Below are 55,118 nucleotides of genomic sequence, written 5' to 3' on the forward strand. Positions count from 1 at the left end.
ATCTCGTTGGCGAAGGCGAAGGTCACGTCGCGGTAGGTGTTGTCGACCAGCTTGATCATCTCCGCCGTTTCCAGCGTGGAGACCTTGACAGTCGTCGGGGTCAGCATGCCGAAGATCTGCGCGGCGCGGGCCGCCACCTCGACGCTCTCCGCCCCGATGATCTGCGGCAGCTGGTTCAGCTCGATCAGCGCCTGGCCTTCCAGCGTGCGCTCCGGGCAGAAGGCGATGTCGAACCGCTTGCCGGTCGCGCGCAGGATCGGCGCCACCACGTTGCGGGTCGTGCCCAGCTTCACCGTGGAGCGCAGGATGACGAGGTCGCCGTCGTGGATGCGCTCCGCGACCTGGCGGGTCGCCGCCTCGATCATGTCGGTGCGCACCTGCCCGTCGGCGCCCAGCGGCGTGCCCACGGTGATGATGAAGACGCTGCACTGCCCGCATCCCTCCGGCGTACGCCCGAAGGTGAAGCGGTCGCGCGCCACCACGTGGCGCAGCTTCTCGGTCAGGCCCGGCTCATGGAAGTGCGGGATGCCGCGCGCCAGCTTGTCGAGAACCTCGCCACGCACCTCGACGCCATGGACCTGGAAGCCCGCGTCGGCCATGGCGACGGCAAGCGTCAGCCCGACATAGCCTAGGCCCAGGACGCAGACATTCCGGTCTGGGAAGGACTTTGGAAGCATATTCGTTCGATCCTGCAAGTGTTTTGCGCATGCATCCGAAGGCGCCGCTTCACCCACCGTCGGCACCATGCGCGACTCCGAACGCCCTTTGGTGCGGCAATGTTCCGGTCATATTGCCGGCGTGAAGAGGCTATGCTGTTGATTGGCCGAAGCTTTTTTGGGATTACTCCGGACCGGTGAGAAGCGTGCGTCCGGTCGGATGGGCAGCGTCATCGGGAGTACGGATGGGCTCAGGCTACGGCCGTCATCAGGCGCCGGAGGCGCGATGGGCGTACGAGGCCGGTGATCAGAACGGCGGGGACGTACACCGCCGTAAGGAGGAGCCCGCCGACCAGAACGGCCAGCAAAGGGCTTTTTGGTGCCAGAAGGTCCGGCAGGGCGTGGGTCAATCCCAAGGTGGCCGCGACGGCCAGAAGGCCGCACAGCGCCGCCCGCGCGATGATGTCGAGGGGCAGGTCGCCCACGGCCCGGCGGTGCTGCCACGCCAGCCCGGCCATCGCGGTCAGCTCCGCCACGATGGTGGCGACGGCCGAGCCCTCGATTCCCCAGCGCGGGATCAGCACGCAATTCAGTGCCGCGTTCGTCACGCCGCCGACGAGGATCGCGGTCATGTAGCCGGTCTGCCGGTGCCAGACGAGCAGCGGGTTGCCGAGCGCCAGGTTCACGTGCACCACCGCCACGGAAATCATGATCAGGCGCAGCGAGTCGGCGGCGTCGGCGTAGGCCGGCCCATAGACCACGCCCAGGATGGCCGGTGCCAACGTGACCCCGCCGGCCGCGATCAGCCCTCCGATGCCGAGGATCGTCGTGGCGTAGTCGCGCATGCGCTCCCGCATCCGCTCCGGGTCGCCGTAGGCGGCGGCCAACTGCGGCATGAAGGCGCTCAGCACGATGTTGCCGGCGGTCAGCGCCAGCACCAGCAGCTTCGTCACCGCGGTGTAGAGGCCGACGTCGTGCTGCGGCACCAGGAAGCCCAGCATGACGAGGTCGAGGTGCGAGAACAGCGCCCAGGCGAAGACGCTGACCGCCATGGGGGCGGACACCTTCAGGATCGCCGCCCAGACCTTCAGGTCCACGCGCGGGCGCGGCGGGCGGAAGTCGCGGCTGAAGCGGACCAGCATCAGCACGGCGTTGATGACGAAGGACCCGCCGGTGATGGCCGCGGCGATCGCCACGTCGTCCGGCCCGTGCACCAGCGCCAGCATGGCGATGGTGATGCCGAAGCCCGTGCCGATCTCGCGGGTCGCGATGACGCTCATGCGCTCCGTCGCCTGATAGACGAAGTCGAGCAGCAGGGCGTTGCCGAGCAGCTGGATCGCCTGCACCAGCAGCACGGCCTTCACCAGCCCCGGCTTGTCGAGCGTCAGCACGAAGGCGGCGTAGATCGCGCCGACCACAAGGGCCAGCAGCGAGCGCAGCGTCAGCACATGGTCGGCCAGCTCCGCGGCCTTGTCGCCCAAATTGTCTTTGGCTCGCGAGATTTCGCGCACCGCGTAGGTGGACAGGCCCAGGTTCACGAACAGCGCGGCGTAGGCCAGCATCGAGGTGCCGAAGCCCAGCACGCCGAAGGACTCCGGTCCCAGCGCGCGCGCCGTCCAGGCCGTGGTGACCAGCCCGCTCATCAGCGTGGCGACGCGCGCCAGCCCCAGCGCGCGGATGTTCAGGAAAATGCGTCGTCCAGCGTTCGTGGCGGCGTTCGTGGCGGCGGTCATGGCGGATTCCGGAAAAGCGGGAAGCGCCGGCGGCCGGGCCCCCACCCTGACCCTCCCCATCTTCGACGGGGGAGGGGATTTCTCCTCCCCCCGCCGCAGGTGGGCGGAGGTCGGGAGGGGGGCCCAACCGCCGGCGCTCGCCTCAGCAGCCTCAGTTCGCGTAGTACCGGCGGTAGCCGTGGTAGCGGCCGCTGTCGGGGAACTCGTATTGGGCGTGGCGGCGGATGTCGACCTGGGAGAACAGGACGCCCACGACCTCGCCGCCCGCCTCCATGACCTCCTTCAGGCCGGCCATGGCGGTCTCGCGCTTGGTCTTGCCCCAGTGCACGATGAAGACCGTCTGGTCGGCCAGCGCGGCCAGCAGCTTGCCTTCCGACACCGCCAGCACCGGCGGGCTGTCCAGGATCACCCGGTCGTATTCCAGCGCCAGCCGGGAGATCAGCTGGTGCATGCGGCTGGACCCCAGCATGTCCTGCGGCAGGGCGGAGCCGCGGCCCGACGCGATGAAGTGCAGGCCGGTGCGCGGGTCGGTCTGGATCACCTCCGACGGCGCGCATTCGCCGGCGAGCACCTCGTACAGGCCGCGCTTGTTCTCCAGCCCCAGCATGCCGTGCAGGCCTTTGCGGCGCATGTCGCAGTCGATGATGATCGTCTTCTGGCCGGCGTTGGCGCAGATCCGCGCGAAGGCCGCGGCGATGGAGCTTTTGCCCTCGCCGGGGACGGAAGAGCCGAACAACAGCACCCGCTGGTGCCCGTCCGGGTTGGCCAGAAGAAGCGTGGTGCGCAGGTTCTGCATCGCCTCCGCGAAGGCCGACATCGGCCGGTCGATGGCGTAGGCGGCGGGGGTGCTGCCGAAGCGGCGGCGCCGGCTGATGGCCGGCACGATTCCCAGCGAGCGCACGCCGGTCGCGGATTCGAACTGGTGCGGGCTGCGGAAGCCCTTCTCCGCCTGCTCGCGCAGCAGGGCCAGCAGCACGCCCAGCGTCGCGGAGGCGACCAGCGCCAGCAGCACGATCATCTTCTTGTTCGGCTGCGACGGGTTCAGCGGTATCGACGCCTCCGACACGATGCGGGAGTCCGGCTGCTGGATGTCCGTCTGGCCGGCGATCTCCTGGAAGCGGGTCAGCATCGCCTCGTACATGGTCTGCGAGGTCTCGGCGTCGCGCTCGAGCGTGCGCAGGGTCACATTGGACTGCTGCTGCGCGTTCCGCTGCGACTGGAGCTGGTCCAGGTTGGCCTTCAGCGCCGCTTCGCGCCCGCGCTCCAGCTCCACCTCGTTGGCGAGGTTCTGGACGATGCGGCCGACGTCGGCCTTGATCTGCCCCTGCAGGTCGCGCAGTTCGCTCTGCAGCGCGGTCAGGGCCGGGTGCCTGGCGCCGTACTTGTTGGAGGCATCGGCGATCTTGCGCTGAAGCTCCACCTCCTGCTGGCGCAGGGCCTGGATCAGGGGCGATCCCAGCACGTCGCCGATGGCCGACACGCCGCGCGGGCTCTGCACGAGGTTGTTGACCTCGCGGTACTTGTTCTCCGCCTCCTGCCGCTTGGTGCGGGCCAGCACGTAATTGGTGTTCAGCTCGGCCAACTGCTGGGCCAGCACGGTGGTCTCGCCGTTGGCCGAGGTCAGGCCGCTTTCCGCCCGGTACTTCTCCGCCGCCTCGCCGGTGGTCTTCGCCTCGCGGCGCAGGTCGGTGATGCGTTCCTCCAGCCAGGCGGTGGCGCGCTTGGCGGCCTTGAACTTCTCGTCCAGCTGGTCGACGAGGTACAGCTCGCCGATGGTGTTGGTGATCAGCGCGGCCTTGCGCGGGTCCTGGCTGTCGAAATTGATGGCGATCACGTAGGACCGCCCCTGCGGCCGGACCGCCAGGTTCTCGATGAAGGCGTTGACGACCGAGGTCTTCTCGTTCGCCGCCTTCTCCTCCGGGCTCAGCTGGATCTCGGCGCGTTCGCCGCGGGCCGTGTTCCACCAGGATTCCGGCACCCAGTTCTTCGGGTAGAGGTAGGCGAGCCAGTCCGTGCGTTCCGGCCGCAGGGCGGCGTTGAACTCCGGATCGGTCGTCAGGTTGAGCTTGTCGACCACCTTCTCGGCGAAGGCCGGCGACTTCAGGATCGCCACCTCGCTCTGCAGCGAGCCGAGTTCGGTGGACAGGCCGGAGACGACCTCCTGGTACTTCATCACTTGGTTGCGGCGCTGCTCCACCATGATCAGCGTCTCGGCGGTGTAGAGCGGCGTCATCCGCAACGCCACCAGCGCGGCCAGTCCCGTTCCCAGGATAATCGCGGTGCCGATCAGGAGCTTGTGCCGCAGAAGCATGCCGGTGGTGCGGCGCACCGCGCTCGCCGCTGCGGTGGACAGGTCGAAGGAGATCGGGCCCGTCTGCCGCCTCGCGGGTTGGTCGTGAACTTCCTGGGTGGCCAAAGCGGGTCCTCCTCGCATGCCGAACCGCGCCCCGTTCGGGGCGTTCGGTGCCTAGAACGCCGCTATGGTCCGGCCGTTTCATGGTGCGCCCGGTGCATCCGGGGAGGAAGACGCGCGCAATGGGTAAGCTGCCCGGGGACAAACCCGTCGGATAAGGCTTCCGAAGGGCTCCACGGAGGTGATGGACCGGCCGTGACCATTTTCGGATAATGGGTATTCCTGGGGATGGTCCCAGGAAATGGTTACGGATGGGGAAGCGGGATGGCGGCGGTGCGGGACGATTGGCTGGACGCATTTCCGGCGCTGCGTGCTCTGGAGCCGGGAGCGCTGGACCTGCTGCGCGACCAGGGAACCCGCATGGCGATGCCGCGGGGCACGGTGCTGTTCCGGATCGGCAGCCTGTGCCGCAACTTCCTGCTTCTGCTCGACGGCACCGTCCGCGTCCAGATGACCGCGGAGACCGGGCGGGAGATCGTGCTCTACCGCGTCGGCCGGGGGGAGACCTGCATCCTGACCACCGCCTGCCTGATGACGCGGGCCGACTACAACGCGGACGGCGTGGCGGAGACGGACCTGGACGCCGTGGCGCTCGGGGCCGGCGCCTTTCACGAGCTGCTGGCACGGTCGGCGGTGTTCCGCGATTTCGCGTTCGCGTCCTTCGGCAACCGGCTGCTCGGCATGATGACGCTGGTGGAGGAAGTGGCCTTCGGCCGCATCGACCTGCGGCTGGCCCGCTTCCTGGTGGACCACCGCGACGAGCGGGGCGGGCTCGACACCACCCACCAGGCGCTGGCGGTCGAACTCGGCACCGCCCGCGAGGTGGTCAGTCGCCAACTGAAGGAGTTCGAGCGGCGCGGGCTGGTCGAGCTGTCGCGCGGCCGCGTCGCCGTGCGGGACGCCGACGCGCTGTTGGCGCTTTCCGGTGAAGAGCGCGTGTGACGGAGTCACAGACCGGGGCTGTGGAATGGGCTTGGATGGGGCATCGCTGATCCAATCGCTGATCCCTTGCCCAAGAGGTGTCCCCATGCCCGTCAACGTCGGCACCATCGACCGCGCGCTGCGCGTCGTCGTCGGCCTCGTCCTGATCGCCCTCGTCTTCGTCGGCCCGCAGACCCCCTGGGGCTGGATCGGCCTCGTGCCGCTGCTGACCGCCGTGGTGGGCTTCTGCCCGGCCTACACGCTGCTGGGCATCAAGACCTGCCCGCTGAAGCAGTGAAGGGTGGGTGTTGGGTTGCGCCGCGTTCCACCCAACCTACGATTGAACCCGTAGGTTGGGTGGAGGCGAAGCCGCAACCCAACAAACCCAGCAAACAGGTGGGCCAACAAAAAGCCCCCGTCCGCGAAGACGGGGGCTTTCCATTTGTAGACGAATGAAAGACTTCACCCGCGCGGGGCGTGCTTGTTCAAAATGCGCTGCAGGGTACGGCGGTGCATCTTCAGGCGCCGCGCGGTTTCCGAAACGTTGCGGTCGCACTGCTCGAAGACGCGCTGGATGTGCTCCCACCGCACGCGGTCGGCGGACATCGGGTTCTCGGGCGGCGAGGGCAGGGGGCGGCCGTCGGCCAGAAGGGCGGATTCCACGGCGTCCGCGTCGGCGGGCTTGGGCAGGTAGTCCACGGCACCGGCCTTCACCGCCGCGACCGCGGTGGCGATGTTGCCATAGCCGGTCAGCATGACGATCCGGGCGTCGGGGCGGGCGTCCCGCAGGGTTTTCACGACGTCGAGGCCGCTGCCGTCGGCCAGCCGGAGGTCGACGACGGCGAAGGCCGGGGCCGACTCCTGCGCGACGTCGATCCCAAGCTGGACGCTGTCCACGGCAACGACGTTGAAACCGCGCTTTTCCATGGCGCGCGCAAGGCGGATGCGGAAGGGCGCGTCGTCGTCGACGATGAGGAGGCTGCGGGTGACGTCTCCCGTGAACGTCAACTTGGCGGTTTCGCCCGATGGACTCTCGTCCGTGGTCATACCGGTGTCCACCATTAGTCCTCTGGTTTCAACATACCCCGGTCCCAACGTACGACAACTCGCGCGCCGCCGCCACGGTTATTACCATAGGCCACCATGGCGCCGGTTTTCTCTAGCAACGTTTGTGCAATAAAGATTCCCAGTCCCATGTGACCGGCGCGCTCGCCGCGTGTGGAGATGTAGGGCTCGCCGACCCGGGCCAAGACCTGGGCAGGGAAGCCCGGCCCGTCGTCCATCACCGCCACGGTGACGGTGCGCGCGTCCCAAGTCGCCGTCACGGTGACGCGGCGGTCGGCGAACTGATGGGCGTTCTGGATGTAGTTGCCGATGCCGTGGATGATTTCCGGGCTGCGGCGGAACACCGGCTCTTCCCCGTTGGGCGGCGCGGTCTTCTCTATGACGAATTGGATATGCCCAAGCCGGTGCGGCGTCCCCGCCGCGTCCAGCAGGGCGGTCAGCGGCAGCCGCTCGAACGGATCGCCGCCGTCGGCCTCCGGCTTGCGGGCGAGGTCGGCCAGGATCTCCCGGCAGCGCATCACCTGGCTTTGCAACAGCGAGACGTCCTCGCCGTAGGGGCTGTCGGGCGGCAGGTCGCGCGACAGCTCCTTGGCCACCACCGCGATGGTGCCGAGCGGCGAGCCCAGCTCGTGCGCGGCGGCGGCGGCCAACGCGCCCAGCGAAGACAGCCGCTGCTCCCGTGCGAGCGCCACCTGCGTGGCCGAAAGCGCCTGGGCGAAGCGGCGCGCCTCCTCCGCCACGCGGAAGACGTAGCCGCTGATGAAACTGGCCGACACCGACAGCGACAGCCAGATGCCGAAGGCGTAGAGCGGGGCGACGGCGGGCATCGGCTCCGGCCAGGGTAGCGGGAAGTGCCACATGGCCAGGACGGTCAGGCAGATCAGGTTCAGCCCGGTCAGGATCACCACGCAGTAGCGCGACAGGATGGCCGCGGCCACGGTCATCGGCGCCAGCAGCAGGATCGCGAAGGGGTTGGCCAAGCCGCCGGTGAGGTACAGCAGCAGCGTCAGCTGCAGCATGTCGTAGCCGAGGTAGAGCGCGGCGTCCCGGTCGGCCAGCCGCAGCCGGCCGCCGCGCTGGGCCATCGCCACGATGTTCAGCAGGACCGACGCGCCGACCGCCGCCAGCACCGGCCCCAGCGGCAGGGGGAAGCCCAGCGCCAGCTGCACGAAGCCCACGGTGGCGAGCTGCCCGACCACGGCGATCCAGCGGATCAGGATCAGCGTGCGCAGCGTAACGCGCCCGTCCAGGTTGGTCCATTGCGCCGGCCCCGTTCCGGCGGAACGGCGGGAGAGGACGGGACGGGCGGATTGGACGAGGGTCATGGGCGCGGTCTTTCTCGCGTGGCCGCCGGATGAAGGCCAAGACTGTATTGTTGGTAGGGACTTTTTGCCACTCTGGCGATCGCGCGCCAAGCGGCCATATTCTAGGCCCATGACTCAGGACGCCAATCCGCCCGCCATCCACGTCGAAACGCTGACGAAGCGCTTCGGCACCCGCAAGGACGGGGAGGTCACCGCCGTCGACGGCATTTCCTTCACCGTGGCAAGGGGTTCGGTGACCGGGCTGCTGGGCGGCAACGGGGCGGGGAAGACGACCACCATCTCCATGCTGCTGGGGCTCCTGCTGCCCACGGCCGGCCGTATCGAGGTGCTGGGCGTGGACATGGTGCGCCACCGGCACGCCGTGCTGCCGCGCATGAACTTCTCCTCCCCCTACGTGGAACTGCCGCACCGGCTGACCGTGCGCGAGAACCTGACGGTCTACGGGCACCTCTACGGCCTGTCCGGCGTGAAGCGCCGCGTGGAGGAGTTGGCCGAGCATCTGGACCTGACTCGCTTCCTGGAGCGACCGTCCGGCGGGCTGTCGGCCGGGCAGAAGACGCGTGTGGCCTTAGCCAAGGCGCTGCTCAACCGGCCGGAGGTGCTGCTGCTGGACGAGCCCACGGCCTCCCTCGACCCCGACACGGCCGACTGGATCCGCACCTACCTGGAGCGCTACCGGCAGGAGGCCGGCGCCACCGTCCTGCTCGCCTCCCACAACATGCTGGAGGTGGAGCGGCTGTGCGACGAGGTCCTGATGATGCGCCAGGGCCGCATCGTGGACCGTGGCACGCCGTCGGCCCTGCTCGCCCGCTATGGCCGGGGCAGCCTGGAGGAGGTCTTCCTCGACATCGCCCGCGCCCGGACGAACGGCGAGGGCGCCGACCAGGGATCAGACCGGGAGCCCGCCGATGCCGCGGAGTAGAAGCCCTCTCCCGCCCCCGGCGGGAGAGGGAGGGACCCGTGAAGCGGGAGGGTGAGGGCTTGGTTTCTCGGGAAGACCTTGCCCTCACCCTCCCACGCCCGTAGGGCGTGGGCCCCTCCCTCTCCCAGCGGGGCTGGGAGAGGGTGACGTTGCGCTCACGTCGGCGAACGAAAACATGAAGAATTCAGGCCCATGACCCCCACCGCCCTCCACCCCAACCCGACCTTCTCGCCCCGACGGGTCGGGGCCATGGTGCTGCGCTATTGGTACCTGCTGCGCGGGTCCTGGCCGCGGTTCCTGGAACTGGCCTACTGGCCGACCATGCAGATGATCCTGTGGGGCTTCATCAACCAGTTCATGGCGTCGTCGAGCAACTGGGTGGCCAACGGGGCGGGCGTGCTGGTCAGCGCGGTGCTGCTGTGGGACGTGCTGTTCCGCGGCCAGCTCGGCGTGTCGGTCTCCTTCCTGGAGGAGATGTGGTCGCGCAACCTCGGCCACCTGTTCGTCAGCCCCCTGCGGCCCGGCGAGTGGGTGGTGTCGCTGTTCACCATGAGCCTGATCCGCACCATCATCGGCGTGGTGCCGGCCGCCCTGCTGGCGATCCCCTTCTTCGGCTATTCGGTCTTCAGCCTGGGGCTGCCGCTGGCCGCCTTCTTCGTCAACCTGATCCTGCTGGGATGGTCGCTGGGGCTGCTGATCGTGGCGATGATCCTGCGCTACGGCATGGGGGCGGAAGGCCTGGCCTGGATCGTCGTCTTCATGCTGGCCCCGATCAGCGCCGTCTACTACCCCGTCTCCGTCCTGCCGGAATGGCTGCAATGGGTGGCGCTGTCGCTGCCCTCCAGCCACGTCTTCGAGGGCATGCGCGCGGTCCTGTTCGGCGGGGCGATGCGCTGGGACCACCTCGCCTGGGCGGTCGGTCTCAACGCCGTCTACATGGCGCTGTGCACACTGGTCTTCCTCTACTCCTTCAAACAGGCGCGGGTGCGCGGGGCGCTTCTCCAGACCGGGGAATAAGGAGCGGGGAGCGGCATCGGGTGCCTGCGCTCGCCTCCTCCGCCCAACCGTGCTAGCGTCCGCGCCTCGCACCGCCGCAACCCAGAGCGCCGCCATGAAGCCCGTGTCCTCGACCCCCGTTTCCCTCGCCGAGATTGCCGCCGCCCTGGGCGCCGAGTTGCAAGGCGACGGCACGCTCCGGATTGCCCGCGCCGTCCACCCGGCGGAGGCCGAGGGGCCGGAGGATTTGGCGCTCGCCATGGAAAAGGGGCTGGCGGCGGGGCTGGCCGAGGGCAAGGCCGTCGCCGCCGTGGTGGCGGAAGGGGCGGAGCCGCCCGCCAATCTCAAGGGCTGGATCGTCGTGAAGCGCCCGCGCTTCGCCATGGCCGGCCTGACCACCCTGTTCGAAAAGCCGGTCCATGCGGAGCCCGGCGTCCACCCCGCCGCCTTCGTGGCGCCGGACGCCGTGCTGGGGGAGGGCGTGTCGGTCGGCGCCTTCGCCTATGTCGGGCCGAAAGCCGTGCTGGGCGACGGCGTCACCGTGATGCCGCAGGCCACGGTCGGGGCGGAGGCGGTCATCGGCAAGGACAGCCTGATCCACCCCGGCGCCCGCATCGGCGAGCGGGTGGTGATGGGCGAGCGCTGCATCATCCACCCCAACGCCGCGGTCGGCAACGACGGCTTCAGCTTCGTGACGCCGGAGCCGGGCAGCGTGGAATCGGCCAAGGCGACCGGCAAGGTGGTCGGCACCAACGTGCTGATCCACCGCGTGAACTCCATCGGCACCGTGATCATGGGCGACGACGTGGAGGTCGGGGCTAACGCCACCATCGACCGCGGCACCATCACCGCCACCAAGATCGGCTCCGGCACCAAGATCGACAACCTCGTGCAGATCGGCCACAACGTGGAGATCGGCACCAACTGCATGCTGTGCGGCCATGTCGGCATCGCCGGCAGCACGATCATCGGCGACCGCGTGGTTCTGGCCGGCAAGGTCGGCGTGGCCGACCATGTGAAGATCGGCAGCGACGCGGTGGTGGCCGCCAACTCCGGCGTCGGCACCGACATCCCGCCGAAGGCCGTCTACATGGGCTACCCGGCGGTTCCCCGCGACCGCGCCTTCGATCAATACAAGGGACTAGCCCGTCTGAAGCGTCTCTTCGCGGACGTGGCTGACCTGAAGAACAGGGTTCGAGCGCTCGATGCCAGCGCTAACGTCTCTGCGGACGCTTCCGCGGAGAGCACGGATGACCGAACTTGAGAATGACGTTTTAGGAATCATCGCGGAGAAGGGCCGCGTCGAGCGCGACCGTCTTGCGCTCGACGCCCGCTTGGCCGACCTGGAGATCGCCTCCCTCGACGTGATCGAGATCGTCTTCGCGCTGGAGGAGCGGTTCGGGATCGAGATCCCCTTCAACGCCAACGACGCCCGCAAGGAGTTCGACACGGTCGGCGACGTTCTGCGCGCCGTGGAGTCCGTCGTCGCCAAGCCGGCGGCCTGACCGATGGGCCACCGGCGCGTCGTCGTCACCGGCCTCGGGGTCGTCTCGCCGATCGGTTCGGGCGTGGCGGACTATGCCGACTCCATTTTCGCCGGCCGCTGCGGCATCGGCCCGCTCAGCCTCGTGCCCACGCAGGGCCTATCGGTCCGCATCGCGGGGGAGGTGCGCGGCTTCGACCCGGCCGCCCATTTCGACGCGCGGCGGCTCGGCCTGCTCGACCGCGGCAGCCAGTTCGCCTTGGTCGCAGCCCGGCAGGCGGTGGAGGCGTCGGGGCTCGGCTTCGACGGACCGCTGGGCCTGCGCACCGCGACCATCCTCGGCACCGGGGTCGGCGGCATCACCACGCTGGACGAGGGCTTCCATCGGCTCTATCGCGAAGGTGTGCAGCGCCTGCACCCCTTCACCATCCCGCGCCTGATGGTCAGCGCCCCAACCGCCCAGGTCTCCATGGAATTCGGGCTGACCGGCCCTGCCTTCACCGCGTCGAGCGCCTGCGCGTCGGCCGCGCACGCCATCGGGCTGGCCTTCCAGATGGTCCGCGGCGGGCTGGCCGACGCTGCGGTGACCGGCGGGACGGAGGCCAGCCTGACCTTCGGCGCGCTGAAGGGGTGGGAGGCCATGCGCATCGTCAGCCCCGACGGCTGCCGGCCATTTTGCGAGACGCGCAACGGCATGGTGCTGGGGGAAGGCGCGGCCGTGCTGGTGCTGGAGACGCTGGACTCTGCCCGTGTGCGCGGCGCCGACATCCTGGGCGAGGTCGCCGGCTTCGGCATGTCGGCGGACGCCAAGGACATCACCGCCCCGGACGCGGAGGGTGCGGCCCGCGCCATGCGCGCGGCGCTGGCCGACGCCGGGCTGGAGCCGGAGGAGGTGGGCTACGTGAACGCCCACGGCACCGGCACGACGGCCAACGACGCCACCGAGGCGCGTGCGATCCACGCGGTCTTCGGGGACCACGCCCGGCGGCTGCTGGTGTCCTCCACGAAATCGATGGTCGGCCACGCGTTGGGCGCTGCGGGCGCGCTTGAGGCCGCGGCGACCCTGCTGGCGCTGCGCCGTCAGGTGGTGCCGCCCACGGCCGGGGTGGAGCGTCCCGACCCGGCCTGCGCTCTGGATGTGGTCCCCCGCGACGCGCGGGAGGCGCGGGTGGAGGCCGCCCTGTCCAACTCCTTCGCCTTCGGTGGGCTGAACGCGGCGCTGGCGTTTCGACGGGTGTGAGTTTGGGGGTGTGAGTTTGGGGGGTAGTGCGGGAACGGCATACCCCTACCCCGACCCTCCCCCGCTGGGCGGGGGAGGGAGAATGGCTTGCGAGGAAAGCGGCGGAGTTCCCTCCCCCGCCCGGCGGGGGAGGGTTAGGGTGGGGGAAAACGACCCTTACTGAAACGCGATCTTCGCGTGGTCGCCCGGGCTTGGCGGCTCGCCGGTGAGTTTCGCCTTCACATACCCGTACGCATAGACCATCGCGCTGGACGGGCTGTCCCAGTATTCCGCCTGGTCCACGGTGACCTTCAGCAGGGCCACCTCCGGGTCGTCCGGGCCCTTCGGGAACCAGGTGGACAGGATGTCCCGCCACAGGAAGCGGATCTTGTCCTGGTCGCGCACCAACTGCGCGACGCCGGAGACCGAGACGTAGTTCTGGTCGCCCGGGTCGGCGTAGGAAAGGTTGACGCGCCAATGCTCCTGGAGTTCATGGACCTTCGGCGAATCCGCCCTGGTGAAGAACCAGAGCGTGCCGTCGTCGAATCCCGCGTGCGGCATTGTCGCCATCGGGCGGGAATGCAGGATGCCGTTCTCGTCGAGCGTCGTCATCATGGCGATGCGGACGCCCTTGATCATACCCCAGAGTTTCTCGGCGGACTCGCGGTCGGTAGCGCTTCTTGCCATGGCCTGCCCCTCGTTCGGTAGCCCCAACGGAGTTCGATCAACGGGTCCCGGTTGAAAAGGTTCCGAGCGCGTTCAGGGCACTGACCGACCAGGAATCACCCTCCGTACTGCCCCCGTAATGGTCGATCCGCGACAGCGACAGGGGGGCCACGGACAGGCGCAGCGCTGCCTCCGGCGTCAGGTCCAGCGCCAGCGCCAGCGCCGCGCGGATGGAGCCGCCGTGGATCACCGCGACGATGTCCCGCCCGCCTGCCGCGGAGGTCAGGCGCCGGACCGCGCCGGCCACGCGGGCCATGACAGTGGCGAAGCTCTCGCCGTCGGGCGGGGCCTCGGTTGCCGGGGCGGACCAAAAGCGGTGGGCCTCCTCCGGGTGCCGCTCCGCCACCGCGTCGTGGGACAGCCCTTCCCAGGCGCCGAAGTCCTGCTCGGCGAGGTCCCTTTCGACCAGCGCCATGTCGCTGCCGGGCAGGCGCAGCGCCGCCGCGGTCTGGCGCGTCCGGCGCAGGTGCGAGGTCACCCAGACGGCGTCTCTGGGCAGCCGGTCGGCCAGCGCCGAGAGGGACGCCGCGTCGCCGGTGTCGGCCAGTGGGTCGTCCCGGCCGTAGATCAGCTTGTCCGGATTGGGCACCGGTGCGTGGCGGATCAGCCACCAGCGGGTCACGATCATGACCAAAGCGCTGCCAACGCCAGCAGGACGGCCGCCTCGGTCGCCTGCTGGGCCGCCCCGAACACGTCGCCGGTGTGGCCGCCGATCTGCCGCCGCGCCTGCCACGCCACCGCCGCACCGGCCAGCGCCGCGACCAGCACGGCCACCGGCGCCGCCGGCCCCAGCGCGGCGAGAGTGACCGCTCCGGCGAGCGCCAGCGACAGCGCGACCGTCGCCACCACGGGGCGCCCCTGCCGGGCGGCGAGCCCGTCGGCGCGCGCCGGATCCATCGTCCGGGCGATCACCGCCATGCCGCCGCGCGACAGCGCGCCCGACGCCGCCAGCGCCAGCAGCACGGCGCGCGGCTCGGCCAAGGCGGTGAGCGCGGAGGCGCGAAGCGCGATGGAGAAGACAATGGCCAGCACGCCGTAGCTGCCGACCCGGCTGTCGCGCATGATCTCCAGCTTGCGCGCCTTGTCGCGCCCGCCGCCGAAGCCGTCGGCGACGTCGGCCGCCCCGTCCTCGTGCAGGCCGCCGGTCAGCCAGACCAGCGTTCCCAGCACCAGCAGCGCCGCGGGCAGCGGCGGCAGGTGCAGGGCCGCCGTCAGCGCGTAGACCGCCCCGCCCGCCAGCCCGACCCCGGCGCCGACCAGCGGGAACCAGCCCATGGCGCGGGCGTGCGCATCCTCGGCCAGCGGCCCGGACAGGCGTAGCGGGATGCGCGTCAGGAAGACGACGGCGAGCGCCAGGTCGGCCGTCCAGCGGAAGCGCGGTGGTGTGGAGGGTTCCTCGGTCATCGCGCTTCGGAGTACGGCAAGGCGGACCCCGCCGCAACGGGGAACAGGCGCGGCATAGGGACTTTGACAGCCGGACTTTGACAGCCGCGTGCGAATGGTCCAAGGTCGCGCCGCTTTTCATTCCCACTCTTCGCGCGCCAGCGCCAGGACGTTACGCCATGAGCAACCTGCAGCCCGCCATCACCTTCGAGGAAATCCGCGCGCTCGTGCGCAACCTGCCGGGGCCGGACCTGGACTCCGGCACCGCGGCCTTGCAGCGCGAGCGCCAGCTGACCAAGCCGGCGGGCTCGCTCGGCCGGCTGGAGGAGATCGCGCAGTGGATGGCGACCTGGCAGGGCCAGCACCCGGCCGAGGTGCGCCGCCCGCGCGTCGCCGTCTTCGCAGGCAACCACGGCGTGGCCGCGCGCGGCGTCTCGGCCTACCCGGCGGACGTCACCGCGCAGATGGTTGCCAACTTCCAGAACGGCGGCGCCGCCGTGAACCAGCTCTGCGAGGTGGCCGACGCCGACCTGCGCGTCTACGAGCTGGACCTGGACAACCCCACCGCGGACTTCACGCAAGGCCCGGCCATGGGCGAGGAGGAGTGCTGCCGCGCCATGGCCTACGGCATGATGGCGGTGGAGCAGGGCGTCCAGTTGCTGGCGCTGGGCGAGATGGGCATCGGCAACTCCACAGCGGCGGCGGCCATCTGCTGCGCCCTGTTCGGCGGGGAGGCCAAGGATTGGGTCGGCCGCGGCACCGGTGTGGACGACGAAGGGCTGGCCCGCAAGGCCGCCGCCATCGAGGCCGGGCTCAAGGCCAATCCACAGGCCAAGGACGACGCCTTCGAGGCGCTGCGCTGCTTCGGCGGCTACGAGCTGGCGGCGATTGCCGGCGCGATCCTGGCAGCGCGCATGGCCCGTGTGCCGGTGCTGCTCGACGGCTACGCCTGCACGGCGGCCGCGGCTGTGCTGTTCAGGGCCGACCGCCGCGCGCTCGACCACTGCATGGTCGCCCATCGCTCGGTCGAACCCGGCCACAGTCGCCTGCTGGAGGCCATCGGCAAGGAGCCGCTGCTCGACCTCGGCATGCGGCTGGGCGAGGGCTCCGGCGCGACGCTGGCGATCAACATCGTTCGCTCCGCCTGCGCCTGCCACGCGGGCATGGCCACCTTCGCCGAGGCGGGCGTCAGCACCCGCGAGGGCTGAGTCGAGGCGGCGCGTTGGTGGGGATGAACCACAGAGGCACAGAGGCACAGAGAATTTTATAATAACCGCGTTCGCTTACCCGGCAACCAACCGAAGGAGCGAGAGCGTTTTCAATATTCTCTGTGTCTCTGTGCCTCCGTGGTGAATCCCCCTCCTCGCGCGACACTCACCGCCGCGGCACGCCCGACAGGCGGTGGATCATGTCCTGGAGCATGTCCGGCATCACTGGCTTCTGCAGCAGGTGCGAGCCGATGCGGCCGACCTCTAGGGCGCGTTCCGGGCCGGTGTCGCCGGTCAGCACGATGGACGGGACCGGCGCGTTGCAATAGGCGCGGATTCGGCGGATCGCGTCGGTGCCGGTCCGGTCGTCCGGCAGGTGGTAGTCGGCGATGATCACGTCCGGCCGGCGGCGGCGCTGGGCGATCTGGGCCAGCGCGTCGTCCACGGCGGCGGCGCCGACCGTCTCGAAGCCCCACTCCTCCAGCAGCATGGTCAGCGCCGTAAGTATGGTGGCGTCGTCGTCCAGGATCACGGCCAGCGGCGGCCCGTCCTTCTCGGCGGCGACCAGCAGGGGCGGCGGGTGGGCGTTGTCGCCGATCTCCGCCGCCAGCGGCACCGTGACCGCGAAGACCGACCCCCGCCCGGGGACGGAGCGCATGGACAACTCGTGCCCCAGCAGCGTGGCGAGCCGCCGCACGATGGACAGGCCGAGACCCAGCCCCTGGCTGCGGTCGCGCCGGTTCGGGCCGACCTGGACGAACTCGTCGAAGATGGCGGCCTGGTCCTCCGGCGCGATGCCGGCCCCGGTGTCCCACACCTCGATGCGCGCCGTGTCGCCGCGGCGGCGGCAGGTCAGCAGGATGCCGCCCTGCCCGGTGTATTTCAGCGCGTTGTCCAGCAGGTTGCCGAGGATGCGGCCGAGCAGCACGGAGTCGCTGCGGATCCACACCGGGCTGCCGACCATGCGGAACTCCAGTCCCTTGGCGGCCATGCGGGGGGCGTAGTCGGCGGACAGGCGCTGCATCAGCGTGACCGCGGGGAAGTCCGCGGGGTCCGCCGCCAGCGTGCCGGAATCGAGCCGCGAGATGTCCAGCAGCGTGTCGATCAGCGCCTTCAGCCCCTCCAGCGCCTGCTGCATGGTGGCGACCAGCGCCTGGGCCGGGTGGTCGCGCAGCCGCTCGCCCAGCGCGTGGACGAACAGGAACAGGGTCTGCACGGGCTGGCGCAGGTCGTGGCTGGCCGCGGCGAAGAAGCGGGCCTTGGCGGCGTTGGCGGCCTGCGCGTCCTCCAGCGCGGCGCGCAGCGTCTCCTCCATGGCGCGGCGGTCCGTCACGTCCTGGACGACCGCGTTGACGGCGTGGACGGTGCCGTCGGGAAGGCGCAGCGGGTACAGGTTGAACAGGTAATGGTGCTCGTCGCAGGGTGCGCAGGGCGACGGCCCGCCGGCGACGCCGTCGTACAGGGGCTCCCCGGTCGTCAGCACCCGGCGGTACAGCGGCTCGATGGCCTCGACCAGCGCGGGCGGCAGGATGTCGTGGAAGGTCCGCCCGATGTGCGCGGCGGCCGGAATGCCGTTGAAGGAGGCCAGCCGGTCGTTGATGTGCAGGTAGCGCAACTGCGCGTCGACCACGCACATGCCCGCGGGGGCGGTGTTGTAGAGCGACTGGAGCATGGCCTCGGTGCGGCGGTGGTCATCGACCTCCCGCGCCAGGGCGAGGTTGGCGGCGTGCAGCGCCTCGTCGGTCGCCTTGCGCTCCGTCACGTCGCGGACGATGCCGAGCAGACGCGACGGCCGCCCGTCGGCGCCGGCGGTGCTGGTGCCCGTGCATTCCAGCCAGCGCACGGCGCCGTCCTTGCGCAGGATCCGGTATTCCATCCGCAGGGTCTCGCGCCGCACGGCCGCCCGCTGCGCGGAGGCCAGCACCAGTTGCCGGTCCTCGGCGTGCACGAAACGCTCGGCGAAGGTGGCGATGTCCAGCGCGTCCGCCCCCGGCTCCAGCCCCAGGATGCGGTGCAGGCCGTCCGACCATTGCACCCGGCCGGTGGACAGATCCCAGTCCCAGCTGCCCATGCCCGCCGCTTCCTGCGCCAGGCGCAGCAGGGTCTCGCTCTCGCGCAGGCTTGCCTCCGACCGGCAAAGGTCGGTGACGTCCACGGTGACGCCGTCCCACAGCACCGCCCCGCCCGGCACCCGGCGCGGCACGGCGGTGATGCGGCGCCAGCGCGTTCCGCCGGCGGCGTCGTATTCCTCGTCGAGGCAGAGGGGCGCCATGGTCGCCGCGGATTCCCGCAGCGCTTCCGCCGTCCGCGGGCTGACGGCCAGGGAGGGGCCGCTCCACAGGTCGCTCGCCGGGGCCAAGGTGCCGGCGGCGGCCGTCGCCCGTATGGCGCCGTTCGGCAGCAGCGCGTGCCGATGGATCAGCCCGGGAACGTGACGGGCGACGTCCGCGACGTAGCGGTTCGCCACGCGCTGGCGGTTGAGCGCCGTGACGGAACGGAACAGCCGCGCCTGGATGACCGCCGTCGCTCCGGCCAGCGCCATGGCGAAGAGGATCAGGCCGACCAGCAGCGGCGAGGCGCTGAACGGCCCCCATCCAGCCAGGGGCCCGATCAGGGGGGAGCCGAACGCGGCGGCCGGCTGGACCAGGGCGATGCGCCAGCCGCTTTCCGGGGCCACGGCCGCGGCCGTCAGCGCGTCCCGGCCGTCAGGCAGCGCCACCGTGGCGATGCTTCCCGGCGTCGCCTCGGCGAAGGGCTGGGGTGGCGGCGCGGCGATCCGCGGGTCCGCCGGATCCGCCAGGTTGGAGAGCGCGACCACCCGGCCGCCCCGGTCGATCACCGCGGCCTGGCCATGGCCGGCCAGCTTGCCCTGCAGCCGCGCGCGGAAGGCCATGGCCGGAATCTTGGCCAGCAGCACGTAGCGCACCGTGTCCGCCCGGACGACGGGAACGGCCAGGCTGACGAAGGGGTGGGTGGAACGCTCGGGCACGCGCTCCACGTTCTTCAGCAGGAAATGCCCCGTGTCGAAGATGCGCCCCACGGCGTCCGGGTCGAGCAGCGGCGGCAAGGGGGCGTCGGCGAGCAGGCGGGTGTTGAGCAGTTGCCGGTCGCGGTCGGCGACCACGACGTTGCCCCAGGTTCCGCGCTGCTCCACCACCTGCGTCGCCAGTCTGCGGAAGGTGGTCATGTCGCCGCTGTCCAGGGATGGTGCGGCGGCCAGCACGTTGAGCGCCGCCACCTCCTCGGCCACCATCTGGTCGAGGGACAGGGCGAGCGTGTCGGCGGCGCGCTGCAACTCGTCCTCGACCTGCCGGCGCGCATCGCCGACCGACAGGATGACCAGCAGGACGGCGCACAGGGCGGCGGGCAGAAGCGCCGCCGTGATCAGAAGATAGAGCTGCCGACGTCCGGGGGTGGACTCACCCGCGCTTGGCATGTCTTGCACCAATGCATACGCGCATATGCTGATCGTAAGCGCAAAACCGGCAAAGCATCAATACTCAACTGGGCCTATGTTCACCATTTCATTTTTGACACATAGATGAAGAAAATGACACATAAACAGGACAGGATTCGATCCAGAAAAGCAGTATACTAATGAACGCCGACCGGAATGCTTGCCGGGACTCCGAGGGCCCGCTCCGCGCCGGGCGTTTCCTTGCCCGGCTCTCGGCAAAGACTCACAGGAGACCATCGGCGAAGTCGGTGATCAGCGCGGACAGGAACAGATCGACCAGGACCAGCGCGGCGGCCGTCACGCCGGTGACGTCCAGCGCGGTGCGCATGACGAACCATTGGTAGGTCAGCATCGCCAGCATCACGGCGAAGACCAGCGATTCCGACAGGGCCGGCGGCAGCAGGCCGGTGGCCGCCAGCACCACGACCGGCAGGTAGACCGCCATCTGCACGACCGACGACCAGTTGTAGGCGCAGACGAAGTCCACATAGCGCGACGACCGGTCGAGCATGCGGGCGACGCTGTGCATCAGCACCGGAAAAGCGGTCCAGCTGATCACGTAGGCGATGGCCTCCACCGTGACGACCTGGAACAGGGACGTGTCCTGCACCTGGTCCCACAGGCGGATGGCCAGCAGCAGCGCCCAGGCCGGCAGCACGATGACGGCGGCGTAGAAGGACTGCCAAGCCCCCTGCGGCGTCCGGTCCAGGTACTGAAGCCCGGTCGGGTCGAAACGCGCCAGACGGTAGGCTCCGAAGACGGAGTGGGCGACGTCCCGGGCGTTCAGCGGCATGGGGGCAGGGGCATGGTGGGTTCACCGAAGGGTGGCGGGCAGGGTCGCTGTGGCCAGCCGTGAACAATCGTTTGGGCCAATCGTTTTGGCCAATCGTCTCAACCGATCCGGTCGAACACGCCGCCGAGGACCGCACCATAGATGTCGGTCAGGCGCGTCAGGTCGTCCAGCGTCGTGTTCTCGTCCACCTTGTGCATGGTCTGTCCGACCAGGCCGAACTCAACCACCGGGCAGAAATCCTTGATGAAGCGGGCATCCGACGTGCCGCCGGTCGTCGAGTATTCCGGCCGGCGGCCGGTGACGGCCTGCGCCGCCTCGGCCACCAGCTCGGTCAGCGGGCCCGGCGGCGTCAGGAAGCTGTCGCCGGACACGAAATGCTCCAGCTCATAGGCGCCGCCGACGGCGTCGAAGCGTTCGCGCAGCCAAGCCAGCAGCGTGCCCGGCGTGTGGCTGTCGTTGAAGCGGATGTTCAGCGTGGCCTTGCCCTGCGCCGGGATGACGTTGTGCGCCGGGTTGCCCACGTCGATGGTGGTCAGCTCCAGGTTGGACGGCTGGAAATGCGCCGTGCCCCCGTCCAGCGGCTCCGCCGTGATGGCGGCCAGCATGCGGGCCAGCCGCGGCAGGGGGTTGTCGGCCAGATGCGGGTAGGCAACGTGCCCCTGCGCCCCGAAGACGGTCAGGAAGGCGGTCATGCTGCCGCGCCGGCCGATCTTGATCATGTCGCCGAGCGCCTTGGGGTTGGTCGGCTCACCCACCACGCAAGCGTCGAGCTTCTCCCCCTTCTCCTTCAGCCAGCCCAGCACCTTCTTCGTGCCGTTGATGGCAACCCCTTCCTCGTCTCCGGTGATGAGGAGGCTGATGGAGCCCTTCGGCGCGCCGTGGTCCCGCAGCCGGCGGGCCGACGCGGCGACGAAGGCGGCGATTGCCCCCTTCATGTCCACCGCACCGCGCCCATAGAGCCGGCCGTTGTGGATCTCTCCGGAGAAGGGATCGATAGACCACCCCTTCCGCTCGCCGGGCGGCACCACGTCGGTGTGCCCGGCGAAGCAGAAGTTCGGCCCCTCCGTGCCCAGCCGGGCGTAGAGGTTTTCCACCGGCGCCGTGCCCTCCTGTTCGAACCGCAGGCGGTGGCAGGCGAAGCCCAGCGGCTTCAACGCCGCTTCCAGCACGCCCAGCGCGCCGGAATCCTCCGGCGTCACGCTGGGGCAGCGGATCAGGGCCTGCGCGACCGCGACGGGATCGCAGGGGTCGAAGGCGGGGGCCGCGGCGTCGGTGGTCATGGAAGGCCCTCGGTGTCAGTCGCGCAGCAGGTCGTTGATCGAGGTCTTGGCGCGGGTCTGCTCGTCCACGCGCTTGACGATCACGGCGCAGTACAGGCCCGGGCCGGGGGTGCCGTCCGGCAGCGGCTTGCCGGGCAGCGTGCCGGGCACGACCACCGAATAGGCCGGGACGCGGCCGACGAAGACCTCGCCCGTGTTGCGGTCGATGATCTTGGTGGAGGCGCTGATGAAGACGCCCATGGACAGCACGGCGCCGCGCTCCACGATCACGCCCTCGACCACCTCCGACCGGGCGCCGACGAAGCAGTCGTCCTCGATGATGACCGGGTTGGCCTGCAGCGGCTCCAGCACGCCGCCGATGCCGACGCCGCCCGACAGGTGGACGTTCCGGCCGATCTGGGCGCAGGACCCGACGGTGACCCAGGTGTCCACCATGGTGCCGCTGTCGACGTAGGCGCCGACGTTGACGAAGCTGGGCATCAGGATGACGTTCGGCGCGACGTAGGCGGAGCGGCGGACGATGGCGCCCGGCACGGCGCGGAAGCCGGCGGCCTGGAACTGGCCTTCCGACCAGCCCTCGAACTTCGGCGCGACCTTGTCGTACCAGGTGGAGCCGCCGGGGCCGCCGGGGATCGCCTCGTTCGGGTTCAGGCGGAAGGACAGCAGGACCGCCTTCTTCAGCCACTGGTTCACGGTCCAGTCCGAACCCGTCTTCTGCGCCACGCGCAGGTCGCCGGAGTCGAGCCCGGCAAGGGCCTCGTCGACGGCGCTGCGGGCGGGACCCTTGGTGTCGGCGTTCAGGGAGGCGCGGATTTCCCACGCGTCGTTGATGGCGGATTCGAGGCTGGCGTGGCTCATGGCGGCATTCGTCTGGGCATGGTGTCCGAGGGTTCGGAACATGGGCCGCCGCCCGCCGCCTTGTCAACAGAAGGGGGGCTTTTCACCACAGAGACACGGAGGCTGGCACGTCCCGGATCGGCCTCTGTGCCTCCGTGTCTCTGTGGTTTCCCTGTCGCCCTTGTGCCCCGCCGCCTACCCTGCGACCTCGTCCAGCCACGCCACGAGGTCGTCCACGGTGTGGTCGATGTGGCTGCCGGTGCCGACTCCCCCCTTATCCGGGCGGGCCCAGTCAGCCTCGCTGCGCACCCAGACCGTCGTCATGCCCATGGCGTGGGCGGGGACGAGGTTGCGGGCGATGTCCTCGACCATGCAGGCGGTTTTCGGGTCGACTGTGTAATGGGCGACCAGGGTCTCGTAGGGGCGCGGGTCGGGTTTGGGCACGTAGTCGGCCTCGACGATGCCGAAGATGGCCTCGAAACGGCCGTCGATGCCCAGGCGCTTCGTCACGTTCTCGGCGTGCCGGACGGAGCCGTTGGTGTAGATGATCTTGCGCCCCGGCAGCCGGTCCAGCGCGCCGGCCAGCGTGGGGGAGGGGGCCACCGGCGTCACGTCGATGTCGTGGACATAGTCCAGGAACGGCACCGGGTCGACGTCGTGCTCGACCATCAGCCCACGCAAGGTCGTGCCGTGCTCGCGGAAGAACCGCTTCTGCATCACGCGCGCCTCGTCGTAGGAAATGCCGAAATGGTCGGCGATGAAGTCCCCGATGCGCCGGTCGACCTGGGCGAACAGGTTGCACGAGGCGGGATACAGGGTGTTGTCGAGGTCGAAGATCCAGACCCCGGTGTCGCGGAGGGAAGCGGTCATGGGGTGAGAATGGGGCGTGGCGCCCCGGCCCGCAAGCCGGATCGCCCCGGGGGGACCGTCGCCGGCCCGTGCGCATGGTCAGTGCGATTGAAGATTGGAGCGGGAAAAGGTAGCATTTTTCGGATATGCTGTATGGGACGCAGCCATAGGTTTCATCCGTGCCCGTCGAGTATACCGTGATCCTGCCATCGACCGCCGAATCCGCCGCCCTGCCGGCGCTTGTGGCCGCCTATCCGGGGCCGGCGATGCTGTTGGGCGCCGATCGCGCCGTGGCGGAGGCCAACGCCGCGGCGGAGGAGCTTCTTGCCGGCGATCCCCTGTGGATGGCCGACGTACTGTCCTGGCTGGCGGGGACCAGCGTGGCCCCGGGCCTACGGTCCGTCCCGGTCGAGGTGCCGCGCGGCCTGATGATCGTCGAATGGGCCGCGGTGCCGCTGGCCGACGGGTCCGTCCTGCTGATGGGACGGGATGCGACGCTGGAGCGGCAGCTGCGCCATACCCTCACCGAGTCGCGGGAGCGGTACAAGGATCTGGTGGAGGCTTCGAGCGATTTCGCCTGGGAAACCGGCGCGGACGGCCGATTCGTGTTCGTCACGCCCAAGGGGGCGCTGGGCTACGGCGCCGATGCGCTGATCGGTCGCAACCCCCGCGATCTGGCGATCGAGGAGTGGGGCGACCTGCCGCTGCCGTTCGACAGCCGCCGCCCGGTCGACCAGACGGAGCTGTGGCTGAAGCGCGCCGACGGCATGCCGGCCTGCGTCGTGGCCTCCGCCCTGCCGCTTTATGGCGCGGGGGGCGTGTGGACGGGCGCGCGGGGCGTCTGCCGCGACGTCACCGACCAGGTGCTGCGCGGGGCGGAGCTGGCGCGCGTGCGCAACCGCGAGAAGCTGCTGGCCCACATCGTCCACACGCTGCGCGACCAGATCGACGCCGCCAAGGCGTTGCACGTCGCGGCGGCGGAGACGGCGCGTGCCCTCGGCGCCGACGGCTGCCGCATCTACCGCGCGTCCGAGTCGGGCGCGCTCTTCCCGGCGGCCGACTTCGCCGCGGAAATCCCGGCGGCGTTCGAGCCGGAGAGCTTCCAGCCGATCCTGGACCAGGTCGCCGCGGTGGACGAGGTCGTGGTGACGGCGCTCGGCGGTGACCGTCTGCTGGTGGCGCGGACCGAGCACCGGCAGGCGGTGAACGGGGCCGTGGTGGTCTGGCGCGGTGACGACTCCGACCCCTGGGACGAGGACGACCGGCAGCTGATGTCCGGCGTCGCCGACCACATCGGCATCGCGCACGCCCATTTCGCCTACCAGGAGCGGCTGCGCCGCCTGTCGGAGCGCGACGGGCTGACCGGCCTGTTCAACCGCCGCACCTTCTTCGAGCGGCTGGAGGAGGCGCTGAGCCGGCCGGAAACCGGGGCGTCGGCGCTGCTCTACGTCGACCTCGACAATTTCAAGGCGGTCAACGACCTGCACGGGCACCAGCAGGGCGACGCCGTGCTGAAGGCGATCGGCACCCTGCTGACCACCGGCGTGCGGCCCGGCGACCTGCCCGGCCGGCTGGGCGGGGACGAGTTCGTGCTGTGGGTCGGCCGCACCGACGAGGCGGACGCCAAGGCCGTGGCCCAGCGCCTGCTGAACGGCATGGCCGCGCTTCGCCACCTGTCGGCCAGCCCCGAGAAGCCGCTGGGCCTGTCCATCGGCATCGCCGTGCACCGGCCGGGCCGGGAGACGGTGCAGGAATTGACCGATCGCGCGGACTCGGCGATGTACGACGCCAAGAAGCGCGGTAAGGGCCATTACGCCTTCGCACCAGATCCGGTTTCCGCACATTCCCTCAACCCGGCCTCTCCTCCGGAGGCGAGCCAGTGAACCGACGTGCCGACATGCTCAATCCAAAGCCACTCGACCCGTCCCTGCTCGACCCCAGCGATTACGAAGCCGCCAAGGCGATGGCGCGCAGCGCGGACCCGGCGGTGCGCCGGCACGTGGCCGCGTCGCCGCTGACCCGGCCGGAGCTTCTCTACTTCCTGGCCGCCGACGCGGCGGCGGAGGTGCGCCAGGCGATCGCCACCAACGCCGGCACGCCCCGGCAGGCCGACCTTATGCTCGCGAAGGACCGCGAGGTGGTGGTGCGCGGCGCCGTGGCGCAGAAGGTCGCCGGGCTGCTGCCCGACCTGAACGCCGACCAGGCCCTGCAGGTGGAGCGGCTGACGCTCGACTGCCTGGAGGCGCTGGCCCGCGACCAGGCGACGGAGGTGCGCGGCATCCTGGCGGAGGCGCTGAAGGAGCTGCCTGGCGCGCCGCACAGCGTCATCAACCGGCTGGCCCGCGACGTGGAGCTGTCGGTCTGCGCGCCGGTGCTCCAGCATTCGCCGATCCTCACCGACGAGGATCTGGCCGACATCATCATGGCGGGACCAGTGGCCGGCGCCCTGTCGGCCATCGCCGGCCGCAAGAGCGTCTCGGCCTCCGTCGCCGACGCCATCGCGCGGTCCGACGACGAGGCGGCGGTCACGGCGCTGCTCGCCAACCCCTCGGCCCAAATCCGCGAGGAGACGCTCGACCGCATCCTGGACCAGGCGCCGCAGCACGAGCCCTGGCACGCCCCGCTGGTCCGCCGGCCGAAGCTGCCCGCCCGCGCGGTGGCCCGGCTGGCCAGCTTCGTCGCCGACAACCTGCTGAAGGTGCTGCAGGAGCGCACCGACCTCGACCCGGCGGCGGCGCGCGCGCTGGCGGAGGCGGTGCGGGCGCGGCTGAACCGCGGCGGGGCTCCGGCCGCCGGCGCGGGCGCGGCGCAGCCGCGCGGCCTCGTCGATTTCGGCGAGGAGGAGTTGGGCCACAAGGGCGACAAGAACGGCGAGAAGCCGGCCGAACGCCCGGCCGACAAGGCGGCGCGGCTCGCCAAGGAAGGCAAGCTGACCGAAAAGCTGCTGGAAGGGGCGCTGGCGGAGGGCGACCGCGCCTTTGTCATGGCCGGCCTGGGGGAGTTGGGGCAGATCCCGCTGCCCATCGTCGACCGCATCATCGGCACCCACGCCTCGCGCGCGGTGACCGCGCTGGTGTGGCGCGCCGGCCTCTCCATGCGCTTCGCCCGGCAGGTCCAGCTGCGGCTTGCCCAGATTCCGCCAAAAACGGCGCTTATGGCTCGGGACGGCGTCCACTATCCGATGTCCGACGACGAGATGCGCTGGCAGCTCGCCTTCTTCGGGCTCGAAGACAAACAGTGACGCCGCGTCACCACACGGATCCGTCCATGCGCATCCCGGCCTTCGTCCTGTTCCTCGCGGCCGCCGTTCCCACCATCGCGGCCGTTTCTCCCGCCCCCGTCCTTGCCGCCCCGCCGCCCGCCTCGCCCGAGGAACGGGAGGTCGCGGCCGTCTTCGAAAGCGCCCGCACCGCGCTCGCCCAGAAGCGCGGGGCCGCGGTGGTGCCCATGCTGTCCCGCGCCTCGGTCGCCAAGCTGGAGGCGGTGCGCACCGCCGCCCGCAGCGGTGGCGACTCCGGCCTGACCAACCTGGAGCCGGCGGAGAAGTTCGCCGCGATGGGGCTGCGCCGCTACGTCAGCCCGTCCGACCTGCGCCGGATGTCGCTGAGCGAACTGGCCGACCACGGCATCCAGCACGGTTGGCTGGGCCCCAACGTGATCGGCAGCAGCGGCCTCGGCCCGGTCCGCGTGAAGGGCGACCGGGCGTCGGCGCTCCTGCTGGTGGACAACCGCCCGGCGCTGGTCCCCGCCGACTTCGTCCGCGAGGGCGGCGCCTGGAAGATCGACGTCACCAACGTCTTCACCTTCGGCAGCCAGATGCTGAAGGGCTTCGCCGCCATGTCCGGCAAAAGCGACGAGGCCTACATCGCCGACCTCCTGGAAAAGCTGCCGGCCAAGCCCGCGGTGATGCCGCGGTGACGCAGGTTCGGTGACGGCTGAGGACTGTCTTCACCACCAAGACACCAAGACACCAAGACACCAAGGCACCAAGAATCCACGATGTGACGCGTGCGAGGATTCTTGGTGCCTTGGTGGTGAAGACTCTCCATTGCCTCCATCCAAAGCCGGCCTACACGTTCCTCAGTACCCCGCCCGCGCATCCGTCCGGCGTTGCGCGGGTCCCAGCGATTGCGTTACAGTCCCGGCGCACGCACTATTCGTTGGTGCCAGACCATGACCGCTCCGGATGGACTTCCTTATGAGGCGTTGGATTCGCGATCCGATGCGCTTGTCCATTCTGAAGCGAACCTGTTTCCCGGCTCGGCAACCCGATCCGCCTCGCCGCCCGCCGTTTCGCCCGTCATCGCCTACGCCGTGTCCTGCCCGGCCGGCTTTGCCGTGGCGGTGCTGACCCTTGCCCGGGCGCGCGGGGTGGATGTGTCGGCGCTGGCCTCCGCCGCGCTCCTGCTGGCTCCGGAACGGATGCCCGATCCGGGCGTGCCGGAGGAGCCTGACGAACGCGCCGTGCTGGTCCTGCGGCTGGCTCCTGGCCTGGATGACGCAGCGGTCCGCCGGGGGCTGGCGGCGGCGCTGGCGCTGGCCGATCCCGGGCTGCGGCTGGTTCCTGCCGCCGACGTCGGGACTCTGGAAGCGGCGGTGGAAACGCTGACCTACCGCAACAAGGCGCTCGCCCACGCGCTGGAGCGCGTGTCCTTTCGGCCGCTCGACGGGCCGATGACGCAGGTGCGCGACGCCGCACAGCTGTTCGGCTTCGTCAACGAATGGTGCTTTGACGAGGACCGCGTGGTGAAGCGCTTCCGCGAACTGGCACCCGTCTACCACCCCGACACCGGCGTGGTTGCCTGCCGCGAACGCATGTCCCAGCTGATCGACGCCCGCAACCTGCTGATCCGCCACGTCCGCACCGCCTACCGTTCCGGCGCCTGGGCGGACCGGCGCTGACGGGGGCCGCGGTTAGGAGAGGCCCATTTCCTCGATGCCGATGGCGTCGGCCAAGTTGGCGCCGTCCAGCACCGTCCCGTCCAGCGTGGCGCCCGTCAGGTCGGTGCCGGTCAGGTCGGCCTCGCTGAGGTTGGCGCCGCGCAGGTCGGCGCCGGCCAGCGTCGCGCCGGCGAGGTTCGCCTTGCGCAGGTCGGCGTTCTTCAGGATCGCCATGCCCATGCGGGCGCGCTGGAGGTTGGCGCGCCAGACGTGGCCGCTCGTGGTCTGGATGTGCACGGGGCCGAGCTGCGCGTCGGTCAGGTTGGCGCCGGTCAGGGTCGCGCGCTCGAAATTCACGCCGCGCAGATCGGCCTTGGTGAAGTCGGCCTTGCGCAGGTCCGACAGCGAAAGGTCGGCGATCGCCAGCGACGCCCCCGCCAGCGAGGCGCCGCGCAGCGCGATGCATTGGAGGATGGCCGCCGATAGGTTGACCGGGCCGAGCTTGCGCCCCGACAGGTCGAGCGACGACAGGTCGGCGCGCTTGCCGTCCTTGCCGCCGCTGTCGATCCAGGCCGTGTGCAGCACCAGGATCTCCCGCAGGTCGTCGTCCGGGTTCTCCAGCGTCTTGGCCCGCACGGCTGCCGACAGGTTGGGGGAGCGCAGCTGGGCCGCGTCCAGGATCGCCCCGATCAGGTTGGTGTTGGTGAAGTTGGCGCGCCCGATGGCGCAGCCGGTCAACACCGCGCCCGACAGCTTGGCGCCGGACAGGTTCGCCTCCGTCAGGTCGGCGTCGGTCAGGTCGCAGCCGGTCAGGTTGGAGCCGGTCAGGTTCGCGCGCATGAACTTGGTGCCGCGCAGCACCGCGTCGGTCAGGTCGGTCTGCATCACGAAGGCGTTGGCGACCTTCGCGCGCGACAGGTCGGCGCCGCGGATCACCGCGGCCGTCAGCTCCGACGTCAGCACCGAGTCCTCGAAGGCGTGCTCCGTCAGCTCCCCGGACGGGGTGTAGTGCAGCAGCGTGCCGTCGCGCAGGTCCACCTCCACCAGCGTCGCTTCCGACAGGACCGCGCCGCGCAGGCAGGCGCCGCGCAGGTCGGCGCGGCGCAGGTCGGCCCTTTCCAAATTCGCCAGCCGCAGGTCGGCGGCGTAGAGGTTGGCGTTGACCAGGTTCGCCCCTGTCAGCCGCGCGCTGAACAACTTCGCCCCTGACAGGTCGGCGTCCGACAGGTCGATGTTCGACAGGTCCAGGTGTGACAGGTCGCGCATCTTCAGGTTGGCGCGCACGCCGCCCGCTTGGCTTTTGCGGAAAGCCAGGTGCCGGTGCAGGATCGCGTTCAGCTGGTTCTGCGTCAGCTTCGTGCGTGGCGTGTTCGATCCGTTGCCTGGCGCGGACGACATCCCGGGGACCCTGGTTCAGTGGAACGCCCCATTTTGATCACAACCAGCGAAAAAAGGGTTAACAACTGGTAAGAATTTCGTCAAATTCTGCCGTAATATGCCACAATTCCGGTTCATAGGCCTCGGCTCGGTCCTCCGGCTAGGCGCCGCCGCTTTTGCAGGCCGGCGCTGTTGACTCGCGGGTGTCCGATGCGTATGGTCCGCCGACCTGCCTCCGTCGAGCCGATCGACCGGGTACCGCCGGCCATGCGCCGGGGACCTCCGCCAGTCCGCGAGTATCGCGCACTGGCTCGTTTGCGCTTGGCGGAAGCGGACCGAAACTGAGGACCGCTGACCCATGTTCGAAGGCCTGACCGGACGCCTGGGCGACATCTTCGACAAGCTGCGCCGCCGCGGCGCGCTGAACGAGGAGGACGTCAACGCCGCGCTGCGCGAGGTTCGCATCGCGCTGCTTGAGGCCGACGTGGCTCTGCCCGTGGTCAAGCAGTTCGTCAGCCAGGTCAAGGAACGCGCCGTCGGGCAGGAGGTTCTGCGCTCCATCACCCCCGGCCAGCAGGTCATCAAGATCGTCCACGACAATCTTGTGGAGATGCTGGGCCAGGGCGAGGACATCAACCTCAACGCCGCCGCCCCCGTGCCGATCCTGATGGTCGGCCTGCAGGGCTCGGGCAAGACGACCAGCACCGCCAAGATCGCGCTGCGCCTGAAGAACCGGGACCGCAAGAAGGTCCTGATGGCCTCGCTCGACGTGCGCCGCCCCGCGGCGCAGGAGCAGCTGAAGGTTCTGGGCGAGCAGACCGGCGTCGCCACCCTGCCGATCATCCCCGGCCAGGACCCCGTGACCATCGCCAGGCGCGCCATCGAGACGGGCCGCCTGGAAGGCTACGATGTGGTCATGCTGGACACCGCCGGCCGCCTCGCCATCGACGAGGAGCTGATGGCGGAGGTCGCGGCGGTGCGCGACGCGACCAAGCCGGCGGAGACGCTGCTGGTTGCCGACGCCATGACCGGCCAGGACGCGGTGACGGTTGCCACCAACTTCAACGACAAGGTCGGCATCACCGGCATCATGCTGACCCGCGTGGACGGCGACGCCCGCGGCGGTGCGGCCCTGTCGATGCGCCAGATCACCGGCAAGCCGATCAAGCTGCTCGGCATGGGCGAGAAGATCGACGCGCTGGAGTCCTTCCACCCCGACCGCATCGCCGGCCGCATCCTCGGCATGGGCGACGTGGTGTCGCTGGTCGAGAAGGCCGTCGAGACGATCGACAAGGAAGAGGCCGAAAAGCTCGCCCGCAAGATGGAGAAGGGCCAGGGCTTCGACCTCGACGATATGGCCTCCCAGCTGAAGCAGCTGCGCAAGATGGGCGGCATGTCCGGCCTGATGGGCATGCTGCCGGGCATCGGCAAGATCAAGAACCAGTTGAAGGACGCCAACATCGACGACGGGATGATCAAGCGCCAGGAGGCGATCATCTCCTCGATGACGAAGAAAGAGCGCAAGAACCCCGACATCATCAAGGCGTCGCGCCGCAAGCGCATCGCCGCCGGCTCCGGCACCAGCGTGCAGGAGGTCAACAAGCTGCTGAAGCAGTTCGACACCATGCGCGGGATGATGAAGCAGGTTCAGAAGCTCGGGCAGAAGGGCCTGATGCGCCACGGGCTGCAAAGCCTTCTGCCAAAGAATTTCCGGGGGCCCCAGTAAGGCGGCCTTCGGTTCTTTCCCCGCGCGACGCGCGATCATCTCTAACGACCAACCAGGAAAGCGTTCAGTACCATGTCCCTGAAGATCCGTCTCGCCCGCGGTGGCGCCAAGAAGCGTCCGTTCTACTCGATCGTCGTCGCCGATTCGCGCAGCCCGCGCGACGGCCGCTTCATCGAGAAGATCGGCACCTACAACCCGATGCTGCCGCGTGAGCATGAGCAGCGCATTGTGCTGGACGCCGAGCGCGCCAAGCATTGGCTGTCGGTCGGCGGCCAGCCGACGGACCGCGTCGCCCTGTTCCTGGCGAACGCCGGCCTGATCGCCAAGCCGGAGGTCCGCGAGACCCCGAAGCAGTCCGCCCCGAAGGCGAAGGCGCAGGAGCGCCTGAAGGCCGAAGCCGCCGCCAAGGCCGCCGCCGAAGCCGAGGGCTGATAGGGGTCGGCTTTTCCCCCTCCCTCCCGCGCTCGCGCGTGGGTCCCTCCTTCCCCCGCTTCGCGGGAAAGGGGGCGGAGTTCCCTCCACCGCGCAAGCGGGGGAGGGTTAGGGAGGGGGCAACAAGCCCGCAAAACGCATCTTGCCCATGTCCACCAAAGTCTGTGTCGGCCAGTTCGCAGGGGCCCACGGCGTCCGCGGCCTCATGAAGGTGAAAAGCTTCACCGGGGATCCGGAAGCCGTGGCGTCCTACGGCCCGCTGTCCGACGAGCGGGGCGGGCGGTCGTTCCGCCTGACGCTCCAGGGCACCATGAAGGACCTGTTCCTGGCGCGCGTCGACGGCATCGCGACGCGCGAGCAGGCGCAGGACCTGACCGGTGTGCGGCTCTACGTGGACCGGTCCGCCCTGCCCGAAACGGAGGACGAGGACGAGTTCTACCACGCGGACCTGATCGGCCTGCGTGCGGAACTCGCCGACGGCACCGTCTACGGCCGGGTGAAGGCGCTGTTCGACTTCGGGGCCGGCGACGTGCTGGAGATCCGCACGGAACCGGGGCCGCTGGAACTGCTGCCCTTCACCAAGGCCTGCGTGCCGGTGATCGACGTGAAGGGAGGCCGCATCGTGGTCGACCTTCCCGCCGTCATCGAAGCGCGGGAGGAGGGCGCACGGGAGGGGGAAAAGGACGAAGCGGTCGCGCAAGACGGCGCGGATGACGCTGAAGACGGGGAGACCGGGCCGTGAATCACGGCGCCGCCGGTCCCCTTGCCTGGACTGTCAAGGTCCTGACGCTGTTCCCGGAGATGTTTCCGGGCTCGCTTGGCCATAGCCTCGCGGGAAAGGCGCTGGAAAATGGAGTCTGGGCGCTGGAATCAGTGGACATTCGCTCGTTCGCGCGCGATAAACACCGCTCCGTCGATGACACCCCCTTCGGCGGTGGGGCAGGCATGGTCATGCGGCCCGACGTGCTGGACGCGGCTTTGACCGCGACGGCGGGTCCTCCCGGGGCCCCTGGACGCGGGCGGGCGATCTACCTGTCGCCCCGCGGACGGGTGCTGTCCCAGGAACTGGTGAAGGAGCTGGCGGCCACCCCGGTGGTCACGCTGCTCTGCGGCCGGTACGAGGGGGTGGACGAGCGGGTGCTGGACGCGCACGGCCTTGAGGAGGTCAGCCTCGGGGACTTCGTGCTGTCCGGCGGCGAGCCTGCCGCCCTATGCCTGATCGACGCTGTGGTGCGCTTGCTCCCCGGCGTCATGGGCAACGTGGAGACGGCGGGCGAGGAAAGTTTCGAACGGGGGTTGCTCGAATACCCCCACTACACCCGGCCGGCGGTCTGGACCGACGGGCAGGGTGTGGAACGGTCGGTCCCGGACATCCTGTTGTCCGGCCACCACGAGAAGGTTCGCGCCTGGCGGCTCGCCGAGGCAGAACGGATCACGCAGGCCCGGCGCCCGGACCTGTGGGACCGTTACGCGGCGGGCAAGACGGCCGAGGGGCAAGTTGTTGGAAAACGGGGTCGCCGGCGCGGCCCGAAACCGGAGTGACGGTCCGCCGCGAGGCGCACCGATGGAAAGGGGTAGTGTCATGAACCTGTTGCAGCAGCTCGAGCAGGAGCAGATCGAGAAGGCCCTCGGCGGCAAGACCATTCCGGAGTTCTCGCCGGGCGATACCGTCCGCGTGAACGTGAAGGTGGTCGAAGGCACGCGCGAGCGCGTGCAGGCCTACGAGGGCGTCGTGATCGCCCGCAAGAACGCCGGCCTGAACTCGTCCTTCACCGTCCGCAAGATCAGCTACGGCGAAGGTGTGGAGCGCGTGTTCCCGCTCTACTCCCCGCGCCTCGACTCGATCGAGCTGGTCCGCAAGGGCGCCGTCCGCCGCGCCAAGCTGTACTATCTGCGCGACCGTCGCGGCAAGTCGGCCCGTATCGCCGAGCGCACGACCGGCCGTGGCATGAGCACGAAGGCCGCCGCGGAGTAATCCGCCCCCTTCCGTCGCCGAGCCTATCAGCGCCCGCCCGGAGTGATCCGGGCGGGCGTTCGGCGTTGGACATCCTTGTCATGCACGTGATCAGCGCTTCTTCGGTGCCGCCAGCAGTGCCACGCCGACGTAGCCCAGCACCCGTCCGCGCCGGCTCACCTCGACCCAGGCGCCGTGCACGCCCGTCACGGTGACCGTCTCGCCGTCCTCCAGCACGTCCTTGACCTTGGCGTCGCAGAAGGGGGCAACGCGCAGGTTGGCGTCGGCCCGGACGCGGGCGACGGCGCCGACGGCGAGGGCAGGGGCGCGCCGAGTCTCCGGCATGCTGTCGGGCAGGGCGCAGCCGCGATCCTCCTGCGAGGCCTTGGCGTAGCCTTTGAACGCTGCGGCTGGTGGCTTGGCCGGCGCTGTCTCGGCGACGCGCTCCGGCTTGCGCCCTGGCAGCGGAGCGCCTGGGGTCGGATCCGACCTTCCGGCCTCCGGTGTGGACGCAGCCGGAGCGACCGGAGCGATCGGGGAGCGGGCAGGCGCCGACAACGACTCCAACAGCGGCGCCAGCGGCGGCGCGATCATCGGCGTTGGAAGCAGGGCCTCGCGCGGCTGAGGTGCATCCTTTCCCAGCGCTGACCGGGGCGTTAGGGCCGGCAGCACTGCGGTCGGGGGTGGGCGCGGCGTGAACTGGTCGGCGGCGCCGGGATTCTGGGCTTGTACCGCTGTCGCAGCCAGGATCAGCCCGGCGAGCAGGGCCGGAACGGGCAGGATTATGGGGCGGAACCGCATCCGCGCCCTCAATCCACGGTGACGCGCGCGATCAGCGTCGGCAGCGTCTGGCAGCGGAACAGCCCGTCCATGGTCCGGTGCTCTGTGAGCCGCAGGGTCAGCGCGCAGCCGTAGCCGTTCACCGCCAGTTCCGCCTGGGCGAGCGCGCCGACGGCGGCGGATGGCTTGGCGATGCTGTAGCCGGGAGCGCCAAGGCGCCCGGCCAGTGCGCCGGTGACCGGGTTGAAGGACTCGACCTCCAGCGTCAGGGGGCCGAGGTTGTTGAGCACGGTTTCCGAGTTTCCGTCCTCCTTGGTCGCGTAGAGTTGGACGGGCAGCGCCTTGCGCCGGGCGAGCCAGTCCTTGAGCGCCAAGTTGGCCAGCACCGGGTCGCGGCTTTGCAGCGCCGCCTCCGCCGCCATCTGACGCAGCGCCGGGTCGTTGCCGCCAAGCGCGGCCTCATAGGCGGCGATCCGCGCCGGGCGGTCGGCCCCCAGAAGCTTGACCCGCAGGTCCGCCACCTGGGCGGTGCGCGCCTCCACCTGCTTCCGTGCCGCGTCCAGCCGCTCGGACTCGGCCTTGGCCGTGGCCGCCTGTTCGGCCAGCAACTCCTCTTCCCGCCGCCGCCGGGCCTGCTCTTCCGCGACGCGCTGGCGGGCATCGCGATCCAACTGCTCGCGCGCCGCCCTGGCGTTGTCCGACCCGCTGAGCACCGTCAGGCCTGGCAGTTCGTCGGCCGGCTTGCCCACGCCTTCCATCACCTCCGGGTTCTGCAGTTCGATCCGAGCGGTCCAGCCGGTGGCGCCGCGGGTCGCCACGGCGGTGGCGGTCAACGTCTTTTCCAGGTCAGGGGCGGTCGCCGGCCGGATGAAGGTGAAGGGCCCCTCGCGGGCGTCGATCAGATAGGTCGGCTTCGCCAGCTTGAGCTTGGCCCCGATTCGCGCCGCGACGCGCGAATCACCCTCCTTTCCGGCGGGTTTTCCCTCCGGCGCCGGCGCCGGCATGGGGGCCACCGTGACCTCCTCGACAATCCAGGGCGGCGGGACGAGGCGGGCGATTTCGGCACGGACCTGGTCGGCCGGGAACTCCGCGGCGGCCGCCGCGCTGGATGGAAGCCCGGCTGCCAGAGCCATCGCGAATCGCCAACCCGCTGGCTGCCGCACCATCTCTCGTTCTCCACCGAAAGCAACCACAAGGGGTTGTGTCCGTCACCCGCGGCACTGGTACCGCGAATGGACCGGGGAGGGAAGCGGGAACTGGTCCCCATTGGCCGCTCCTTCCGGCCGCGCCCGTCGGGCGTGCTCCATGCGGGGGAACCCGATGGGGAGCGTCACACGGCTTCGTTGCGGGACTGCGCGACCCCCGGTCGAATTAGGCTTTGTGCGCACACGCCCCTTGCAATATGTTCATACAAATGGATGTATGTTCGCCGCACAGGCGAGCGTTTTTCTGCAACGGCAGAGGGTCAATGGGTGCCATGACAGGCGGACACAGGAGCAAGGAAGGGCCGATCCTGGTCTGCCGCAACGTCAAGGTCAGCGGCCGTCGCACGAGCCTGCGCATGGAGCCCTACATCTGGGACTCCCTGAAGGAAATCTGCGAGCGCGAGGGGCTGACCCTCAACCAGATCTGCACGGAGGTGGACCGTCGCCGCGGCGATGCCAACCTGACCGCGTCGATCCGCGTGTTCATCGTCAGCTATTACCGCAACGCCATCGGTGGCCGCGGCTTCGCGGAGGACGACGGTCCGTCCCGCATCCTCCGCAAGGCGATGGACGACGCCATCCCTCCCTTCGACGAGGAATGACGCCCCCCGGCGAAGGCTGACGCGTTACCAGCGCAGGCTGGGAATGGCATAGGTCGGCGTGTGGCCGGCGATCTCTACCGCCGCGGCGAGCTTGGCCGGATTGACCGATTCGCCCCAGGCGCCGCCCAGCTCCTCCTGGTGGATGCCGAAGGTGACCAACGCCACGTCGATGCCCGCGGCGTTGGCGCCAGCGACGTCGGTGCGCAGGCTGTCGCCCACGGCCAGAATGCGCCGCTTGTCCGTAATCCCCATCAGCGACAGGCAGCGGTCGTAGACCGGGGCGTGCGGCTTGCCGTGCCAGCAGACGTCGCCGCCCATCTCCTCGTAACGCTGGGCCAGCGTGCCGGCGCACAGCACCATCTGCGGCCCGACCATCACGATCAGGTCCGGGTTCGCGCAGACCATGGGCAGACCGCGACGCCGGCAGGCCTCCATGTCCGGCTCGTACAAGGACAGCGGATCGCCGAATTCCACGATGCCGGTGTTCAGCACGAAGTCGGCATCTTCCGGCGTGGGCACGATGGTGTAGTCGAGGCCGAGATAGACGTCCATGTCCCGCTCCGGCCCGATGTGGAACAGGCGCCGGCCGAGCCGCGCGTGCCACGGGTCGTCGCGGTCGCGCAGCGCATCATAAGTCGCCTCGCCGGAGGTCATGACGTGGTGGTAGCGCTCGCGCCCGATCCCCATGCCCTCAAGCTTGCGGATCACGCCGTTGGTGCGGCGCGGCGCGTTGGACAGCAGGCAGATGGTCTTGCCCGCGGCGCGCAGCCGGTCCAGGCACTCCGGCGCGCCGGGGTAGGGCTGCTCCCCGTCGTGGATCACGCCCCACAGGTCGAGGATGACCCCGTCGTAGCGGTCGATGACGGAGGCGAGGCCGGGGATCTGCGCGATGTCGGTCATGATGTCCGGGTGGTGACGATGGAAAGGGAGGGCAGGGCTCAGCGCGCGGGGGACTGTGGCGTGGATCGCGGCGCGGATTCGGCCAGCAGCTCGGCATATACGGCCAACGTGTCGGCGCACATCCGCTGCTTGGTGTAGCGGTCGGCGACGAAGGTGCGGGCGCGCGCGCCGATGGCGGCGCTCTGCTCCGGCGTCAGGGACAGCGCCTCGTCCAGCGCCTTGGCCAGCGCGTCGGCGTCGGCCGGCGGCACGACCCAGGCGGTTTCGCCGGGGATCACGGTTTCCTGGTAGGCGCCGATGGACGTCACGATCACCGGCTTGCCCATGGCCTGCGCCTCGACGATCACGCGGCCGAAGGCCTCCGGCTCCTGCGAGGCGGAGACGACGACCGCGGACAGGTGGTAGGCGGCGGCCATGTCGTTGCAGTGGTCGGTCATCTTCACCAGCCCATCCAGCCCCGCGCGCTTCACGCGCTCTTCCAGCTCCTGCCGGTAGCCGGTGCGCCCCTGATCGGAGCCGACGAGCAGCGCGCAGACGTCCTTGCGGCCCAGCTTGGCCAGCGCGTCGATCAGCACGGTCTGGCCCTTCCAGCGGGTCAGGCGGCCTGGCAGCAGGATCACCGTCTTGTCATCCGGCAGCCGCCACTGCTTGGCCAGCTGGATTATGCGGGCGGAGCTGACCCGCTCCGGTGCGAAGGTCAGGCTGTCGATGCCGCGGTGGATGGTGCGGATGCGGCCGGGGTCGACGTCGTAGTTGTTCAGGATGTGCTGCCGGATGAAGCCGGAGATGGCGATGATCCGCTCCCCCCGCGCCATCACGGAATTGTACCAGCGCTTCAGCCGGCCCTTGAAATTGTAGGGCGCGTGGAAGGTGGTCATGTAGCGCGCCCCGGTGCGCTGGCAGGCCAGCCAAGCGCTCCAGGCCGGCGCGCGGGACCGCGCGTGGACGATGTCGACGCCCTGCTCCCGGATGATGGCTTCCAGCTTGCGGGCGTTGCGGCGGATGACCAGGGGGTTCTTTGAGGCGAGCGGCAGGGTGATGTGGCGGATGCCCGCCCGGTCCAGCTCAGCGACCATCGGGCCGCCCTGGGACGCGACCAGCGGCACAGCACCGGCCTGGGCCAGCGCCAGCGCGACGTCGATGCAGCCGCGCTCCGCCCCGCCGGTGACCAGCGTCGGCACCACTTGCAGCACGACGGGAGGGCGGCCGGCGCCAATCCGGTCGTCGAATGGCCCCCGGCTCTGGGTCCGGTTGCGCGCGTCGTCGCCGGTGTTAAGGTGGGAATCCAATTCCATATCCGTGCACTTCGTCTTCGTCCCGGCCGAAAGGTGGCAGATCATGACCGGAACCGCAGCCAGCAGCCCTGCCCTACCCGGCGTCCCGCCAGCCAGCCAGGCCGGCGGCGCGCACCATACCCTACAGCGCGGCGCGGCGACCATAGCCTATCATCACACGCCCGGCACCGATCCGGAGGGGCTGGCCCCCGGCGTCCTGTTCCTGGGCGGCTTCATGTCCGACATGACCGGAACCAAGGCGACCACGCTGGAGGCTTGGTGCGCGGCGGAGGGGCTGTCCTTCACCCGCTTCGACTACCAGGGCCACGGCGCCTCCAGCGGCCGTTTCGACGAGGGCACCATCGGCACCTGGGCCGACGATGCGCTGGCCGTGCTGGACCGCGTCACGGCGGGGCCGCAGATCCTAGTGGGGTCGTCCATGGGCGGCTGGATGATGCTGCTGACCGCACTCCGCCGGCCGGAGCGGGTCGCCGGCCTCGTCGGCATCGCGCCGGCCCCGGACTTCACCGAGGACCTGATGTGGGACCTCTTCGACGAGCCGACCCGCCGTGAAATCCTTGAGACCGGCCGTTGGCTGCGCCCGTCCGATTACGGGCCGGAACCGCAGCCGATCACCCGCGCCCTGATCGAAGACGGGCGAAACCACCTGCTGCTGCGCGCGCCCATAGCCTTCGACAAGCCGGTGCGCCTGCTGCACGGCGTCCGCGACCCGGACGTCCCCTGGCAGGTCAGCCTGACGCTGGCCGACGCGCTGACCACCGACGACGTCCGCGTCACGCTGATCAAGGACGGCGACCACCGCCTCTCGCGCCCGCAGGACATCGATCTGCTGTGCCGCACGGTCGGCGAACTGATGCGGGAGATTGGGGCTTGAGACGGCTTCTCGCGGCGGCGGAAAAAAAATCGCAAAAGCCGTGTTCTGGGGCTTGCGCACCGCCGTCGGGCTGGATATAAACGCGGCCTCTGCGGAGGGGTGGCCGAGTGGTCGAAGGCGCACGCCTGGAAAGTGTGTATACCCCAAAAGGGTATCGAGGGTTCGAATCCCTCTCCCTCCGCCAGTAATTCTTCACAGCCGCATTGGCGGCTGTTTGCCGCTTCTCCCTTTAAGCGGCAATTGGTGCTTATGCGTGGGTGTGCATCACGCATAAGCGAGGCGGTTTCGAACCGCCGATTTCCTGAAAACATGAACGACGCCATGGACCGGTGGGCGCCACCTTCCACGCAGAAGGTGACGATGCCCGTCGCATTTCTGTCGGAGCCGCGTTGTCTTGCGAGTGTGGTGCTGCGGGCGCGAGGAGCGGGGCGCTCTCAGGCACCGCTGCCGCCCCGGCGATGCCGGAGCGGGGAGGAGATGGTGTCCGCGGCGGGATTCGAACCCACGGCCCCAGGATTCATACCACTTCGGCTTTCGCCGCCGCCTTCCGGCGTTCGTGGTCTGGACTGTCCCTTCACCATAGGCCGAAGCCCGTAGGTGCCGCCCATCCAGTCTCTACACCTTCCCCCTTTCGGGGGCTTGGCTCGGGATCGGCAAGGCGCAAGCGCGCCGTAGCGTTCCCCGACTTTGAGCAGATCCGCTGCGCCGTTTCCGAGCGCAACGCCCAATTTAAAACCAGGAATCCTGTGCTCTATCCTGCTGAGCTACGCGGACGTAACCCTCTCTCCTTATAGACCGGACCGTGGTGGCCCGGCAACTCCGCCCTGCGAGGATCGCCCCGCAGCGCGGTTTTGCGGCGGTTCGGCCCGGTGAAAGCCTGGCCAAACCGTCTCGGCGCGGCTTATAGCACGCTTTTCGCGGAGGTTCAGCGGCAAATCGAGCCGCACGCGGGCGCAAACGGTCGGTTTTGCGGCCTGAAATGAGCGGTCTACAGCAGGTCGCGCAGCATCGCCACCAGCGGGACGTCGGCCGGCGGCATGGGGTAGGTGCCCATGCGGTTCGGGTAGACCCAGGCCAGCGTCTGGCCTTCCTGCGCGATCACGTCACCTTCCCAGACCCGGCAGACGTAGAGCGGCATCAGCAGGTGGAACGTCTCGTAGCTGTGCGAGGCGAAGGTAAAGGGGGCGAGGCAGCTGGCGGCGGTGTCGATGCCCAACTCCTCCTTCAACTCGCGCACCAGCGCGGCTTCCGGGGTCTCGCCCTCGTGCACCTTGCCGCCGGGGAACTCCCACAGGCCGGCCAGCGACTTGCCCGGCGGGCGTTGGGCAAGCAGCACCCGCCCGTCGGCGTCGACCAGCGCTACAGCAACCACCAGCAGCGTGGGCAGGGTGCCCGGGGCGGGCGTCGAGGTGGGGTCGTAGCAGGCCGGCATCGGTAGGCGCTCCTCAGCTGCGGTAGCTGCCGTTGATGTCGATGTAGCCGTGGGTCAGGTCGCAGGTCCACACCCGCGCCTTGCCGGCGCCCAGGCCGAGGTCGATGTGGACGTCGATCTCCTTGCCCTTCATGTGCGCAGCGACCGGCGCCTCGTCATAGCCCGGCACTTCCATGCCCTCGGCGCAGATCAGCGTGCCGCCGATGGTGATCTTGATCAGGTCGCGGTCGGCACGCTCGCCGGCGCGGCCGATGGCGGCGACGATGCGGCCCCAGTTGGCGTCCTCGCCGGCGACGGCGGTCTTCACCAGTGGCGAGTTCGCCACCGTCAGGGCGATGCGCTTGGCCGCCGCGTCATTGTCGGCGCCAACCAGGGTGATGGAGACGAACTTGGTCGCCCCCTCGCCGTCGCGCACGATCTGGAGGGCGAGGTCGAGCATCACCTCCTCCAGCGCCTTGCGGAAGTCGGCCAACTCCGGCGCGTTCGCGTCGGCGACCGGGGCGTTGCCGGCCTTGCCCGTGGCGAACAGCAGCAGCGTGTCGCTGGTGGAGGTGTCGCCGTCCACGGTGATGGCGTTGAAGCTGCGCTCCGTGAACTCCGACAGCATGGACTGCAGCGCCGGGGCGGCGATGGCTGCGTCGGTGAAGATGAAGCCCAGCATGGTCGCCATGTCCGGCGCGATCATGCCCGAGCCCTTGGCGAAGCCGCTGATGGTCACCGTCTTGCCGCCGACCGTCACCGTCCGGGTCGAGCCCTTGGCGAAGGTGTCCGTGGTCATGATGGCGCGGGCGCCGGCCTCCAGCGCCGCCGAGTCGGCCTTCAGCCCGGCGACCATGCCGGACAGGACCTTGGCGATGGCGTCGGCGGCCAGCGGGATGCCGATCACACCGGTGGAGGCAATGTAGACCTCGTCGGTGCCGCAGCCCGCGATCGCCGCCGCGGCCTGGACGGTCGCCTGGACGGTCGCGTCACCGGCCTTGCCGGTGAAGGCATTGGCGTTGCCGGCGTTGACCACGACGGCGCGCGCCGAGCCGCGGGGCAGGCTGTCGCGGCACCAGATCACCGGGGCGGAGCAGGTCAGGGACTTGGTCAGCACGCCGGCGACCGTCGTGCCCTCGTCCAGCACGGCCAGCATCAGGTCGTCGCGGCCCTTGTAGCGGATGCCGCTGTTCGCGGTGGCGATGCGCACGCCCGCCACGGGGGGGAGCGTCGGGAAACCGGCGGGTGCCAGGGGGGAGACGGTCGTGGCCATAGGGGCGGGCTCGTGGTGTTGGCGGGTGGTGGGGTGCTGTGGTCGAGGAGGCATTGCCCCCACCCTAACCCTCCCCTGCGAAGCGAGGGAGGGAAGGGGCCCACGAAGTGGGAAGGGTGGGGGCTGCCTTGCCTTTACTTCTTCTTCGGCTCTTCGGCCTTGGGGGCGTCGGCCTTCGGCTCTTCCTTCGGCATCGGCGAGCCGTCGAGCTGGTAGGTCTCGACCTTCGCGTCCTTGCGCAGATCGTCGACGACCGTGGTGACGATCTCCTTGCTCAGCTGCTGCTCCAGCTGCGGCTTCACCTCGTCGAGCGTCGGCTGCGGCTGGGTGCGCTTGTCCTCGACCTTGATGACGTGCCAGCCGAACTGGGTCTTCACCGGCTCCTTGCTGATCTCGCCCTTCTTCATGGCGAAGGCGGCGTCGGCGAAGGGCTCGACCATCGTTTCCTTCGTGAAGTAGCCGAGGTCGCCGCCCTGCTGGGCCGCCACCGGGTCCTTCGACTTCTCCTTGGCGATCTTGGCGAAGTCGCCGCCCTTGTTCAGCTCGGCGATGATGGCCTTGGCCTCATCCTCCTTCTCGACCAGGATGTGGCTGGCCTTCACCTCTTCCTGGGCCGGGTTCTGCTTCAGGTAGTCCTTGTAGGCCTCCTCAAGCTTCGCCGGGGTGATGCGGGCCTGCACTTCCTTCTGGATGTAGGCGCGCTGCACCGCGCGCTCCTCGGCGCGCTTGATCTCGTCCTTGACCTCCGGAGATCCTGCGAGGTTGGCCTTGTAGCCGGCCGACGCGACCAGCTTGGAGTTCACGAGCTGCTCGACCACGGCCGGGAAGATCATCTCCAGCGGCATCTGCTGCACCTGCGGCGGCAGCTGGCTGACCATGCGCTGCACGTCGGAGCGGTGGATCTCCTCGCCGTTGACGCGCGCGACGACCGGATCGGCCGGCGTCGACTGGGCGGGAGCCGGGGTGCTCGCGGCCGGGGCGGGGTTCTGGGCGTTGGCCGCAACCGGGGCGGCCAGGGCCAGGCCGCAGGCGGCCATGGACAGAAGGGCGGCGCGGAACACTCGATTCACCATGGGGTCTTCTTCCTTCCGGCGGCGAAGCCTTGTTGGGGTGCCCGATTTCAGGCGATTTTCGTCTCAGGCGTCCGTCTCGCGCCCGAATCCGCGGGGGATTAAGCATGGGTTCGGCGCGCGGGGCAAGCGGTCCTGATGCCCTATGTCGTCCCCGGGATGGGCAAGAACGGGGCGGAACGGTGGAAGAACCGTGGCAGGACACCCGCCATCCTGCCGCCGTTGCGCCGGGAGCGGTTCCGGCGGCCGTTCAAAGGGGCGGGTCTCGTTGACAGAAACCCGCCACAGGCCTATGTGAGACCGGTTGAAAAGCCGGCTTCACGACGTTCCACCCTTCGAGGTTTTCATGTTCGGTGCTCTCGCCCGCAAGATTTTCGGCACCGCCAACACGCGCACGGTCAAGGCGTTGCAAAAGACCGTCCAGCAGATCAACGCGCTGGAGCCCGAGGTCCAGAAGCTCTCCGACGACGAACTGCGCGCCCGCACCGACTGGCTGCGCGGCCGCTTGGCGAAGGGCGAGACGCTCGACGACATCCTGCCCGACGCCTTCGCCACCGTGCGCGAGGCCGGCAAGCGCGTTTTGGGCCAGCGGCACTTCGACGTGCAGCTGATGGGCGGCATGGTGCTGCACCAGGGCAAGATCGCCGAGATGCGCACGGGCGAAGGCAAGACGCTGGTGGCGACGTTGGCCGTCTACCTGAACGCGCTGGAAGGCAAGGGCGTCCACGTCGTGACCGTGAACGACTACCTGGCCTCGCGCGACAGCGGCTGGATGGGCCGCATCTACCGCTTCCTGGGCCTGTCCACCGGCTGCATCGTCCATGGGCTGGACGACGAGGAGCGCCGCGCCGCCTACGCCGCCGACATCACCTACGGCACGAACAACGAGTTCGGCTTCGACTACCTGCGCGACAACATGAAGTTCCGGCGCGAAGACATGGTCCAGCGCGCCTTCAACTTCGCCATCGTGGACGAGGTCGACTCGATCCTCGTCGACGAGGCGCGCACGCCGCTCATCATCTCCGGCCCGTCGACCGACGCGGCGGACATGTACGTCCAGGTCGACCGCCTGATCCCGATGCTGACGCGGGAGGACTATGAGCTGGACGAGAAGAACCGCACGGTCAGCCTGTCCGAGGCCGGGCAGGAGCACATCGAGCAACTGTTGGCCCAGGCCGGGCTGCTGAAGTCGGGCGGGCTGTACGACATCCAGAACGTGGCGCTGGTCCACCATGCCCAGCAGGCCCTGCGCGCTCACACGCTGTTCCAGCGCGACAAGGACTACATCGTCAAGGACGACAAGGTCGTCATCATCGACGAGTTCACCGGCCGCATGATGGAAGGCCGCCGCTATTCGGAAGGTCTGCACCAGGCGCTGGAGGCGAAGGAGAAGGTGTCGATCCAGCGCGAGAACCAGACGCTGGCCTCCATCACCTTCCAGAACTACTTCCGCCTCTACCCGAAGCTGGCCGGCATGACCGGCACGGCGATGACCGAGGCGGCGGAGTTCGCGGAGATCTACGGCCTTGAGGTCGTGGACATGCCGACGAACCTGCCAGTCCAGCGCAAGGACCAGGACGACGAGGTCTATCGAAAGGCGTCGGAGAAGTACAACGCCATCATCGACCTGATCGAGGACGCGCGGAAGCGCCAGCAGCCGGTCCTGGTCGGCACGACCTCCATCGAAAAGTCGGAACTGATCTCCGACCTGCTGAAGAAGCGCGGCATCCCCCACAACGTGCTGAACGCCCGCCACCACGAGCAGGAAGCCTACATCGTCGCCCAGGCCGGCCGGCCGGGCGCGGTGACGGTCGCCACCAACATGGCCGGCCGCGGCACCGACATCCAGCTCGGCGGCAACGTCGAGATGCGCGTGAAGATGGAGCTGGCCGACGTTCCGGAAGGTCCGGAGCGCGAGGCCAAGACCAAGCAGATCGAGGCCGAGGTGGCCGAGGCGCGCGATCTGGTGAAGCAGGCCGGCGGTCTCTACGTCGTCGGCACGGAGCGGCACGAGAGCCGCCGCATCGACAACCAGCTGCGCGGCCGCTCCGGCCGCCAGGGCGATCCGGGTGCCTCGAAATTCTTCCTGTCGCTGGAAGACGACCTGATGCGCATCTTCGGGTCGGAGCGCATGGACGGCATGCTCCAGCGCCTCGGCCTGAAGGACGGCGAGGCGATCATCCACCCCTGGATCAACAAGGCGCTGGAAAAGGCCCAGACCAAGGTCGAGGCCCACCACTTCGACGTCCGCAAGAACCTGCTCAAGTTCGACAACGTCATGAACGACCAGCGCAAGGTCGTCTATGAGCAGCGCCGCGAGATCATGGACACGGAGGACATCTCCGAGACCATCACGGAGATGCGCCACCAGATCATTTCCAACATGGTCAACCGGGCGATCCCGCCGAACTCCTACTCCGAGGCCTGGGACATCGCCGGCCTGCACGAGGAGGTGAACCGCCTGCTCGGCATGGACCTGCCCGTCCAGGATTGGGCCAAGGAAGAGGGCATCGCCGAGCCGGAGATCGAGGAGCGCGTGCGCGAGGCCGCCGACCGCAAGTACGCGGAGAAGGCCGACAGCTACGGCGCCGAGACCATGCGGCATGTGGAAAAGAGCCTGCTGCTTCAGATCCTGGACCAGGAGTGGAAGGATCACCTGCTTCAGCTCGACCACCTGCGCCAGGGCATTTCGCTTCGCGCCTACGCGCAGAAGGATCCGCTGAACGAATATAAGCGCGAAGCCTTCGAACTGTTCGAGACCATGCTGGGCGCGCTGCGCGAGCAGATCACCGCCGTGCTGATGCACGTCGAGGTGCGCATGGCCCCGCCGACGGAGGAACTGTTCGCCCGCTCCCTGCCGGAAATGCACGAGGGCCGCGACGACCCGGCGCTCGCCCTGGCGGAGGCTGGGTCCGGCTTCCCGCCGGACGACGCGCCGCTGCCCGCCGGCATGGTCCGCCGCGCCGCGGCTGGCGGTGCCGTCGCGGGCGCGGTGGAGGAGTGGGCCAACACCCCGCGCAACGCCCCGTGCCCCTGCGGCTCCGGCCAGAAGTACAAGCACTGCCACGGCAAGGTGGGGTAAGGCGGTCCCGGAAGACCTTGCGCTCGGCCCCCCTCCCGACCTCCCCCCGTCTTCGACGGGGGAAGGAGTCAATTCCCTCCCCCGCTCTCGGCGGACCCGGAGGGTCCGCCTGCCGCGTCAGCGCAAGCTTCGCTTGCGCGAGAGCGAAGTGGGGGAGGGTTAGGGTGGGGGCTCAGCGCCTGCACCTCCCGACGACACCCAACCCTCACGCACATCAGCCCTGCCTTCGCGTGTGCTGTCGCCCGCGCAGAATTCTCTTGGATTGTGCGGCGCAACGCCCTATGTAGGGCATCCTGATCGCTGGAGGCTCGCGCGTCTCTTGAGCGAGACGCGCTTTGATATAGCGGGACGGCCCCTTCGGGACCCGGCCGCCCGCAGCTTCGGACAGACGCCTCTCCCTCTTCCGACCTCCTCCCGGCGAAAACGCCGGCGTTCCACCGCTCACCATTTCGGTGCAGCGGCCGTGCGCCGTCTTGGTCCTGAGGAAAGGTTCCGCTTCTTGTCGTCGAACGAAATGACCGCCGTCGTCGAAACCCTGGTTGCCGACGAAACCCTGGCCGCTGCTCCGGCCACGGAAAACACCGATACCGAAACCACCGCTTCTGAAACCGTTGCTTCCGACAGCGCCTTTGCCGCGTTGGGCCTGCACCCGCTGGTCCTGAAGGCGCTGGAAGCGTACGAATACACAACCCCGACCCCGGTCCAGTCCGCGGCGATCCCGCACGCCCTGGAAGGCCGCGACATCCTCGCCACCGCCGAAACCGGCACCGGCAAGACCGCCGCCTTCATGCTGCCGGCGCTGACCCGCACGGCCGATCTGCCGCGCATGGGCGTCGCCGCCCCGCGCGTCCTGGTTCTGGCTCCGACGCGCGAGCTGGCCAAGCAGGTCACCGACGCCGCCCGCAAGTACGCGAAGTTCATGAAGCGCAACATCGTGGACGTGGTCGGCGGCATGCCGTACCGCGACCAGCTGCGCCTCCTGTCGCGCGCCGTGGACGTGATGGTCGCCACGCCGGGCCGCCTGCTCGACCACGTGTCGCGCAACCGCATCGACCTCAGCACCGTCGAGGTCCTGATCCTCGACGAGGCGGACCGCATGCTGGATATGGGCTTCCTCGACGACGTCGAGACCATCGCCAAGTGCTGCCCGGACAGCCGCCAGACGCTGCTGTTCACCGCCACGCTGGACCGCCGCATGGCCCAGCTGGCCGGCAAGCTGCTGCGCAACCCGGAGCGCGTCGCGGTGGAGAGCACCACCACCGCGGCGAACGTCGAGCAGCGCCTGCACCACGCCGACGACATGGACCACAAGCGCCGGCTGCTGATGCACTTCGCCGGCCAGGAAGAGGTCGGCAAGGCGATCATCTTCGCCGCGACCAAGCGCGACGCCGACACGCTGGCCGAGGAGCTGGCCGCTGCCGGCCATGCCGCCGCCGCCCTGCACGGCGACATGGACCAGTTCAAGCGCAACCGCACGCTCCAGCGCCTGCGCTCCGGCCAGGTCCGTTTGCTGGTCGCGACCGACGTGGCGGCGCGCGGCATCGACGTGCGCGACATCACGCACGTCATCAACTTCGACCTGCCGCGTTCGGCGGAGGACTACGTCCACCGCATCGGCCGTACGGGCCGTGCGGGCGCCTCGGGCGTGGCGATCTCCTTCGCCGCCCGTCCCGACCGCGACGCGCTGTTCCGCATCGAGCGCTACACCGGCACCCGCCTCGAAATCCACACCGTGCCGGGCCTGGAGCCGCAGCGTCCGATCAACGCCGGTGGCGGCGGTCGTCCGGCCGGCCGCTCGGGCCGTCCGGGCGGCGGCAACGGCGGCGGCTACAACAAGAAGCCGTGGACCCGCAACGCCAACGGTGGCGAGGGCAAGGCGGGCGGCGGTCATCCGGGTGGCTACCAGGGCCGTCCGGCCCAGGGCCGACCCGCCAACCGGAACGACCATGTCCGCAACGAGCATGGTCATTCCGAGCGCGGCCGTCCGGACCACGGCCACGCCCGCCGCGACTCGCACGGCGGCAAGCCGGTGGCGCGCGCGACGAAGTGGTAAGTTCAGGTTGTTGTGAATGAGAAAGGCGCGGTCCCTCGGGGCCGCGCCTTTTTTCATTTCAGCGGATGTCCCGGTCGGTTGGGATGTCGATTGGGAACCACAGAGACACAGAGAATTATTGAGAACGCCTAGTCTCCTTGCTGGCTTCCTGGATTATCGGAGCCTTCCCGCGAAATCCTCTGTGCCCTCTGTGTCTCTGTGGTGAATCCCCTTCCGCAGCAGTCCGGCGCTCACACCCCCGCGACACCCCACAACAACAGCGCCACCAGCAGCACGAGGATCAGCGCCGCGACGGCGGTCAGGGCCAACGCGCGACCGATGTCGGCGGGTGTGGCGCGGGCGCGGCCGTCGCCGATCCAGGGTTCGGTGATCACCACACCGCCGTCCCGGTGCGGCCCGCCCAGCGCGAGGCCCAGGGCTCCAGCCATCGCCGCGGTCGGCCAGCCCATGTTGAAGGACGCGCTCTTGCGCCCGTCGCGGACCATGCCCCGGACGGCGCCGCCCAGCCTGGCCCCCACGAAGGGCGCGGCGAGCGCCAGCAACAGCGCTGCCAGCCGCGCCGGGATGGCGTTCAGCGCGTCGTCGAGTCGGGCGGCGGTCAGGCCGAAGCGTTCGTGCCGCACGCCGGGATTGCCGAGCGCCGAGTCGGCGCCGTCCACCGCCGCCCAGACCAGCAGCCCCGGCGCGCCCAGCAGGGCATAGCCGAAGACGGGCGCCACCAGCTTGCGGGCGAAGGCCTTGGCCGCGCCCTCCACGGCGGCGCGGGCGACGCCGTGCTCGTCCAGGCTGAAGGCGTGCCGGCGGGTGAGGGGAAGGATCGCCTCCTGCGCGGCGGCGGCACCGCCCGTCTCCAGCGCCCGGCGCACCGCGCGCACCCGCATCCAGGAGGCCCGGCCGCGCAGCGTGGCGACGATCACCAGCAATTCCAGCACCCAGCCGCGCCCCACGGCGCCGATCCGGTCAACCAGCAGGCCGACGGCGAGCGCCATGCCCAACAGTGCCAGGACGACCAGCGCGCCGCGCAGCAGCCGCGCGGTCTTGCCGCGCTCCACGCGGTTCAGCCGCCGGTCGGCCCAGGCGCAGAAGCGCCGCGACAGGGCGGACGGGTCGGGCAGGACGTGGGCGATCCAGTCGCCAGCGGCGGCGTCGATCACCAGCGCCAGCAGCAACAAAAACAGCGGCCCCGGTCCGTTCAGGGGATGGGCGCCGAAGGCGGTGGTGACCATGGCGACGCCCGTTTCCCCTCGGTCAGCGCGCGCCGGCTTGGCGCAGCATGTTCAGGACACGGGCGTTGCGGCCGTCCTGCGCCCAGCTCAGCGTCGTGCGGCCGGTGAAGTCGGTGCGGTCGGCCTTGGCCCCGGCCTTCAGCAGGCGGTCCACCAGATCGGGACGCCCGCTGCGCGCCGCCATCATCAGCGGGGTCAGGCCATCGCGGTTGTCCTGGTCGACCTTGGCGCCCTTCTTCAGAAGCTGGTCGACCGTGGCGACATCGTCGGCGTCCACCGCGTAGTGCAGCGGGGCGTTGCCCTGCTTGTCGGCGCGGTTCGGGTTGGCGCCGCCGTCCAGCAGCATCTTGACCATCTCGGCGTTGCTGTTGCCGATGGCGATCTGCAGTGCCGTCTTGCCGGAGATGTCCGTCTGGTTCGGGTTGTCGCCCTTCAGCAGCAGCATGCGCAGCGCGCTGACGTCGTTGGTGGACACGGCCTTCACCAGGCCCGGGCCTTCCAGGATGTTGACCTGCGCCTGCGCGGGGGCCAGCGCGGGCGCGCTCAGGCCCAGGGCCAGCACAGACAGCAACAACAGCCGTTTCATGGCGCTTCCTCTCGCGGAGATGTCGGTCCTTCGGTCGGATACTATCCAGTTCGCCCCACCCTTGACCAGCGACGCGGTGCGCCCAAAGGTCGCCGCCCCTTGCATCGCTGGCCTGTCCGCGTGACAACGCCGAGGCAACAAAGCGGTGAAAGAGGGAGGCCCGCCTTATGCTTCGCAACCCGCTCGCCCGCCACATCGCGCTGTTCCTGGCGGTGAAGGTAGCGCTGATCGCGCTCGGCCTCTGGTGGTTCTTCGGCAGCGGCCTGCCGGAGCCGCGCGGCGCCGTTCCGGCCGCGTCGCCGGCTGGGTCAAGCCCCTGACGGTTGCGGAACTTCCGTCCTCCGCACCGGGTTACACCCGGCAACAGCGGAGGCGAGTCCATGTCCTATGAAAGCGATGTGACACCCAACCGATCGACTACGACCGGGACGGTCCGCGAGGCCGTCGGCATCTTCTCCAGCCGCGACGCCTTGCAGAAGGCGATCGACGAGCTGTCGCTGGCCGGCTTCCAGAGGCACGAACTGAGCGTGTTGGCCAACGACCAGACCATCCGCGACCATCTCGGCCACGTGCCGGACCGGGTGGAGGACGTGGCGCACGACCCGAACGCGCCGCGCCAGTCCTACATCTCGCCGGAGGACACCGGCAGCGCCAAGGGCGTGGCGGTCGGCTTCCCGGCCTATGTGGGTGCCATCCTGGCGACGGGGGCTGTGCTGGCCACGGGCGGCACGGCGCTGGCCGCTGCCGCGGCTGCCGCGGCGGCGGGCGTGGGCGGCGGCGCGCTCGGTTCCGTCATGTCGCAATGGCTGACCGACAAGCGCAACGAACCGATGCTCCAGCACCTGGACAAGGGCGGCATCCTGCTCTGGGTGAACCTCGCTGATGCGGAGCGCGAGCGGCTCGCCAAGGAGATCATGGCCCGCCACGCCGCCCAGCCGGTGGAGGTGCACGAGGTGCGGCAGACGGGCTCGGCGGGGTAGGGCTCCGCCTGGAGGGGATTTCACCACCAAGACACCAAGGCACCAAGAGTCCACGCCGTGCCGAGCGGTAGGATTCTTGGTGCCTTGGTGTCTTGGTGGTGAAGACTTCCTTGACGCAGGTCATGGTCTTTCCAAGGGCGCGCCCCTATTCTCCGGCGGAGTTTTCCTTCGGAGGCCCGTCGTGGACGCCCATTCCGCCTTGTCGCTGCTCGAAACCGGCTTGAACCAATGCGCCGTGGTCGTCGACCGGGACGGCGGGCTGCTGGTGGCGCTGCTGACGGCGGGGCTGGTCGGCGGGGCCACCCATTGCACGGGCATGTGCGGCCCCTTCGTGCTGGCCCAGGTCACCGCGCGGCTGGAGCAGGTGCCGGTTTCCCGCATGAGCGAGTTCCACCGCCTCGCCGGGGCGGCGGTGCTGCCGTACCACCTCGGCCGCGGGACAACCTACGCGCTGATCGGCGCGGTGGCGGCGACGGTGGCCGGCCATGTCGGCGCGCTGCCCGGGCTGCGCTGGCTGTCGGTGGCTTTGCTGGCCTTCGCGGCGCTGTTCTTCCTGGGCTACGCGGTCAAGGGCCTGTCGGCCTGGATTCCAATGCTTGTGCCGAAGCTGGACGGGGCGGTCCAGCGCTGGTGGGGCGACCGGGTGTCGCGGCTGGCGCGGCCGTTGTTCGGCAACCCCACGGGCTGGCGCGGCTACGCGCTGGGGCTGGCGCTGGGCTTCATCCCCTGCGGACTGCTCTACGGCGCGGTGGCGGTCGCGGCGGCGAGCGGGAATGCGCTGACCGGGGCGCTGGGGATGGTCGCTTTCACGCTGGGCACAGTGCCGAGCCTGCTGGCGGTCGGCCTCGCCGGCCACCTCGCCGGCCGCGCGTGGCGGACGGCGGTGGCGCGGGCCGCCCCGGTGATCATGGTGGTGAACGCCGGGGTGCTCGGCTGGATGGCGTGGCGGTTGATCGCGGCCTGACGCTTGGATTTACCACGGAGACACGGAGACACGGAGACACGGAGACACGGAGGCACAGAGGGCGTGGTCTTTCTGTGCCTCCGTGTCTCCGTGGTTCATTCACCGCTTCAATGATGCCGCCGCTTCAGTGATGCGTCTGCCCTTTCAGCGCGTCGGCCAGCGGGATTTGGCCGCAGCCGGGCTTCAGGGGCTGCTGCTGGCTTTCGTGCGGGGACCAGCCGGCGAGGTACAGAATCTGGAAGGTGGCCTGGATGCGCCCGTCGGGTTCGGCGTACAGCTCGGCGTAGCGACGGGCGGCGTCGAACAGCAGGGCGCGGGTGGCGGGCACCTTGCGGCGGGCGAGCACGGCGTTGCTCTCCCCCATGCCGCGCAGGTCGCGCATCAGGCGGAAGGCATCCGCGTAGGTCACGGTGATGATGTCGCTGTCCACCACGGGCAGGGCGAAGCCGGCGCGCTGCATCAAGCCGCCGACGTCGCGGATCTCCGCAAAGGGCGACACGCGCGGGGACACGCCGCCGGACACCTCCATCTCCGCCTCGTAGAGGCAGCGGCGCAATTCCAGCAGCGTCTCGCCGCCAAGCATCGCGGCGCAGAAGAAGCCGTCGGGCTTCAGCGCCTGCCGGATCTGCACCAGCGCCCCCGGCAGGTCGTTGACCCAGTGGAGGCTGAGGTTGCTGACGGCCAGGTCGAAGGTTTCCGGCGCGAAGGGCAGAAATTCCTCGTCGGCGGCGACGGCCAGCGGCCCGGCCTGTCGCGCGAAGCCCGGCGACAGGTCGCAGGAGACCAGCCGCTCGATCCCCTTGCGCCCGCGCAGCATGCGGGCCATGACGCCGTCGTGGGCGCCCACGTCCAGCACGGTGGGAAAGGGGCGGACCACGTCCTCCAATCGGTCGGCGAGGCGGTCGGCCACCTCCTCGAACAGGAAGGCGTGCTCGGCGAAGGCGGGGACGGCGCGGTCGCGGCGGCGGCGGACGAGCGCGCGGTCGAAGACGGTCATGCTGTCGGGCGTGGTCATGCCCGCAATATAGCCCAGCCCGGGAGGGCTACAACCATCGGCGAAGGTGGAGGCCTTGTGATAAGCTCCCCGCGGATGTGATCGGAGCGCGTGGGAATGGGAATCGAGGAAGCCATCAGCGTCAGCTACGAGGCGCTGATCGTCATCATCAAGATCACCACGCCGGCGCTGGTCATCACCACCGTGTTGGGCCTGTTGCTGACCATCTTCCAGCAGGTGACGAGCATCAACGAATCGACGCTGCAGCAGGACCTGAAGATCTTCGCGACTTTGGTCATCCTGTTCGTGACCGGGCCGGCGATCTACATCGCGCTGCGCGACTACACGCTGGTGATCTTCGACCGCATCGCCGCCATCCATTAGGAGCCGTCCCGTGGTGGCCGCGTCCTTCCCCCGGTTCCTGGCCCGCGCCGCCACCACCGCCCTTACGATGGTCGTCGACGCGCTGCTGCCGCCGCGCTGCCTCGCCTGCGGCGGGCCGGTGGACCGGCAGGGTGGGCTCTGCGTCACCTGCTGGAGCGCGCTGACCTTCATCGCGCCACCCTTCTGCGCCCGCTGCGGCACGCCCTTCGACTTTGCCGTGCCGGGGGAGACGCTGTGCGGATCCTGCATGGCTGAACCGCCGCCCTTCGCCCGTGCCCGCGCCGTGCTGGCCTACGACGACGGCAGCCGGCCGCTGGTGCTGGGCTTCAAGCACGGCGACCGCATCCATGCCGCCGACGCCTATGGCACCTGGATGGCGCGGGTGGGGAAGGAGCTTCTGGCCGGGGCGGACCTGCTGATCCCGGTGCCGCTGCACCGCTGGCGGCTGTTCCGCCGACGCTACAACCAAGCGGCCTTGCTGGCCCGCGCCGCCGGGCGCAGCGCCGGGGTGCCGGTGGTGCCGGACCTGCTGGTGCGCCGCCGTGCCACGCCGACCCAGGGCGGGCTGGACCGCAAGGGGCGGAAGAAGAACGTCAAGGGCGCCTTCCGGCTGCGGCCCGGCCGGCGGGACCGGGTGAAGGGCAAGCGGATCGTGCTGGTGGACGACGTGCTGACCACCGGTGCGACGCTGGCGGAATGCACCCGCGTCCTGTTGCATGCCGGGGCTGCGCAGGTCGACGTCTTGACCTTGGCGCGTGTGGTGAAGACCTGAGTGTCGAGAGGTTGCCCCAGAGATTGCAACGGCTGGCATGGCCCAGCCGTTGATCCTATAACCGTTCCACCCAGCCGAGGAGCCCCGCATGGCCGACGTTGTCATCTACACTACCCCCTTCTGCCCCTATTGCGCGCGCGCCAAGCGGCTCCTGGACGGGAAGGGCGTGTCGTACGAGGAGATCGATCTCTACATGCAGCCGGGGCGCCGCGACGAGATGATCCAGCGGGCCGAGGGGCGCATGACCGTGCCGCAGATCTTCATCGACGGGAAACCGTACGGCGGGTCCGACGACATCCACGCGCTCGACCGCGCCGGGAAGCTCGACCCGCTGCTGGGCATCAATTGATGGAGCCCGCGATGAAGTCCTCGCTGAAGGCGGCCTGCGTGCAGGTGAACGCGGGCCCGGAGATCGGTCCCAACCTGCTGGCGGCGGGCGATCTTGTGCGCCGGGCGCGCGACGCGGGCGCGGACTTCATCGCCATGCCCGAGAACGTCAGCCTGATCGTCCAAGGCCGCGCCAAGGTGCTGGAGCGCGTGAAGCCGGAGGCTGAGCATCCCGCCGTTCCCTTCTTCGCCGATCTGGCGCGGGAGACAGGGGCGTGGCTGCTCGCCGGCTCGCTCGGCATCCTTTTGGAGGAAGGGCGGGTCGCCAACCGCAGCTACCTGTTCGACAGCGACGGCCGCATCGCCGCGACCTACGACAAGGTCCACATGTTCGACGTGGACCTGAAGGGCGGCGAGAGCTATCGCGAATCGGCCACCTTCCGGCCGGGCGACCGCGCGGTGGTCGTCAACTCGCCCTGGGGCGGAGTCGGGCTGACCATCTGCTACGACGTGCGTTTCGCCTACCTGTACCGGGCGTTGGCCCAGGCGGGTGCGCGCATTCTCACCGTCCCGGCCGCCTTCACCGTGCCGACGGGCCGCGCCCACTGGCACGTGCTGCTGCGCGCCCGCGCCATCGAGACGGGCTGCTTCGTCATCGCCCCGGCGCAGACGGGCACCCACGACCAGGGCCGCCAGACCTACGG

The 55,118-nt window shown here is 69.6% G+C and carries 52 protein-coding genes and 1 tRNA gene (2 of these 53 running past the window's edge); 29 read left to right on the forward strand and 24 right to left on the reverse strand.

The window, feature by feature from the left end; translation table 11 throughout:
- The 3 genes from M2351_RS02145 to M2351_RS02155 all read right to left on the reverse strand — a co-directional run.
- On the reverse strand, nt 1-677 hold the beginning of the coding sequence (locus tag M2351_RS02145) for a nucleotide sugar dehydrogenase (protein ID WP_264654515.1). 679 nt of this gene lie to the left of the window's left edge; 677 of the gene's 1,356 nt are visible here — the first part of the coding sequence; it begins with the start codon at nt 675-677; its stop codon lies beyond the left edge, outside the window.
- 230 nt (nt 678-907) lie between these two features.
- Nucleotides 908-2,389, reverse strand: a complete 1,482-nt coding sequence (locus tag M2351_RS02150) for a flippase (RefSeq protein WP_264654516.1) — start codon at nt 2,387-2,389, stop codon at nt 908-910.
- 151 nt (nt 2,390-2,540) lie between these two features.
- Entirely contained in the window at nt 2,541-4,805 is a 2,265-nt protein-coding gene (locus M2351_RS02155) for a GNVR domain-containing protein (RefSeq protein ID WP_264654517.1), read from the reverse strand.
- 261 nt (nt 4,806-5,066) lie between these two features.
- Here M2351_RS02155 and M2351_RS02160 point away from each other — a divergent pair, with 261 nt between their 5' ends.
- Together M2351_RS02160 and M2351_RS02165 are read left to right on the forward strand one after the other, a co-directional pair.
- Entirely contained in the window at nt 5,067-5,744 is a 678-nt protein-coding gene (locus tag M2351_RS02160; RefSeq protein ID WP_264654518.1) for a Crp/Fnr family transcriptional regulator, read from the forward strand.
- Between the two features lie 85 nt (nt 5,745-5,829).
- Entirely contained in the window at nt 5,830-6,021 is a 192-nt protein-coding gene (locus M2351_RS02165) for a YgaP family membrane protein (protein WP_209766176.1), read from the forward strand.
- A gap of 164 nt (nt 6,022-6,185) precedes the next feature.
- On the opposite strand, the gene M2351_RS02170 is transcribed toward M2351_RS02165, so the two are convergent.
- Together M2351_RS02170 and M2351_RS02175 are read right to left on the reverse strand one after the other, a co-directional pair.
- Nucleotides 6,186-6,770, reverse strand: a complete 585-nt coding sequence (locus M2351_RS02170) for an ActR/PrrA/RegA family redox response regulator transcription factor (RefSeq protein ID WP_246500557.1) — start codon at nt 6,768-6,770, stop codon at nt 6,186-6,188.
- Nucleotides 6,771-6,784: 14 nt separating this feature from the next.
- Complete coding sequence (locus M2351_RS02175) at nt 6,785-8,113, reverse strand: ActS/PrrB/RegB family redox-sensitive histidine kinase (RefSeq protein ID WP_264654519.1); 1,329 nt, start codon at nt 8,111-8,113, stop codon at nt 6,785-6,787.
- A 109-nt stretch (nt 8,114-8,222) separates the two neighbouring features.
- Between M2351_RS02175 and M2351_RS02180 the strand changes: the two genes are divergently transcribed.
- The 5 genes from M2351_RS02180 (at nt 8,223) to M2351_RS02200 (ending at nt 12,754) form a co-directional block, all read left to right on the forward strand.
- Nucleotides 8,223-9,035, forward strand: coding sequence for an ABC transporter ATP-binding protein (locus M2351_RS02180; RefSeq protein ID WP_264654520.1), 813 nt, complete (start codon nt 8,223-8,225; stop codon nt 9,033-9,035).
- Between the two features lie 192 nt (nt 9,036-9,227).
- Complete coding sequence (locus M2351_RS02185; protein WP_264654521.1) at nt 9,228-10,052, forward strand: ABC transporter permease; 825 nt, start codon at nt 9,228-9,230, stop codon at nt 10,050-10,052.
- 94 nt (nt 10,053-10,146) lie between these two features.
- Nucleotides 10,147-11,295, forward strand: coding sequence for a UDP-3-O-(3-hydroxymyristoyl)glucosamine N-acyltransferase (lpxD, locus tag M2351_RS02190; RefSeq protein WP_264654522.1), 1,149 nt, complete (start codon nt 10,147-10,149; stop codon nt 11,293-11,295).
- On the forward strand, nt 11,282-11,536 hold the full coding sequence (locus M2351_RS02195) for a phosphopantetheine-binding protein (protein ID WP_264654523.1): 255 nt from the start codon (nt 11,282-11,284) through the stop codon (nt 11,534-11,536). The genes lpxD and M2351_RS02195 overlap by 14 nt, the downstream gene beginning before the upstream one ends.
- Nucleotides 11,537-11,539: 3 nt before the next feature.
- The gene (locus M2351_RS02200) at nt 11,540-12,754 is read left to right on the forward strand and encodes a beta-ketoacyl-[acyl-carrier-protein] synthase family protein (protein ID WP_264654524.1); all 1,215 of its coding nucleotides are present in this window, start codon (nt 11,540-11,542) and stop codon (nt 12,752-12,754) included.
- A 156-nt stretch (nt 12,755-12,910) separates the two neighbouring features.
- Here the strand turns inward: M2351_RS02200 and M2351_RS02205 are convergent, their stop codons facing one another.
- From M2351_RS02205 to cobS, 3 genes are read right to left on the reverse strand one after another with little or no spacing between them, the layout of a single operon-like run.
- A complete protein-coding gene (locus M2351_RS02205; protein ID WP_264654525.1) occupies nt 12,911-13,420 on the reverse strand; it encodes a pyridoxamine 5'-phosphate oxidase family protein in 510 nt (169 codons plus the stop codon).
- Between the two features lie 37 nt (nt 13,421-13,457).
- Nucleotides 13,458-14,087 carry a histidine phosphatase family protein gene (locus M2351_RS02210; RefSeq protein WP_264654526.1) on the reverse strand — a complete coding sequence of 210 codons (630 nt, stop codon included), beginning with the start codon at nt 14,085-14,087 and terminating at the stop codon, nt 13,458-13,460.
- Nucleotides 14,084-14,863 (reverse strand): adenosylcobinamide-GDP ribazoletransferase, encoded by a 780-nt coding sequence (gene cobS / locus M2351_RS02215; protein ID WP_264654527.1) that lies wholly within the window; start codon nt 14,861-14,863, stop codon nt 14,084-14,086. Before cobS ends, M2351_RS02210 begins: the two co-directional genes overlap by 4 nt.
- Before the next feature lie 158 nt (nt 14,864-15,021).
- Between cobS and cobT the strand changes: the two genes are divergently transcribed.
- Nucleotides 15,022-16,050 carry a nicotinate-nucleotide--dimethylbenzimidazole phosphoribosyltransferase gene (gene cobT, locus M2351_RS02220; RefSeq protein WP_264654528.1) on the forward strand — a complete coding sequence of 343 codons (1,029 nt, stop codon included), beginning with the start codon at nt 15,022-15,024 and terminating at the stop codon, nt 16,048-16,050.
- A gap of 166 nt (nt 16,051-16,216) precedes the next feature.
- On the opposite strand, the gene M2351_RS02225 is transcribed toward cobT, so the two are convergent.
- The 5 genes from M2351_RS02225 to M2351_RS02245 form a co-directional block, all read right to left on the reverse strand.
- The gene (locus tag M2351_RS02225; RefSeq protein WP_264654529.1) at nt 16,217-19,486 is read right to left on the reverse strand and encodes a hybrid sensor histidine kinase/response regulator; all 3,270 of its coding nucleotides are present in this window, start codon (nt 19,484-19,486) and stop codon (nt 16,217-16,219) included.
- A 244-nt stretch (nt 19,487-19,730) separates the two neighbouring features.
- The gene (locus M2351_RS02230; protein ID WP_264654530.1) at nt 19,731-20,300 is read right to left on the reverse strand and encodes a hypothetical protein; all 570 of its coding nucleotides are present in this window, start codon (nt 20,298-20,300) and stop codon (nt 19,731-19,733) included.
- A 98-nt stretch (nt 20,301-20,398) separates the two neighbouring features.
- Nucleotides 20,399-21,580 carry a succinyl-diaminopimelate desuccinylase gene (gene dapE / locus M2351_RS02235; protein ID WP_264654531.1) on the reverse strand — a complete coding sequence of 394 codons (1,182 nt, stop codon included), beginning with the start codon at nt 21,578-21,580 and terminating at the stop codon, nt 20,399-20,401.
- Nucleotides 21,581-21,595: 15 nt separating this feature from the next.
- Complete coding sequence (gene dapD / locus M2351_RS02240) at nt 21,596-22,438, reverse strand: 2,3,4,5-tetrahydropyridine-2,6-dicarboxylate N-succinyltransferase (RefSeq protein WP_264654532.1); 843 nt, start codon at nt 22,436-22,438, stop codon at nt 21,596-21,598.
- Between the two features lie 174 nt (nt 22,439-22,612).
- A complete protein-coding gene (locus M2351_RS02245) occupies nt 22,613-23,287 on the reverse strand; it encodes a pyrimidine 5'-nucleotidase (protein ID WP_264654533.1) in 675 nt (224 codons plus the stop codon).
- Nucleotides 23,288-23,445: 158 nt separating this feature from the next.
- On the opposite strand from M2351_RS02245, the gene M2351_RS02250 reads away from it, so the two are divergent.
- The 4 genes from M2351_RS02250 to M2351_RS02265 all read left to right on the forward strand — a co-directional run bounded on the left by M2351_RS02250 (nt 23,446) and on the right by M2351_RS02265 (nt 28,168).
- Complete coding sequence (locus M2351_RS02250; protein WP_264654534.1) at nt 23,446-25,149, forward strand: sensor domain-containing diguanylate cyclase; 1,704 nt, start codon at nt 23,446-23,448, stop codon at nt 25,147-25,149.
- Nucleotides 25,146-26,507 (forward strand): DUF2336 domain-containing protein, encoded by a 1,362-nt coding sequence (locus tag M2351_RS02255; RefSeq protein WP_264654535.1) that lies wholly within the window; start codon nt 25,146-25,148, stop codon nt 26,505-26,507. The genes M2351_RS02250 and M2351_RS02255 overlap by 4 nt, the downstream gene beginning before the upstream one ends.
- A gap of 26 nt (nt 26,508-26,533) precedes the next feature.
- Nucleotides 26,534-27,184, forward strand: coding sequence for a hypothetical protein (locus M2351_RS02260; RefSeq protein ID WP_264654536.1), 651 nt, complete (start codon nt 26,534-26,536; stop codon nt 27,182-27,184).
- Nucleotides 27,185-27,439: 255 nt separating this feature from the next.
- Entirely contained in the window at nt 27,440-28,168 is a 729-nt protein-coding gene (locus M2351_RS02265) for a hypothetical protein (RefSeq protein ID WP_264654537.1), read from the forward strand.
- Between the two features lie 12 nt (nt 28,169-28,180).
- Here the strand turns inward: M2351_RS02265 and M2351_RS02270 are convergent, their stop codons facing one another.
- A complete protein-coding gene (locus M2351_RS02270) occupies nt 28,181-29,545 on the reverse strand; it encodes a pentapeptide repeat-containing protein (protein ID WP_264654538.1) in 1,365 nt (454 codons plus the stop codon).
- Between the two features lie 337 nt (nt 29,546-29,882).
- On the opposite strand from M2351_RS02270, the gene ffh reads away from it, so the two are divergent.
- From ffh to rplS, 5 genes are all read left to right on the forward strand, one after another.
- On the forward strand, nt 29,883-31,250 hold the full coding sequence (gene ffh / locus M2351_RS02275; protein ID WP_264654539.1) for a signal recognition particle protein: 1,368 nt from the start codon (nt 29,883-29,885) through the stop codon (nt 31,248-31,250).
- 72 nt (nt 31,251-31,322) lie between these two features.
- Complete coding sequence (rpsP, locus tag M2351_RS02280; RefSeq protein WP_264654540.1) at nt 31,323-31,682, forward strand: 30S ribosomal protein S16; 360 nt, start codon at nt 31,323-31,325, stop codon at nt 31,680-31,682.
- 148 nt (nt 31,683-31,830) lie between these two features.
- Entirely contained in the window at nt 31,831-32,424 is a 594-nt protein-coding gene (gene rimM / locus M2351_RS02285) for a ribosome maturation factor RimM (protein ID WP_264654541.1), read from the forward strand.
- Nucleotides 32,421-33,224: a tRNA (guanosine(37)-N1)-methyltransferase TrmD gene (gene trmD / locus M2351_RS02290; protein WP_264654542.1), complete on the forward strand. Its 804-nt coding sequence runs from the start codon at nt 32,421-32,423 to the stop codon at nt 33,222-33,224. The genes rimM and trmD overlap by 4 nt, the downstream gene beginning before the upstream one ends.
- Before the next feature lie 40 nt (nt 33,225-33,264).
- Nucleotides 33,265-33,657, forward strand: a complete 393-nt coding sequence (gene rplS, locus M2351_RS02295; protein WP_264654543.1) for a 50S ribosomal protein L19 — start codon at nt 33,265-33,267, stop codon at nt 33,655-33,657.
- A 90-nt stretch (nt 33,658-33,747) separates the two neighbouring features.
- Here rplS and M2351_RS02300 read toward each other — a convergent pair whose 3' ends face one another.
- Both M2351_RS02300 and M2351_RS02305 read right to left on the reverse strand, forming a co-directional pair.
- On the reverse strand, nt 33,748-34,437 hold the full coding sequence (locus M2351_RS02300; protein ID WP_264654544.1) for an SH3 domain-containing protein: 690 nt from the start codon (nt 34,435-34,437) through the stop codon (nt 33,748-33,750).
- An 8-nt stretch (nt 34,438-34,445) separates the two neighbouring features.
- Nucleotides 34,446-35,549 carry a hypothetical protein gene (locus tag M2351_RS02305; protein ID WP_264654545.1) on the reverse strand — a complete coding sequence of 368 codons (1,104 nt, stop codon included), beginning with the start codon at nt 35,547-35,549 and terminating at the stop codon, nt 34,446-34,448.
- Between the two features lie 344 nt (nt 35,550-35,893).
- On the opposite strand from M2351_RS02305, the gene M2351_RS02310 reads away from it, so the two are divergent.
- The gene (locus tag M2351_RS02310) at nt 35,894-36,223 is read left to right on the forward strand and encodes a ribbon-helix-helix domain-containing protein (protein WP_264654546.1); all 330 of its coding nucleotides are present in this window, start codon (nt 35,894-35,896) and stop codon (nt 36,221-36,223) included.
- A 24-nt stretch (nt 36,224-36,247) separates the two neighbouring features.
- On the opposite strand, the gene M2351_RS02315 is transcribed toward M2351_RS02310, so the two are convergent.
- The gene (locus tag M2351_RS02315) at nt 36,248-37,123 is read right to left on the reverse strand and encodes a TIGR01459 family HAD-type hydrolase (protein WP_264654547.1); all 876 of its coding nucleotides are present in this window, start codon (nt 37,121-37,123) and stop codon (nt 36,248-36,250) included.
- A 38-nt stretch (nt 37,124-37,161) separates the two neighbouring features.
- Nucleotides 37,162-38,412, reverse strand: coding sequence for a glycosyltransferase family 4 protein (locus M2351_RS02320; RefSeq protein WP_406567356.1), 1,251 nt, complete (start codon nt 38,410-38,412; stop codon nt 37,162-37,164).
- A gap of 220 nt (nt 38,413-38,632) precedes the next feature.
- Here M2351_RS02320 and M2351_RS02325 point away from each other — a divergent pair, with 220 nt between their 5' ends.
- Nucleotides 38,633-39,292 (forward strand): alpha/beta hydrolase, encoded by a 660-nt coding sequence (locus M2351_RS02325; protein WP_264656823.1) that lies wholly within the window; start codon nt 38,633-38,635, stop codon nt 39,290-39,292.
- A gap of 93 nt (nt 39,293-39,385) precedes the next feature.
- Nucleotides 39,386-39,476 (forward strand) — tRNA-Ser (locus M2351_RS02330).
- Nucleotides 39,477-40,280: 804 nt separating this feature from the next.
- On the opposite strand, the gene M2351_RS02335 is transcribed toward M2351_RS02330, so the two are convergent.
- The 3 genes from M2351_RS02335 to M2351_RS02345 all read right to left on the reverse strand — a co-directional run bounded on the left by M2351_RS02335 (nt 40,281) and on the right by M2351_RS02345 (nt 43,049).
- The gene (locus tag M2351_RS02335) at nt 40,281-40,724 is read right to left on the reverse strand and encodes a (deoxy)nucleoside triphosphate pyrophosphohydrolase (protein WP_264654549.1); all 444 of its coding nucleotides are present in this window, start codon (nt 40,722-40,724) and stop codon (nt 40,281-40,283) included.
- A gap of 13 nt (nt 40,725-40,737) precedes the next feature.
- Complete coding sequence (argJ, locus tag M2351_RS02340; RefSeq protein WP_264654550.1) at nt 40,738-41,976, reverse strand: bifunctional glutamate N-acetyltransferase/amino-acid acetyltransferase ArgJ; 1,239 nt, start codon at nt 41,974-41,976, stop codon at nt 40,738-40,740.
- 134 nt (nt 41,977-42,110) lie between these two features.
- Nucleotides 42,111-43,049 (reverse strand): peptidylprolyl isomerase, encoded by a 939-nt coding sequence (locus M2351_RS02345; RefSeq protein ID WP_264654551.1) that lies wholly within the window; start codon nt 43,047-43,049, stop codon nt 42,111-42,113.
- Between the two features lie 343 nt (nt 43,050-43,392).
- Here M2351_RS02345 and secA point away from each other — a divergent pair, with 343 nt between their 5' ends.
- Together secA and M2351_RS02355 are read left to right on the forward strand one after the other, a co-directional pair.
- On the forward strand, nt 43,393-46,128 hold the full coding sequence (gene secA, locus M2351_RS02350; RefSeq protein ID WP_264654552.1) for a preprotein translocase subunit SecA: 2,736 nt from the start codon (nt 43,393-43,395) through the stop codon (nt 46,126-46,128).
- A gap of 499 nt (nt 46,129-46,627) precedes the next feature.
- The gene (locus M2351_RS02355) at nt 46,628-48,181 is read left to right on the forward strand and encodes a DEAD/DEAH box helicase (RefSeq protein WP_264654553.1); all 1,554 of its coding nucleotides are present in this window, start codon (nt 46,628-46,630) and stop codon (nt 48,179-48,181) included.
- Between the two features lie 230 nt (nt 48,182-48,411).
- Here M2351_RS02355 and M2351_RS02360 read toward each other — a convergent pair whose 3' ends face one another.
- Nucleotides 48,412-49,407, reverse strand: coding sequence for a CobD/CbiB family cobalamin biosynthesis protein (locus tag M2351_RS02360; RefSeq protein WP_264654554.1), 996 nt, complete (start codon nt 49,405-49,407; stop codon nt 48,412-48,414).
- Between the two features lie 22 nt (nt 49,408-49,429).
- Complete coding sequence (locus M2351_RS02365; RefSeq protein WP_264654555.1) at nt 49,430-49,993, reverse strand: ankyrin repeat domain-containing protein; 564 nt, start codon at nt 49,991-49,993, stop codon at nt 49,430-49,432.
- 167 nt (nt 49,994-50,160) lie between these two features.
- On the opposite strand from M2351_RS02365, the gene M2351_RS02370 reads away from it, so the two are divergent.
- The 3 genes from M2351_RS02370 (at nt 50,161) to M2351_RS02380 (ending at nt 51,937) form a co-directional block, all read left to right on the forward strand.
- The gene (locus M2351_RS02370) at nt 50,161-50,313 is read left to right on the forward strand and encodes a hypothetical protein (RefSeq protein WP_264654556.1); all 153 of its coding nucleotides are present in this window, start codon (nt 50,161-50,163) and stop codon (nt 50,311-50,313) included.
- Nucleotides 50,314-50,373: 60 nt separating this feature from the next.
- The gene (locus M2351_RS02375) at nt 50,374-50,973 is read left to right on the forward strand and encodes a general stress protein (RefSeq protein WP_264654557.1); all 600 of its coding nucleotides are present in this window, start codon (nt 50,374-50,376) and stop codon (nt 50,971-50,973) included.
- Between the two features lie 181 nt (nt 50,974-51,154).
- On the forward strand, nt 51,155-51,937 hold the full coding sequence (locus M2351_RS02380; protein WP_264654558.1) for a sulfite exporter TauE/SafE family protein: 783 nt from the start codon (nt 51,155-51,157) through the stop codon (nt 51,935-51,937).
- Between the two features lie 124 nt (nt 51,938-52,061).
- Here M2351_RS02380 and M2351_RS02385 read toward each other — a convergent pair whose 3' ends face one another.
- Nucleotides 52,062-52,952 carry a methyltransferase domain-containing protein gene (locus M2351_RS02385; protein WP_264654559.1) on the reverse strand — a complete coding sequence of 297 codons (891 nt, stop codon included), beginning with the start codon at nt 52,950-52,952 and terminating at the stop codon, nt 52,062-52,064.
- A gap of 96 nt (nt 52,953-53,048) precedes the next feature.
- On the opposite strand from M2351_RS02385, the gene M2351_RS02390 reads away from it, so the two are divergent.
- The 4 genes from M2351_RS02390 to M2351_RS02405 form a co-directional block, all read left to right on the forward strand.
- Nucleotides 53,049-53,315, forward strand: a complete 267-nt coding sequence (locus M2351_RS02390) for a flagellar biosynthetic protein FliQ (protein WP_264654560.1) — start codon at nt 53,049-53,051, stop codon at nt 53,313-53,315.
- A gap of 67 nt (nt 53,316-53,382) precedes the next feature.
- Nucleotides 53,383-54,087 (forward strand): ComF family protein, encoded by a 705-nt coding sequence (locus M2351_RS02395; RefSeq protein WP_264656824.1) that lies wholly within the window; start codon nt 53,383-53,385, stop codon nt 54,085-54,087.
- An 88-nt stretch (nt 54,088-54,175) separates the two neighbouring features.
- A complete protein-coding gene (grxC, locus tag M2351_RS02400; protein WP_264654561.1) occupies nt 54,176-54,436 on the forward strand; it encodes a glutaredoxin 3 in 261 nt (86 codons plus the stop codon).
- An 11-nt stretch (nt 54,437-54,447) separates the two neighbouring features.
- A protein-coding gene (locus M2351_RS02405; protein WP_264654562.1) for a carbon-nitrogen hydrolase family protein crosses the window boundary here: on the forward strand, nt 54,448-55,118 show its 5' portion. The gene runs 166 nt beyond the window's last position; 671 of the gene's 837 nt are visible here — the first part of the coding sequence; the start codon lies at nt 54,448-54,450; its stop codon lies off the right edge, out of view.

Source organism: Azospirillum canadense (genome assembly GCF_025961225.1).
GTDB lineage: Bacteria > Pseudomonadota > Alphaproteobacteria > Azospirillales > Azospirillaceae > Azospirillum > Azospirillum canadense.

Excerpts from the sequence above, each read along its gene's own strand:
- M2351_RS02150 (WP_264654516.1), bottom strand. The coding sequence starts at position 2,389 with ATGACCGCCGCCACGAACGCCGCCACGAACGCTGGACGACGCATTTTC.
- M2351_RS02160 (WP_264654518.1), top strand. The coding sequence starts at position 5,067 with ATGGCGGCGGTGCGGGACGATTGGCTGGACGCATTTCCGGCGCTGCGT.
- M2351_RS02165 (WP_209766176.1), top strand. The coding sequence starts at position 5,830 with ATGCCCGTCAACGTCGGCACCATCGACCGCGCGCTGCGCGTCGTCGTC.
- M2351_RS02170 (WP_246500557.1), bottom strand. The coding sequence starts at position 6,770 with ATGACCACGGACGAGAGTCCATCGGGCGAAACCGCCAAGTTGACGTTC.
- M2351_RS02175 (WP_264654519.1), bottom strand. The coding sequence starts at position 8,113 with ATGACCCTCGTCCAATCCGCCCGTCCCGTCCTCTCCCGCCGTTCCGCC.
- M2351_RS02180 (WP_264654520.1), top strand. The coding sequence starts at position 8,223 with ATGACTCAGGACGCCAATCCGCCCGCCATCCACGTCGAAACGCTGACG.
- M2351_RS02185 (WP_264654521.1), top strand. The coding sequence starts at position 9,228 with ATGACCCCCACCGCCCTCCACCCCAACCCGACCTTCTCGCCCCGACGG.
- lpxD (WP_264654522.1), top strand. The coding sequence starts at position 10,147 with ATGAAGCCCGTGTCCTCGACCCCCGTTTCCCTCGCCGAGATTGCCGCC.
- M2351_RS02195 (WP_264654523.1), top strand. The coding sequence starts at position 11,282 with ATGACCGAACTTGAGAATGACGTTTTAGGAATCATCGCGGAGAAGGGC.
- M2351_RS02200 (WP_264654524.1), top strand. The coding sequence starts at position 11,540 with ATGGGCCACCGGCGCGTCGTCGTCACCGGCCTCGGGGTCGTCTCGCCG.
- M2351_RS02205 (WP_264654525.1), bottom strand. The coding sequence starts at position 13,420 with ATGGCAAGAAGCGCTACCGACCGCGAGTCCGCCGAGAAACTCTGGGGT.
- M2351_RS02210 (WP_264654526.1), bottom strand. The coding sequence starts at position 14,087 with ATGATCGTGACCCGCTGGTGGCTGATCCGCCACGCACCGGTGCCCAAT.
- cobS (WP_264654527.1), bottom strand. The coding sequence starts at position 14,863 with ATGACCGAGGAACCCTCCACACCACCGCGCTTCCGCTGGACGGCCGAC.
- cobT (WP_264654528.1), top strand. The coding sequence starts at position 15,022 with ATGAGCAACCTGCAGCCCGCCATCACCTTCGAGGAAATCCGCGCGCTC.
- M2351_RS02225 (WP_264654529.1), bottom strand. The coding sequence starts at position 19,486 with ATGCCAAGCGCGGGTGAGTCCACCCCCGGACGTCGGCAGCTCTATCTT.
- M2351_RS02230 (WP_264654530.1), bottom strand. The coding sequence starts at position 20,300 with ATGCCGCTGAACGCCCGGGACGTCGCCCACTCCGTCTTCGGAGCCTAC.
- dapE (WP_264654531.1), bottom strand. The coding sequence starts at position 21,580 with ATGACCACCGACGCCGCGGCCCCCGCCTTCGACCCCTGCGATCCCGTC.
- dapD (WP_264654532.1), bottom strand. The coding sequence starts at position 22,438 with ATGAGCCACGCCAGCCTCGAATCCGCCATCAACGACGCGTGGGAAATC.
- M2351_RS02245 (WP_264654533.1), bottom strand. The coding sequence starts at position 23,287 with ATGACCGCTTCCCTCCGCGACACCGGGGTCTGGATCTTCGACCTCGAC.
- M2351_RS02260 (WP_264654536.1), top strand. The coding sequence starts at position 26,534 with ATGCGCATCCCGGCCTTCGTCCTGTTCCTCGCGGCCGCCGTTCCCACC.
- M2351_RS02265 (WP_264654537.1), top strand. The coding sequence starts at position 27,440 with ATGACCGCTCCGGATGGACTTCCTTATGAGGCGTTGGATTCGCGATCC.
- M2351_RS02270 (WP_264654538.1), bottom strand. The coding sequence starts at position 29,545 with ATGTCGTCCGCGCCAGGCAACGGATCGAACACGCCACGCACGAAGCTG.
- ffh (WP_264654539.1), top strand. The coding sequence starts at position 29,883 with ATGTTCGAAGGCCTGACCGGACGCCTGGGCGACATCTTCGACAAGCTG.
- rpsP (WP_264654540.1), top strand. The coding sequence starts at position 31,323 with ATGTCCCTGAAGATCCGTCTCGCCCGCGGTGGCGCCAAGAAGCGTCCG.
- rimM (WP_264654541.1), top strand. The coding sequence starts at position 31,831 with ATGTCCACCAAAGTCTGTGTCGGCCAGTTCGCAGGGGCCCACGGCGTC.
- rplS (WP_264654543.1), top strand. The coding sequence starts at position 33,265 with ATGAACCTGTTGCAGCAGCTCGAGCAGGAGCAGATCGAGAAGGCCCTC.
- M2351_RS02300 (WP_264654544.1), bottom strand. The coding sequence starts at position 34,437 with ATGCGGTTCCGCCCCATAATCCTGCCCGTTCCGGCCCTGCTCGCCGGG.
- M2351_RS02305 (WP_264654545.1), bottom strand. The coding sequence starts at position 35,549 with ATGGCTCTGGCAGCCGGGCTTCCATCCAGCGCGGCGGCCGCCGCGGAG.
- M2351_RS02310 (WP_264654546.1), top strand. The coding sequence starts at position 35,894 with ATGACAGGCGGACACAGGAGCAAGGAAGGGCCGATCCTGGTCTGCCGC.
- M2351_RS02315 (WP_264654547.1), bottom strand. The coding sequence starts at position 37,123 with ATGACCGACATCGCGCAGATCCCCGGCCTCGCCTCCGTCATCGACCGC.
- M2351_RS02325 (WP_264656823.1), top strand. The coding sequence starts at position 38,633 with ATGTCCGACATGACCGGAACCAAGGCGACCACGCTGGAGGCTTGGTGC.
- M2351_RS02335 (WP_264654549.1), bottom strand. The coding sequence starts at position 40,724 with ATGCCGGCCTGCTACGACCCCACCTCGACGCCCGCCCCGGGCACCCTG.
- argJ (WP_264654550.1), bottom strand. The coding sequence starts at position 41,976 with ATGGCCACGACCGTCTCCCCCCTGGCACCCGCCGGTTTCCCGACGCTC.
- M2351_RS02345 (WP_264654551.1), bottom strand. The coding sequence starts at position 43,049 with ATGGTGAATCGAGTGTTCCGCGCCGCCCTTCTGTCCATGGCCGCCTGC.
- secA (WP_264654552.1), top strand. The coding sequence starts at position 43,393 with ATGTTCGGTGCTCTCGCCCGCAAGATTTTCGGCACCGCCAACACGCGC.
- M2351_RS02360 (WP_264654554.1), bottom strand. The coding sequence starts at position 49,407 with ATGGTCACCACCGCCTTCGGCGCCCATCCCCTGAACGGACCGGGGCCG.
- M2351_RS02365 (WP_264654555.1), bottom strand. The coding sequence starts at position 49,993 with ATGAAACGGCTGTTGTTGCTGTCTGTGCTGGCCCTGGGCCTGAGCGCG.
- M2351_RS02370 (WP_264654556.1), top strand. The coding sequence starts at position 50,161 with ATGCTTCGCAACCCGCTCGCCCGCCACATCGCGCTGTTCCTGGCGGTG.
- M2351_RS02375 (WP_264654557.1), top strand. The coding sequence starts at position 50,374 with ATGTCCTATGAAAGCGATGTGACACCCAACCGATCGACTACGACCGGG.
- M2351_RS02385 (WP_264654559.1), bottom strand. The coding sequence starts at position 52,952 with ATGACCACGCCCGACAGCATGACCGTCTTCGACCGCGCGCTCGTCCGC.
- M2351_RS02390 (WP_264654560.1), top strand. The coding sequence starts at position 53,049 with ATGGGAATCGAGGAAGCCATCAGCGTCAGCTACGAGGCGCTGATCGTC.
- M2351_RS02395 (WP_264656824.1), top strand. The coding sequence starts at position 53,383 with ATGGTCGTCGACGCGCTGCTGCCGCCGCGCTGCCTCGCCTGCGGCGGG.
- grxC (WP_264654561.1), top strand. The coding sequence starts at position 54,176 with ATGGCCGACGTTGTCATCTACACTACCCCCTTCTGCCCCTATTGCGCG.